This window comes from Kushneria indalinina DSM 14324 (assembly GCF_003385845.1).
GTDB classification, from domain to species: domain Bacteria; phylum Pseudomonadota; class Gammaproteobacteria; order Pseudomonadales; family Halomonadaceae; genus Kushneria; species Kushneria indalinina.
Genome location: NZ_QRDJ01000007.1, coordinates 608,105 through 665,775, shown reverse-complemented (window position 1 = coordinate 665,775; position 57,671 = coordinate 608,105). Strand labels below are relative to the sequence as shown.

Annotated in this window: 53 protein-coding genes (2 of these 53 running past the window's edge); 36 read left to right on the top strand and 17 right to left on the bottom strand. The window is 62.1% G+C overall.

The features are described 5' to 3' along the window. Positions 1–509: the final stretch of a phosphoglucomutase (alpha-D-glucose-1,6-bisphosphate-dependent) gene (gene pgm, locus C8D72_RS09735; protein WP_115854206.1), read on the top strand. The gene continues 1,156 nt to the left of window position 1, outside the view; 509 of the gene's 1,665 nt are visible here — the last part of the coding sequence; the start codon falls outside the window, past its left edge; it ends in the stop codon at positions 507–509. 80 nt (positions 510–589) lie between these two features. Here pgm and C8D72_RS09730 read toward each other — a convergent pair whose 3' ends face one another. Then, on the bottom strand, positions 590–1,222 hold the full coding sequence (locus tag C8D72_RS09730; RefSeq protein WP_115854205.1) for a flavin reductase family protein: 633 nt from the start codon (positions 1,220–1,222) through the stop codon (positions 590–592). A 160-nt stretch (positions 1,223–1,382) separates the two neighbouring features. On the opposite strand from C8D72_RS09730, the gene mnmE reads away from it, so the two are divergent. Continuing rightward, entirely contained in the window at positions 1,383–2,744 is a 1,362-nt protein-coding gene (gene mnmE / locus C8D72_RS09725) for a tRNA uridine-5-carboxymethylaminomethyl(34) synthesis GTPase MnmE (RefSeq protein ID WP_115854488.1), read from the top strand. 111 nt (positions 2,745–2,855) lie between these two features. Continuing rightward, positions 2,856–3,752 carry a PhzF family phenazine biosynthesis protein gene (locus C8D72_RS09720; RefSeq protein ID WP_115854204.1) on the top strand — a complete coding sequence of 299 codons (897 nt, stop codon included), beginning with the start codon at positions 2,856–2,858 and terminating at the stop codon, positions 3,750–3,752. An 11-nt stretch (positions 3,753–3,763) separates the two neighbouring features. On the opposite strand, the gene C8D72_RS09715 is transcribed toward C8D72_RS09720, so the two are convergent. Next, positions 3,764–4,933 (bottom strand): MFS transporter, encoded by a 1,170-nt coding sequence (locus tag C8D72_RS09715; RefSeq protein ID WP_115854203.1) that lies wholly within the window; start codon positions 4,931–4,933, stop codon positions 3,764–3,766. Positions 4,934–5,099: 166 nt separating this feature from the next. Here C8D72_RS09715 and lplAB point away from each other — a divergent pair, with 166 nt between their 5' ends. Further along, positions 5,100–6,182: a lipoate-protein ligase LplAB gene (lplAB, locus tag C8D72_RS09710; RefSeq protein ID WP_115854202.1), complete on the top strand. Its 1,083-nt coding sequence runs from the start codon at positions 5,100–5,102 to the stop codon at positions 6,180–6,182. Positions 6,183–6,211: 29 nt separating this feature from the next. On the opposite strand, the gene C8D72_RS09705 is transcribed toward lplAB, so the two are convergent. Continuing rightward, entirely contained in the window at positions 6,212–7,102 is an 891-nt protein-coding gene (locus tag C8D72_RS09705) for a cation diffusion facilitator family transporter (RefSeq protein WP_115854201.1), read from the bottom strand. 170 nt (positions 7,103–7,272) lie between these two features. Between C8D72_RS09705 and C8D72_RS09700 the strand changes: the two genes are divergently transcribed. The 5 genes from C8D72_RS09700 (at position 7,273) to C8D72_RS09680 (ending at position 14,689) form a co-directional block, all read left to right on the top strand. After that, a complete protein-coding gene (locus C8D72_RS09700) occupies positions 7,273–9,027 on the top strand; it encodes an ABC transporter ATP-binding protein (RefSeq protein WP_115854200.1) in 1,755 nt (584 codons plus the stop codon). Then, the gene (locus C8D72_RS09695) at positions 9,024–10,769 is read left to right on the top strand and encodes an ABC transporter transmembrane domain-containing protein (RefSeq protein ID WP_115854199.1); all 1,746 of its coding nucleotides are present in this window, start codon (positions 9,024–9,026) and stop codon (positions 10,767–10,769) included. Before C8D72_RS09700 ends, C8D72_RS09695 begins: the two co-directional genes overlap by 4 nt. A 259-nt stretch (positions 10,770–11,028) precedes the next feature. Next, positions 11,029–12,345 carry a paraquat-inducible protein A gene (locus tag C8D72_RS09690; protein ID WP_245955214.1) on the top strand — a complete coding sequence of 439 codons (1,317 nt, stop codon included), beginning with the start codon at positions 11,029–11,031 and terminating at the stop codon, positions 12,343–12,345. Beyond that, positions 12,342–13,988: an intermembrane transport protein PqiB gene (pqiB, locus tag C8D72_RS09685; protein ID WP_115854198.1), complete on the top strand. Its 1,647-nt coding sequence runs from the start codon at positions 12,342–12,344 to the stop codon at positions 13,986–13,988. The genes C8D72_RS09690 and pqiB overlap by 4 nt, the downstream gene beginning before the upstream one ends. Next, positions 13,985–14,689 carry a PqiC family protein gene (locus C8D72_RS09680; RefSeq protein WP_115854197.1) on the top strand — a complete coding sequence of 235 codons (705 nt, stop codon included), beginning with the start codon at positions 13,985–13,987 and terminating at the stop codon, positions 14,687–14,689. Before pqiB ends, C8D72_RS09680 begins: the two co-directional genes overlap by 4 nt. A 104-nt stretch (positions 14,690–14,793) precedes the next feature. On the opposite strand, the gene C8D72_RS09675 is transcribed toward C8D72_RS09680, so the two are convergent. The 4 genes from C8D72_RS09675 to rdgB form a co-directional block, all read right to left on the bottom strand. After that, positions 14,794–15,642 carry a 23S rRNA (adenine(2030)-N(6))-methyltransferase RlmJ gene (locus tag C8D72_RS09675; protein ID WP_115854196.1) on the bottom strand — a complete coding sequence of 283 codons (849 nt, stop codon included), beginning with the start codon at positions 15,640–15,642 and terminating at the stop codon, positions 14,794–14,796. A 74-nt stretch (positions 15,643–15,716) separates the two neighbouring features. Continuing rightward, on the bottom strand, positions 15,717–16,340 hold the full coding sequence (locus C8D72_RS09670; protein WP_115854486.1) for a YiaD family glycine zipper/OmpA-like lipoprotein: 624 nt from the start codon (positions 16,338–16,340) through the stop codon (positions 15,717–15,719). A 128-nt stretch (positions 16,341–16,468) separates the two neighbouring features. Continuing rightward, the gene (gene hemW, locus C8D72_RS09665) at positions 16,469–17,644 is read right to left on the bottom strand and encodes a radical SAM family heme chaperone HemW (RefSeq protein ID WP_170140561.1); all 1,176 of its coding nucleotides are present in this window, start codon (positions 17,642–17,644) and stop codon (positions 16,469–16,471) included. Then, complete coding sequence (gene rdgB, locus C8D72_RS09660) at positions 17,644–18,243, bottom strand: RdgB/HAM1 family non-canonical purine NTP pyrophosphatase (RefSeq protein ID WP_115854195.1); 600 nt, start codon at positions 18,241–18,243, stop codon at positions 17,644–17,646. Before rdgB ends, hemW begins: the two co-directional genes overlap by 1 nt. 255 nt (positions 18,244–18,498) lie before the next feature. Between rdgB and C8D72_RS09655 the strand changes: the two genes are divergently transcribed. After that, positions 18,499–19,197 carry a LuxR C-terminal-related transcriptional regulator gene (locus tag C8D72_RS09655; RefSeq protein ID WP_245955212.1) on the top strand — a complete coding sequence of 233 codons (699 nt, stop codon included), beginning with the start codon at positions 18,499–18,501 and terminating at the stop codon, positions 19,195–19,197. A gap of 99 nt (positions 19,198–19,296) precedes the next feature. On the opposite strand, the gene C8D72_RS09650 is transcribed toward C8D72_RS09655, so the two are convergent. After that, positions 19,297–20,859 carry a SulP family inorganic anion transporter gene (locus C8D72_RS09650; RefSeq protein WP_115854193.1) on the bottom strand — a complete coding sequence of 521 codons (1,563 nt, stop codon included), beginning with the start codon at positions 20,857–20,859 and terminating at the stop codon, positions 19,297–19,299. Further along, entirely contained in the window at positions 20,856–21,533 is a 678-nt protein-coding gene (locus C8D72_RS09645) for a carbonic anhydrase (protein ID WP_170140560.1), read from the bottom strand. The genes C8D72_RS09650 and C8D72_RS09645 overlap by 4 nt, the downstream gene beginning before the upstream one ends. Before the next feature lie 417 nt (positions 21,534–21,950). Here C8D72_RS09645 and C8D72_RS09640 point away from each other — a divergent pair, with 417 nt between their 5' ends. Continuing rightward, the gene (locus tag C8D72_RS09640) at positions 21,951–22,634 is read left to right on the top strand and encodes a response regulator transcription factor (protein WP_115854191.1); all 684 of its coding nucleotides are present in this window, start codon (positions 21,951–21,953) and stop codon (positions 22,632–22,634) included. A 19-nt stretch (positions 22,635–22,653) separates the two neighbouring features. On the opposite strand, the gene C8D72_RS09635 is transcribed toward C8D72_RS09640, so the two are convergent. The 6 genes from C8D72_RS09635 to C8D72_RS09610 all read right to left on the bottom strand — a co-directional run bounded on the left by C8D72_RS09635 (position 22,654) and on the right by C8D72_RS09610 (position 29,442). Continuing rightward, entirely contained in the window at positions 22,654–24,231 is a 1,578-nt protein-coding gene (locus C8D72_RS09635) for a bifunctional aminoglycoside phosphotransferase/ATP-binding protein (protein WP_425453274.1), read from the bottom strand. Between the two features lie 78 nt (positions 24,232–24,309). Beyond that, positions 24,310–25,599, bottom strand: coding sequence for a glutamate-1-semialdehyde 2,1-aminomutase (gene hemL, locus C8D72_RS09630; protein ID WP_115854189.1), 1,290 nt, complete (start codon positions 25,597–25,599; stop codon positions 24,310–24,312). A gap of 124 nt (positions 25,600–25,723) precedes the next feature. Continuing rightward, positions 25,724–26,347 (bottom strand): thiamine phosphate synthase, encoded by a 624-nt coding sequence (gene thiE, locus C8D72_RS09625; RefSeq protein ID WP_115854188.1) that lies wholly within the window; start codon positions 26,345–26,347, stop codon positions 25,724–25,726. Beyond that, positions 26,344–27,168, bottom strand: coding sequence for a bifunctional hydroxymethylpyrimidine kinase/phosphomethylpyrimidine kinase (gene thiD, locus C8D72_RS09620; protein ID WP_170140559.1), 825 nt, complete (start codon positions 27,166–27,168; stop codon positions 26,344–26,346). The genes thiE and thiD overlap by 4 nt, the downstream gene beginning before the upstream one ends. Continuing rightward, positions 27,168–27,602: a protoporphyrinogen oxidase HemJ gene (gene hemJ, locus C8D72_RS09615; protein ID WP_115854186.1), complete on the bottom strand. Its 435-nt coding sequence runs from the start codon at positions 27,600–27,602 to the stop codon at positions 27,168–27,170. The genes thiD and hemJ overlap by 1 nt, the downstream gene beginning before the upstream one ends. A gap of 52 nt (positions 27,603–27,654) precedes the next feature. Then, positions 27,655–29,442 carry a chloride channel protein gene (locus C8D72_RS09610; protein WP_115854185.1) on the bottom strand — a complete coding sequence of 596 codons (1,788 nt, stop codon included), beginning with the start codon at positions 29,440–29,442 and terminating at the stop codon, positions 27,655–27,657. Between the two features lie 210 nt (positions 29,443–29,652). On the opposite strand from C8D72_RS09610, the gene erpA reads away from it, so the two are divergent. From erpA to C8D72_RS09515, 19 genes are all read left to right on the top strand, one after another. Continuing rightward, a complete protein-coding gene (gene erpA / locus C8D72_RS09605) occupies positions 29,653–30,006 on the top strand; it encodes an iron-sulfur cluster insertion protein ErpA (protein ID WP_115854184.1) in 354 nt (117 codons plus the stop codon). Positions 30,007–30,628: 622 nt separating this feature from the next. Then, entirely contained in the window at positions 30,629–32,521 is a 1,893-nt protein-coding gene (gene mnmG / locus C8D72_RS09600) for a tRNA uridine-5-carboxymethylaminomethyl(34) synthesis enzyme MnmG (protein WP_115854183.1), read from the top strand. Next, a complete protein-coding gene (gene rsmG, locus C8D72_RS09595; protein WP_115854182.1) occupies positions 32,518–33,135 on the top strand; it encodes a 16S rRNA (guanine(527)-N(7))-methyltransferase RsmG in 618 nt (205 codons plus the stop codon). The genes mnmG and rsmG overlap by 4 nt, the downstream gene beginning before the upstream one ends. Positions 33,136–33,170: 35 nt before the next feature. Next, positions 33,171–33,941 carry a ParA family protein gene (locus tag C8D72_RS09590; protein ID WP_115854181.1) on the top strand — a complete coding sequence of 257 codons (771 nt, stop codon included), beginning with the start codon at positions 33,171–33,173 and terminating at the stop codon, positions 33,939–33,941. A gap of 105 nt (positions 33,942–34,046) precedes the next feature. Beyond that, positions 34,047–34,970 carry a ParB/RepB/Spo0J family partition protein gene (locus tag C8D72_RS09585; protein ID WP_115854484.1) on the top strand — a complete coding sequence of 308 codons (924 nt, stop codon included), beginning with the start codon at positions 34,047–34,049 and terminating at the stop codon, positions 34,968–34,970. 197 nt (positions 34,971–35,167) lie between these two features. Beyond that, on the top strand, positions 35,168–35,575 hold the full coding sequence (locus C8D72_RS09580; protein ID WP_170140558.1) for an ATP synthase subunit I: 408 nt from the start codon (positions 35,168–35,170) through the stop codon (positions 35,573–35,575). A gap of 20 nt (positions 35,576–35,595) precedes the next feature. Continuing rightward, positions 35,596–36,420 carry a F0F1 ATP synthase subunit A gene (atpB, locus tag C8D72_RS09575; RefSeq protein ID WP_115854179.1) on the top strand — a complete coding sequence of 275 codons (825 nt, stop codon included), beginning with the start codon at positions 35,596–35,598 and terminating at the stop codon, positions 36,418–36,420. A gap of 70 nt (positions 36,421–36,490) precedes the next feature. Then, positions 36,491–36,718, top strand: a complete 228-nt coding sequence (atpE, locus tag C8D72_RS09570) for a F0F1 ATP synthase subunit C (protein ID WP_086621131.1) — start codon at positions 36,491–36,493, stop codon at positions 36,716–36,718. Positions 36,719–36,796: 78 nt separating this feature from the next. Further along, positions 36,797–37,267 (top strand): F0F1 ATP synthase subunit B, encoded by a 471-nt coding sequence (locus C8D72_RS09565; RefSeq protein ID WP_115854178.1) that lies wholly within the window; start codon positions 36,797–36,799, stop codon positions 37,265–37,267. An 11-nt stretch (positions 37,268–37,278) separates the two neighbouring features. Beyond that, positions 37,279–37,815 (top strand): F0F1 ATP synthase subunit delta, encoded by a 537-nt coding sequence (locus tag C8D72_RS09560; protein ID WP_115854177.1) that lies wholly within the window; start codon positions 37,279–37,281, stop codon positions 37,813–37,815. A 16-nt stretch (positions 37,816–37,831) separates the two neighbouring features. Further along, the gene (gene atpA, locus C8D72_RS09555) at positions 37,832–39,376 is read left to right on the top strand and encodes a F0F1 ATP synthase subunit alpha (RefSeq protein WP_115854176.1); all 1,545 of its coding nucleotides are present in this window, start codon (positions 37,832–37,834) and stop codon (positions 39,374–39,376) included. A gap of 58 nt (positions 39,377–39,434) precedes the next feature. Next, a complete protein-coding gene (gene atpG / locus C8D72_RS09550) occupies positions 39,435–40,328 on the top strand; it encodes a F0F1 ATP synthase subunit gamma (RefSeq protein WP_115854175.1) in 894 nt (297 codons plus the stop codon). A gap of 44 nt (positions 40,329–40,372) precedes the next feature. Beyond that, entirely contained in the window at positions 40,373–41,746 is a 1,374-nt protein-coding gene (gene atpD / locus C8D72_RS09545; protein ID WP_115854174.1) for a F0F1 ATP synthase subunit beta, read from the top strand. Positions 41,747–41,758: 12 nt separating this feature from the next. After that, entirely contained in the window at positions 41,759–42,184 is a 426-nt protein-coding gene (locus tag C8D72_RS09540; protein WP_115854173.1) for a F0F1 ATP synthase subunit epsilon, read from the top strand. 254 nt (positions 42,185–42,438) lie between these two features. Continuing rightward, complete coding sequence (glmU, locus tag C8D72_RS09535; RefSeq protein WP_115854172.1) at positions 42,439–43,800, top strand: bifunctional UDP-N-acetylglucosamine diphosphorylase/glucosamine-1-phosphate N-acetyltransferase GlmU; 1,362 nt, start codon at positions 42,439–42,441, stop codon at positions 43,798–43,800. A 231-nt stretch (positions 43,801–44,031) separates the two neighbouring features. After that, entirely contained in the window at positions 44,032–44,802 is a 771-nt protein-coding gene (locus C8D72_RS09530; protein ID WP_115854483.1) for a DeoR/GlpR family DNA-binding transcription regulator, read from the top strand. A gap of 75 nt (positions 44,803–44,877) precedes the next feature. Continuing rightward, positions 44,878–46,713, top strand: a complete 1,836-nt coding sequence (glmS, locus tag C8D72_RS09525; protein ID WP_115854171.1) for a glutamine--fructose-6-phosphate transaminase (isomerizing) — start codon at positions 44,878–44,880, stop codon at positions 46,711–46,713. Positions 46,714–47,019: 306 nt separating this feature from the next. Further along, positions 47,020–47,382, top strand: coding sequence for a hypothetical protein (locus tag C8D72_RS09520; protein ID WP_115854170.1), 363 nt, complete (start codon positions 47,020–47,022; stop codon positions 47,380–47,382). 11 nt (positions 47,383–47,393) lie between these two features. Continuing rightward, complete coding sequence (locus tag C8D72_RS09515; protein ID WP_115854169.1) at positions 47,394–49,427, top strand: pyrroloquinoline quinone-dependent dehydrogenase; 2,034 nt, start codon at positions 47,394–47,396, stop codon at positions 49,425–49,427. A gap of 142 nt (positions 49,428–49,569) precedes the next feature. Here C8D72_RS09515 and C8D72_RS09510 read toward each other — a convergent pair whose 3' ends face one another. After that, the gene (locus C8D72_RS09510) at positions 49,570–51,657 is read right to left on the bottom strand and encodes an AsmA family protein (RefSeq protein ID WP_115854168.1); all 2,088 of its coding nucleotides are present in this window, start codon (positions 51,655–51,657) and stop codon (positions 49,570–49,572) included. Positions 51,658–51,746: 89 nt separating this feature from the next. Here C8D72_RS09510 and pdxY point away from each other — a divergent pair, with 89 nt between their 5' ends. From pdxY to C8D72_RS09485, 5 genes are all read left to right on the top strand, one after another. Beyond that, positions 51,747–52,625 (top strand): pyridoxal kinase PdxY, encoded by an 879-nt coding sequence (gene pdxY, locus C8D72_RS09505; RefSeq protein ID WP_115854167.1) that lies wholly within the window; start codon positions 51,747–51,749, stop codon positions 52,623–52,625. Positions 52,626–52,627: 2 nt separating this feature from the next. Next, complete coding sequence (locus C8D72_RS09500; protein ID WP_115854166.1) at positions 52,628–53,488, top strand: DUF72 domain-containing protein; 861 nt, start codon at positions 52,628–52,630, stop codon at positions 53,486–53,488. 190 nt (positions 53,489–53,678) lie between these two features. Further along, positions 53,679–55,031, top strand: a complete 1,353-nt coding sequence (locus tag C8D72_RS09495) for a sodium-dependent transporter (protein WP_115854165.1) — start codon at positions 53,679–53,681, stop codon at positions 55,029–55,031. Between the two features lie 305 nt (positions 55,032–55,336). Beyond that, positions 55,337–56,227, top strand: a complete 891-nt coding sequence (locus tag C8D72_RS09490) for a motility protein A (protein WP_115854164.1) — start codon at positions 55,337–55,339, stop codon at positions 56,225–56,227. Then, positions 56,227–57,153, top strand: coding sequence for an OmpA/MotB family protein (locus C8D72_RS09485; protein ID WP_115854163.1), 927 nt, complete (start codon positions 56,227–56,229; stop codon positions 57,151–57,153). Before C8D72_RS09490 ends, C8D72_RS09485 begins: the two co-directional genes overlap by 1 nt. A 79-nt stretch (positions 57,154–57,232) precedes the next feature. Here C8D72_RS09485 and C8D72_RS09480 read toward each other — a convergent pair whose 3' ends face one another. Further along, entirely contained in the window at positions 57,233–57,451 is a 219-nt protein-coding gene (locus tag C8D72_RS09480) for a PA3496 family putative envelope integrity protein (RefSeq protein ID WP_115854482.1), read from the bottom strand. 176 nt (positions 57,452–57,627) lie between these two features. Between C8D72_RS09480 and C8D72_RS09475 the strand changes: the two genes are divergently transcribed. Beyond that, a protein-coding gene (locus C8D72_RS09475; RefSeq protein ID WP_115854162.1) for an SIS domain-containing protein crosses the window boundary here: on the top strand, positions 57,628–57,671 show its 5' portion. 868 nt of this gene lie beyond the right edge of the window; 44 of the gene's 912 nt are visible here — the first part of the coding sequence; its start codon is at positions 57,628–57,630; its stop codon lies off the right edge, out of view.

The window sequence follows — 57,671 nt, the reverse complement described above, 5'->3', positions numbered from 1 at the left end:
TGGACGGCCTGATGGACGGCAGCCTCGGCTTTGGCGGTGAAGAATCCGCCGGCGCCTCGTTTTTGACCTTTGATGGCAAGCCCTGGTCGACCGACAAGGACGGCATCATTCTCGGCCTGCTGGCCGCGGAAATGACCGCCGTAACCGGCAAGGACCCGGGCGAGCTGTATCAGGCGCTGACCGAGCGCTTTGGCGCCCCGGTCTATGCCCGCGTCGATGCCCCCGCCGACCGCGACCAGAAGGCCCGCCTTGGCAAGCTCTCCCCAGAGCAGGTCACGGCCTCCGAGCTGGCCGGTCACGCCATCACCCGCAAGCTCACCGAAGCGCCCGGCAACAGTGCGGCCATTGGCGGGCTCAAGGTGGAAACCGAGGCTGGCTGGTTCGCCGCCCGCCCCTCCGGCACCGAGGATGTCTACAAGATCTACGCCGAAAGCTTTGAAGGCGAAGACCACCTGAAGCGCATCCAGGAAGAAGCCAAGGCGCTGGTAGACGGCGTGCTCAAGGGCTGATCGCCCCTGTCGACAGGATAAAAGGGCGAGAAGATAAAAAGGGCCGGCGATTGCCGGCCTTTTTGCGTTTTGCCGATGCTTTATTGACCCGAGTCGTCCGGGCGTTCCATCTCGAAGCGCACGTCATCATTGATGGTGTAGTAGGTCGCCGGCCCGCCGGCACGCATGATCGGCTCGGCAGCGGCGGTCTGATAGATGCCCTCACTCAGCATGTGCTTGTCGATATGCACGCCGACCACCTCGCCCAGTACCAGCCAGTTGTCGAGCTTTTCGCCGTCGGCGGATTCGAGCTGAATCAGCTGGGTCAGGCGACACTCGAACGACACCGGCGCCTCCAGCACTCGCGGCACCTTCACCACGCTGGACGCCGCCGGCGTCAGCCCGGCCAGGGCAAACTCGTCGACCTCATTGCCCACGCTGGCGCTCGAGGTGTTCATTTTCTCGGCCAGCGCACGGGTGACCAGATGCCAGCAGAACTCCCCGGTCGCCTCGATGTTGGCCACGCTGTCCTTCCAGCCGGCGCTGGCAAAGCCGATGATCGGCGGCGCGGCGCAAAAGGCGTTGAAGAAGCTGTAGGGCGCCAGATTGAGCCGTCCCTCATCGTTTTGTGACGAGACCCAGCCGATCGGGCGCGGCGCGATGATCGACTTGAAGGGATCATGCGGCAGGCCATGGCCCTTGCGCGGCTCGTAAAAGTGAAACTGATCGCTCATGGAAGCTCCCGTATACAACGATATTGATAGTCTGCGAACCACTATAGCAACGACAGGGCCGGTTGACCGGCGCTTGCAGCGTTTGGTCCCAGCGCTGACAATCGGTGCCATCTCATTCCACGGCCGCTTTTACCGGCTGCTTACCCTCATCGGAACACTCATGCTCGACCAGGACACCATCAGTGCGCTGGCCACCCCGCCCGGTCGTGGCGGCGTCGGCATCATTCGCCTGTCCGGCGCCAGAACCGCCGACATCGCCCGCGCCATGCTCGGCTTTGATCCCGAACCCCGTCGCGCCCACTACGGCCCCTTTCTGGGCGCCGATGGTCAGGTGCTTGATGAAGGCATCGCCCTGTGGTTTCCGGGGCCCAACTCCTTTACCGGCGAGGACGTGCTGGAACTGCAGGGCCACGGCGGCCCGGTCATCATGGACTGGCTGCTGGAGCGCACCGTGGCACTCGGCGCCCGTCTGGCACGACCCGGTGAGTTCTCAGAGCGCGCCTTTTTAAACGACAAGCTCGATCTGGCCCAGGCCGAGGCGATTGCCGATCTGATCGAGGCCAGCTCCCGCGCGGCGGCCGAAAACGCTCTGCACTCGCTGCAGGGCGAGTTTTCGACCCGGGTGCAGGCGCTGGTCCAGCAGCTCATCGAGCTGCGCATCTTTGTCGAGGCCGCCATCGACTTTCCCGAGGAGGAGATCGACTTTCTCGGTGACGGTCGGGTGGCCGAAATGCTATCAAACGTTCGCACAAGCCTGGCGGATGTGCGCGCCAGCGCCGCCCAGGGCGCGCTGATGCGCGAGGGCATGAGCGTAGTGATCGCCGGGCGGCCCAATGCCGGCAAGTCGAGCCTTTTGAACGCGCTGACCGAGCAGGAGACCGCGATCGTCACCGATATCGCCGGCACCACCCGGGATGTGCTGCGCGAGCACATCCATCTGGACGGCATGCCGCTGCACATCATCGACACCGCCGGTCTTCGCGACACGCCGGATGCGGTCGAAAAAATCGGCGTGCAGCGTGCCTGGGCGGAAATCGAGAAAGCCGACCGGGTACTGCTGATGGTCGACAGTCGCGACAGCGGCGAGCTCGACCCGATGGCGATCTGGCCCGAGTTCGTCGAGCGCCTGCCCGACCCGTCAAAGCTCACCCTGGTGCGCAACAAGATCGATGAGAGCGGCGAAACCGGCGAGCCGAGCCTTGCCACCACCCCGCCGGTGATCCGCCTCTCCGCCACCACCGGCACCGGCGTGGATCATCTCAAGGCGCATCTGAAGGCGGTGATGGGCTATCAGTCGACCAGCGAGGGGCGCTTTTCCGCCCGTCGCCGCCACCTGGACGCGCTGGACCGCGCCGGCCAGGCGCTCACCCACGGCGCGGATCAACTCTCCGGCGCCGGGGCCGGTGAACTGCTGGCTGAAGACCTGCGCACCGCCCAGGAGTCACTGGGCGAGATCACCGGCGAGTTCACTGCCGATGAGCTGCTCGGCGAGATATTTGGCAGCTTCTGTATTGGCAAGTAGGTTCCGCCGCCACAACAGCGCGGTCGGCACGAGACGCCGACCGCCTTTTCACCAGCATGACAACACCATGCCCCCTGCGGTGTTGGCCTACGTTCATACAAGAGAGCCGTTATGCCGCTTGAGAGTGTGATTGATCCGCGAGAACCCTTTCTCGACTACCTGTTGCTCGATGTCTTCACCGATACCCCCTTTCAGGGCAACCCGCTGGCCGTGTTCCCTGAAGCCGGCGCCCTGGGCACCAGCGCCATGCAGCGTATTGCCCGCGAGCTCAATCTGTCGGAGACGGTCTTTATCGCCGCAACGCCCATGCCGGGCATTTTTGATCTGCGCATCTTTACCCCGCATCAGGAGCTGGCGTTTGCCGGACATCCCACCATTGGTGCGGCCTGGCTTCTGCGCGAGATCGGCTGGCATGACGATCAGCTGCCCCTGAAGCTGCAGGTGCCCGCCGGCGAGGTACCGATCCGATTTGATGGCGCCCACGCCTGGCTCAGTACGCCCAATCCCCTGAGCATCGAGCCCAGCCCACTGTCGCGCGCGAGCGCCGCACACCTGCTGGGGCTCTCCGTGGAAGCCGTGATTGCTGACCCGGTGGTCGGTTTCGCCTGCGGCTCGCCCTTTCACCTGATCGCTCTCACCTCCATCGAGGCACTGACCGATGTGCGGGTCCGTCCGTCGCAGCTGTCGGAAGCGCTGGGAGGCGAGCATGGCGTCAATGTCTACATGTACGTAGAGGAAGGTGACCACAGCGTTCGGGCACGCAAGCTGTGCATCACTGATCAGGTAACAGAGGACCCGGCCACCGGCAGCGCCGCCGCGCCGCTGGCCGGCCATCTGGCGCTGCAGTCATCAGAGACCGGCACGCTGGAATACACCATTGTTCAGGGCATCGAGATGGGCCGCCCCAGCCGTATCGGGGTGCTGGTCGACAAGAGCGGCGAGGCGGTGACGGCCATCCACGTGGGCGGCATGGCCGTGGTCATCGGCGAAGGACGGCTTCGACTCTAGAACGCGACCGCTCAGGCCGGGCGCGTTCGTTTTTCCTGACGCCGGGCCAGCACCCAGATGACAAGCCCGCCCAGCGCCAGCAGACACCCCACCACGCCGGTCGAGCGAAAGCCGAAGCCCAGCGCCAGCGCCAGGCCGGCAAGCCAGGGGCCGAGGGCATTGGCCATGTTGAAGGCCACGTGATTGAGGGCGGCGGCCATGTTCTGCGCCTCACCGGCCACGTCCATCAGTCGGGTCTGCAGGACGGTGCCCAGCGCGCCGCCAATGCCGATGCAGAACACATCAATGGCGACCAGCCACGGATTGCCCGCCACCAGCGGGAAGGCACCGAGTGCCACCGCACTCCAGATCAGGAGTCCGGCGGCCGTGGGCATCAGGGCACGGTCGGCAAAGCGCGGTACGACGACGTTGCCGATCGTCATGCCAAGACCGAAGACGGCCAGCACCAGCGGAATGGTGGCCGACGACATCTGCGTCACATGGTCCAGCGTTGAGGTCAGATAGGTATAGACCGAGAACATGCCGCCAAATCCGACGGCGCCAATGGCCAGCGTCAGCAGCACGGCCCCGTTTTTCAGCGCCCGCAGCTCCCCCTTGGCGCTGCGCTCGCTGGCCACGCCCGTTCTGGGCGCAAACAGGGCGATCATGACCACCGTCAGAATGGCCAGTGCCGTGACCAGCCAGTACCCCCAGCGCCAGCCCACCGCATTGCCCAGCCAGGTGGCCATCGGCACGCCGATAATGGTGGCCACCGTCAGCCCCAGCATGACCATGCCAATGGCGCGCGTGCGCTTGCCGCTGGCGACGACCGAGGCCGCCATCAATGCCGCCAGCCCGAAATAGGCGCCGTGCGGCAGACCGCTGAGAAACCGGAACAGCACCAGCGAGCCGTAATCCGGCGCCAGCGCACTCAGGGCGTTGCCGAGCGCAAACAGGGTCATGAGGGTCAGCAGCAGCCATTTGCGATCGATACGCGCCGCCAGTACGGTAATCACCGGCGCGCCGATGACCACGCCCAGCGCATAGGCGCTGATGATATGACTGGCCGTGGAGGGGTCGATCTGCATGTCATGCTGAATAAAGGGCAGCAGACTCATGGTGGCAAACTCGGTCGTACCGATGGCAAAGCCACCGGTCGCCAGCGCCAGAAGAACAAGCAGGGGATGGGAGTGACGAACCATGACGCCTCGCGCATTAAGAAAAAAACGATCTCCATCGCATCCGCCCGAAAGGGCGCATGCCATCGAACATCGGTGTATGGGACAGGGCATCAGGAACACCGGTAGCGGCACACCATGGGCTACCGGCTATACTTCCAGACATCAAATCGGACCCGGATTTTAGACTATGGTCGTAGATTCATGCCACGGTGAATACGAATCGTGCCACGGCGAATACAAGGTCCCCGGCGGCAAGCTGCTGGTGGCCGACATCACCACCGACAATGACCGGCTCGCCTCGGTGCGCCTGTCGGGTGATTTCTTTCTCGAACCCGACGACGCGCTGGAGGCCATCAACCAGGCGCTGGTGGGCGCAAGCGTGGCCGCCAGCGCCGAAGAGCTGACCGAGCGCGTTCGACGGGCACTGCCGGAAGGCACCGTCATGGTGGGTCTTTCCGCCCCGGCAGTGGCGACCGTCATCCGCCGGGCGCTTTCAAGAGCCTCCGACTGGGGCGAGCACGCCTTCAGCCTGATCCATCGCGCCCCTGAGGCCCCGGCGCTGCACATGGCCCTTGATGAGGTACTCACCCGGGAAGTCGCTGCCGGCCGACGCGGCCCCACCCTGCGGGTCTGGGAGTGGGATCGGCCGGCCGTGATCATCGGCAGCTTTCAGTCGCTGGCCAACGAAGTCGATACGACAGCCGCCGGTGAGCTCGGGGTGGAGGTCATGCGGCGCATCAGCGGCGGCGGGGCGATGTTCGTCGAGCCGGGCAACACCATCACCTGGTCGCTGATCGTGCCGGAAAGCCTGGTACAGGGGCTGTCATTCGTGGAGAGCTACGCCTTTCTCGATGACTGGGTGATTCAGGCGCTGGGCGATATGGGCATCAGGGCGTGGTACGTGCCGATCAATGACATTACCTCGGAAGGTGGCAAGATTGCCGGCGCCGCCCAGAAGCGTCTGGACGGCGCCGTTTTGCACCACGTCACCATGGCCTACGACATCGACGCCGAGCGCCTGACCCGGGTGCTGCGCATCGGGCGCGAAAAGCTCTCCGACAAGGGCACGGCCAGCGCCGGCAAGCGGGTCGATCCGCTGCGAAGCCAGACCGGCCTGTCGCGCGAGGCCATCATCGAGCGCATGGCGGCCTCCTTTGGCGCGCGCTTTACGCTCACCGCCGATGATGTCCGCCCTGACGAGTTGAGTGCGGCCCAGGCGCTGGCCGAGTCGAAGTTTCAGGATGAGGCGTGGCTGCATCGCGTGCCGTAAGCGGGCGAGTCGATCACCCCAATACCGGCTCAATCAAAGACGATGTCGGCGATCGGTTCGACCTTGTGCTCGGGCTCAACGTGAATGGTGATGCGCACATCCCCCAGCGCCTGGCGCAGCCCGGTTTCGATGCGATCGCAGATCTCGTGGGCGTGAAACACGGTGGTGTCTCCCGGCACCACGAGGTGAAAGTCGATAAACGTGGCGCGACCGGCATGGCGGGTGCGCACATCGTGGGCCTCGACGGCGCCCTCGCCGGTCGAGGCGATCACGCGGTGAATCAGTGCCATCGTCTCGGGCGAGACCGCCTCATCCATCAGCCCGCTCAGGGATTCCCGGATCACCTTGGCGCCGGACCACAGGATGTTGACGGCCACGATAATCGCCACCAGCGGGTCCAGCAGCCACCAGCCGGTGCTCATCGCCAGCACCACGCCCACGATAACGCCGGCCGAGGTGACCACATCGGTAAAGAGATGGCGACCGTCGGCGACCAGCGCCGGTGAGCGTTCGCGCGTGCCGACCCGGATCAGCACGCGCGACCAGACGGCGTTGATCACGGTGGCAATCAAACTGATGACGATGCCCATCAACGGCAGCTCGAGCGGCTGCGGGTTCATGAGTCCGGTGATGGCCTCGCGCAGAATCAGTAGGGCGGCGATGATGATCATCACGCCTTCCAGCACAGCGCTGAAAAACTCGGCCTTGTGATGCCCGTAGGGGTGGTTGTCATCGGCCGGCATGGCCGCGACGCGAATGGCAATCAGCGCTGCTACCGCCGTGACCACGTTGACCAGACTCTCCAGCGCATCGGAGAGCAGCGCCACGGAACCGGTCAGCGCATACGCCAGCGTCTTGAGGCCGAGTACGGCGAAGCCCACCAGCAGACTGGCCCAGGCAATTTTCATCGTGGTCGACACGATCCTATCCTCACGGTGTTGAGCGCCATAGCGTAATCGTCGCTGGATAAGCGGACAACGTGAATTCCACCGCGCAGGGAGCGGATAAACCGGCTGAAGACGTGTCCCTTTGTTACACTGCCCTCGACGTCCCGCATCCTTTTCACCTTATCTGATCCGACCCAACGCTCATGGCGCTACGCCGACTGCTGCTCGATTTTCTGGCGACCCATCGCCGCGCCTATCTGCTTGCCATTATGGCGCTGCTGGCGGTAGGCCTTCTCAACATGGCGCTGCCCTGGTGGGCCGGGCGCATCATCGATGCCCTCAACGAGGGGCGTATCGACATGCCCGGGCTGTGGCGCAGTGCCGCGGTACTGGTGGCCGTGGCGCTGGCCATGTATGTGCTGCGCTATCTGTGGCGCATGCTGCTCTTTGGCGCCTCCTACCGGCTGGGCGTGGCCCTGCGTGATCGCTTCTATGAAAAGCTCACCCGGCTGGACCCGGGCTTTTTCCAGCAGCGGCGCAGCGGCGATCTGCTGGCGCGCTCGACCCAGGACATCGACGCCGTGGAGGTGGCTGCCGGGGAAGGCGTGCTCTCAAGCGTTGACGGGGCGCTGACGCTGGTGCTGGTTCTGGCCATGATGATGATCGTCATCGACGCGCCGTTGGCGCTGATCGCGCTGATTCCCTTCCCCTTCATGGCCTGGGGCTTTTATCGCATCGCCAGTCGGGTACAGGGCTATTTCGGTCAGTCACTGGCGCGCTTTTCCGATCTCAACGACCGCACCCAGGAGGCGCTCGCCGGGCTGCGACTGCTGCGCCAGCACTCGCTGATCGAGGCCGAGATCGCTGATTTTGACCAAAGGGCCGACGCCCACGCCCGGGCCAACTACCAGGTACAGCGCATGGAGGCGCGCTACGACCCGGTGGTGTTTCTGGCGCTGGGCAGCGCGACGCTGGCCACCATCGTGGCCGGCAGCTGGCGCTATCTCGACGGCGCCATCACGCTGGGCGAGCTGACCAGCTTCACGCTGTACCTGGTGCAGCTGATCTGGCCGATGTTCGCCCTCGGCTGGTGTCTTAATATCCTTCAGCGCGGCGAGGCCGCCGCACGGCGCCTGACCGAATTCTTCCACGAGCGTGAAACCATCAGCGATGAAGGCGTGCTGACCAGGGCGCCTTCGCCGGCCATTCACGTGGCGATCGAGTCCTTCACCTACCCGCTGTCACACACCCCGGCGCTGGCCGATCTTCAACTGGCGATCGCCCCCGGCCGGACGGTGGGCATCGTGGGCGCGACCGGCAGCGGCAAGTCCACCCTGATCCGGCTGCTGCTACGCCAGTATCCACTGGCGCACGGCACGCTGACGCTGGGAGAGCAGCCCCTGAGCGACTACCGGCTGGACGCGCTGCGCTCGATGTATGCCTACGTGCCCCAGGACCCGTATCTCTTTGCCGCCACGCTGGGCGAGAACGTGGCACTGGGTGTGCCTGATGCCAGTGACGAGGCGATCCGTCAGGCCCTGACCGCGGCGGCCTTCGGCCCGGATCTGGACCGTCTTCCCGAGGGGCTTGAGACCCGCATCGGCGAGCGCGGCGTGACGCTCTCCGGCGGCCAGCGCCAGCGGGTCGCGCTGGCGCGTGCCCTGCTCTCCCCTGCCCCCATTCTGCTGCTCGATGACACGCTCTCGGCGGTGGACCAGACCACCGAACAGGCCCTTTTAAAAACACTGGACGCCGAGCGCGAGCGCACCTGCCTGATCATCAGCCACCGGCTGTCGGCGGTGCGCCACGCCGATCATATCGTGGTGCTGGAGCAGGGCCGCGCGGTCGAGCAGGGTCAACACGAGGCGCTGCTGGCCCGGGGCGGGCACTACGCCCGCCTGTGGCAGGAGCAGCAGATCCGCGGTGAGCAGATTCACGGTGAGGAGTTCCCGTCATGATCAATCGCCGCCTGCTGGCGCTGATGCTGCGCCCGCTCCTGTATGATCGCCGCCGCGTGCTGCTGGCGCTTGCGCTGTTGCTGATCGCCACCGGCATGGACGTGCTCGGCCCCTGGCTGACCAAGCACTATATCGACAGCTATCTGGTGCCGCGCGATCTGCGCGTTGAGCCACTGACCGTGCTGCTGGTGCTGTATGTCGGCAGTCAGCTGCTTGCCGCGCTCGGGCGCTACCTGCAGACGCTCTATTTTGCCCGCATCGCGCTGGACGCCGTGCACGCCCTGCGTCAACGGGTCTTTCGCCACGTCATGCGTCTGCCCCAGCACGTCCATGACGCCACGCCGACCGGTGAAATGGTGGCGCGGGTAACCAACGACACCGACGATCTGCGCGAGCTCTACGTCGAGTTTCTCGCCACGGTGCTGCAGAACCTGATGCTGTTGATCGGCATTCTCCTCGCCATGGCGCTGATGGATCTCAAGCTGATGCTGATTGCCGCCACCCTGATTCCGGTCGCCGCCGTGATCATCTGGGGCTATCAGCGCGCCAGCGGCCCGGCTGCCATGGAGGTGCGCCGCCTGCGCGCCGGGCAGAATGCGCGCATCAATGAGGCGATCGGCGGCATGAGCGTGCTGCAGGCGTTCAATCAGACCGCGCGCTTTCGCACGCGCTATCACGATCTCAACGTGGCGCAGTATCAGGCCCGGCTGCACACCATCCGCATCTCGGCGCTTTTGTTGCGCTCGGCGCTGGATCTGGTCGGCGTGATCATTCTGGCCGCCCTTCTGATCGGCTACGGCGCCGATGCGCTGGTGGGTGGCGCCGAAATCGGCGTGCTCTATGCCTTCGTGACCTGGCTTGGGCGCGTGTCCGAGCCGCTGATCGAGATCACCCAGCGCTTTAACATCTTTCAGCAGGCGGGCGTGGCCGGCACGCGGCTGCTCTCCCTGCTGAACCGTCCGCAGGCGGATGCCGGCGATGATACCCGGGCGATTCAATCCGCCGACTACCGGCTTCAGGCCGTGGCGTTTCGCCATCATGGCGCCGAGGCCGATACGCTTGTTGATGTCACGCTCGACATTCCCGAGGGCCGCTTCATCGGTCTGGTCGGCCCCACCGGCAGCGGCAAGTCCACGCTGCTGGATCTGCTCGGCGGCCTGCAGCCGGTCACCAAAGGCCAGCTGCTGCTCGATGGGCGGCGCATCGAGACCCTGGCGCCGTCGGTCATCAACACGGTGATGGCCAGCGTCCCGCAGGAGCCCTTCATTCGCTCGACCACGCTACGGGACAACCTGTTGATGGGCATCGAGGCCGATGAGTCCGCCATCGCCCGCGCCATTGATGAGGCCCAGCTGCGCGAGCTGATCGACCGGCTGCCCGACGGGCTCGAGACACCGCTGGGCGAGCGGGGTCTGACGCTGTCCACCGGCGAACGCCAGCTTTTGGCACTCGCCCGGGCGCTGCTGCGACAGCCGCGGATTCTGCTGCTCGATGAGGCCACCGCCAGCGTCGACAGCCTGACCGAGTCACGTCTCAATCGGGCGCTGGCCGCGCTCAAGGGGCGGGTGACGATGATCGTGGTCGCCCACCGGCTCTCGACCATTGCCGGGGCCGATGAAGTGGTCGTGATGCAGGCCGGGCGGGTCGTCGAGCGCGGGGCGCCCGGGCAGCTGCTCGAAGATCCCGGCGGGGCGTATTACCGTCTCTGGCACCAGCCGGTGGCCATCGATAGCCGAGGCTGAACCGCCATAACACATGATGGCTTGCCGTGGCCGGCGCTCGATGCTATTTACGTACCCTGGTGAATGTTTATTACGACTCGGCAGGCGTGGCCCCTGACATGTCAGAGATGTCCTGATACTGCCAGAGCGCGGGGATCGGCTATGTTTTCCGAGCCCGAATACTTCATGGCCGCCCTGTCATGGCCGATATTTGCCACACTATTGTCTCAGACTGACTCATCCCGAGCCGAATTCGGAGAACACCATCACCACGCCATCCGTGCCTTCACGGCCCCTGCGGGTCTGCCATGAATGCGATCTGGTCAGCACCGTGCCGCCACTGGCGTGCTCGGAAAGCGCGCGCTGCCCGCGCTGTCAGCATGAGCTGATGGTGCGAAAGCGCGCGCCTGCCCAGCAGGCGCTGGCGCTGGCCATTGCCGCGGTGGTGGCGCTGATCACGTCGCTGGCCTTTCCGTTTATCTCCTTTTCCGCCCGCGGCATCGAGCGCGCCATCAGCCTGACCGATGCGATGGCGATCCTGTCGACCGGCAACTACACCGTGCTGGCCATTGTGCTGTGGATGGTGCTGCTGCTGCTGCCCATCCTCTATCTGGGCATGGTGATCGTCATCCACGCCGCCTTTTTGCTGGGCCGTCGGCCGCCGCGGGGCATGCTGATGCTGCGCACCCTGCGCCATATCGAGCACTGGATGATGGCCGATGTGTTCCTGATCGGCGTGCTGGTCAGCCTGGTCAAGATCCTGTCGCTGGCCAGCATCGGTTTTGGCGTCTCCTTCTGGGCCTTCTGTCTGTTTGTGGTGCTGATGCTTTTGCTCTCGCGCAGCGTGGATCGCGACTGGCTCTGGAATCTCATGGCGCCGGAGCCCGCACCGCCGGCCCATGCACGCGCCGGTCGCACCGCGCAGCAGCAGAAGCTGGTGGGCTGTCCGGTCTGCAGCACGGTCAACGACTATTACCATCACAAGCCGTGTTACTGCCGCCGCTGCGGCGAAAAACTGCACATGCGCCACCGTCACAGCGTGCAGAAAACCCTGGCACTGCTGATGGTGTCCGTCATTCTCTATATTCCGGCCATGATCCTGCCAATCATGACCGTCTCGAGTCTCAACGATACGACCACCCAGACCGTCATGGGCGGCGTGCTGTTGCTGCTTGATCATGGCGACTACCCCATTGCCGCCATCATCTTTCTGGCCAGCGTGGTCATCCCGGTCGCAAAGCTTCTGGCGCTGTTCTGGCTGTGCATCAAGGTGGCCCGGCCCCAGCCCTGGCGGCCCGAGGTGCGCATGACGCTTTACCGGGTCACCGAGTTCATCGGCCGCTGGTCGATGATCGATGTGTTCGTGGTCGCCCTGCTGGCGGCGCTGGTCCAGCTGGGGGTGTTGATGCACGTCTCCGCCGAGCCCGGCATTATCGCCTTCGGCGGCGTGGTGATCCTGACCATGATTGCTGCCATGAGCTTTGATCCGCGCCTGATCTGGGACGCCGCCGATCATCCGGACATTGAAAACAACGATATTTCTACATTATCCCCTCAGCCGGTGGTTGCAGGGAAAGCACAGGACACGGGGCAATGAGCGAGACCGAGACCACCGCGCAACGAAAAAAGCATCGACACATCTCGCCGGTCTGGCTGATCCCGCTGATCGCGCTGTTGATCGGGGGCTGGATGCTTTACCACACCCTCTCCTCGCGCGGGCCGGAGATCACGCTGATCATGAACAATGCCGAAGGCATCGATGCCGGCAATACCATGATCAAGGCGCGCAATGTGGACGTGGGCGAGGTCACTTCGGTATCGCTGTCGGAAGACACTTCCCACGCCGTGATCAAGGCACGCATGAACCCCGATACCGACCGGCTGCTCAATGAGGACACCCGCTTCTGGGTGGTCAAGCCGCGCATCGGCCGCGAGGGCATCAGCGGTCTCAACACCGTGCTGTCGGGTGCCTACATCCAGCTGCAGCCGGGGCATTCGGAAAACGAGCAGGACAGCTTTGAAATGCTCGAGCAGCCGCCGGTCGCATCACCGGATGCGCGCGGGCTGCGTCTGCATCTGACCAGTGCGGCGGCCGGCTCGCTCAACGTCGGCGACCCGGTGCTGTTCCAGGGCTTTACCGTCGGGCGGGTCGAGGATCTCGAATTCGATACCGAAGATCGGGTGGTGCACTACCAGCTCTTCATTCAGGAGCCCTATGAGGATCTGGTCACCAGCAATACCCGTTTCTGGCTGGCTTCGGGGATCAATTTCGATCTGACCTCGGAAGGCTTCTCGCTGGGGCTGGGCTCGCTGGAGTCGCTGGTCAGCGGTGGCGTGACCTTTGGGGTCCCGGAGGATATTCCGCCGGGTGAGCCGATCGGCAACAACAGCGATCTGGTGTTCTCCCTTTACGGCGATGAAGAAAACGCCCTGCAGGGCAGCTTCAGCCACTATCTGCGCTATGTGGTGATGATCGATGACACCGTGCGCGGTCTCTCCCGCGGTGCGCCGGTCGAGTACCGCGGCGTGCGTATCGGCACCGTGGATACCGTGCCCTATCGCATTGATCTGCTGCAGGAAAATCAGGTCGAGGGCTTCCGCATTCCGGTGCTGATTCGTATCGAACCGCAGCGGATGCAGGCGAAGGTGGACGAGGAATCGCTCAAGGACTGGCAGGCCCGCATCAATACCATGTTTGGCAACGGACTGCGCGCCTCGCTCAAGACCGGCAATATCTTTACCGGTGCGCTCTTTGTCGATACCAACTTTGTCGACGAACCGTCCGAGCGGACCATCAAGGAGTATAACGGCGTGGCCGTGTTCCCCAGCGAGCCCGGCAGCTTTGCCCAGATCGAACAGAAGGTGACCGGTCTGCTCGACAAGCTCAACAATCTGCCGGTGGAGTCGTCACTGGATCGTCTGGATGCCACGCTTGCCAGCTCCGAGTCGCTGATCAACGAGCTCAACGAGACCGCCAGCAGCATCAATGAAGTGCTCAACGACGAGAGCACCCGTGGCCTGCCCAGCGACGTCCAGCGAACGCTGCGCAGCATCGAGCAGACCCTGTCGAGCTACTCGAGCGAGGCACCGGCCTACGGCGAGCTGACCTCGACCCTGAGAAGTCTTGAACAGCTGATGCGCTCGCTGCAGCCGGCGGCGCGCACCATCAGCGAGAAACCCAATTCGCTGATCTTTAATCGCGGCGAGATTCAGGATCCGCAACCGAGGGCCCGTCAATGATGAAGCAACTTCTCCACGCCTCGTATCGCAGTGCTGCGCTTGTGATGGTGGCGCTTTTGGCCGGCTGCGCCGGACAGGCCACCGAGTTTCACCGCTATACGCTGCCGCTGGCCGATCAGCGGCCCGCCGAACCGGGCGTCTCGCTGCCGGACAGCGCCCCGACCGTGGCAGTGTCGTCGGTACGCCTGGCGGACTATCTCGACGGCCAGGGCGTGGTCTATCAGACCAGCGATATCGAGGTGAACGAGGCGCAGACCAACCTGTGGGCCGACAACCTGAGCGCTCAGCTGACCCGCAGCCTGCAGCGCACGCTGGGGGATCAGCTCAGTGATCATCGCGTGCTGGGCGAGACGCTGGCCGGGGATCGCGCCGACACCGGCGTGCGGGTCACGCTGTCACGATTCCAGGGCCGCTATGACGGTTTGGCGGTGCTGGCCGGGCAGTATCAGCTGCGCGATGCCGGTGGCAACCTGCTGACTCAGCAGCACTTTGATCTCCAGCGGCCGCTGGAAGACGATGGCTATCCGGCGCTGGTGCGCACCCTGTCACAGGGCTGGGAAAGCGTGGGTGAGCAGATTGCCGCCGAGATCACGCGCCAGGAGCGCAGCAACGCAGGCGCCGATGCCTCGGCGAACCGCTCGCCGGCGCCATCAACGCAGTCGGCGCCGGCCGGGTCGCCCCGTGGCACTGACGGATCCTGAAACAGCCAGGCTTTGAAACAGACAGAACCAAAAACAGACAGCCCCGAAAACACGAAAGGCCCGCCATGATGGCGGGCCTTTTGTGTGCCTGATTCACGACCTGATCAGGGCTTTTCGGGCATCCACCAGTCGCTGACGTGGGCGGCCTCATTACCATACAGCGTCGCCAGCGCACTGAAGGCGTCATCCAGCTGCGTCTCCAGCTGCCAGGGCGGGTTGAGCAGCAAAAGCCCCGAGCCGTAGAGCCCCCGCTCACCAGCGGGGTCATGGCGGGTCAGCTCGCTGCGCCACACCTTGGCAATCCCGTGGGATCTGATGGCGTCGAGCAGGCGCTGATGGCGCCCATCGGCCAGCAGCGGATACCAGATCAGCACGATGGCGTGGCGCATCTGACGCACGACCTGGGCAAGCGTCGAGGCGACCGCCTCGTAGTCTTCCTTCACCTCATAGGAGGGGTCGATCAACACGCACAGCCGCGGCGTGCGCACCGGCACTTGATGCACCAGGGCGTCCAGACCGTCGCGCTTGAGCCGTCGCACGTGAGGCGTCTCGAGCACGGCGTCTTCCAGATGGCGATGCTCGCCGGGATGCAGCTCATACAGGGTCAGACGATCATTGGCGCGCATGGCGCGGGCGAACCACCAGGGCGAGCCCGGATAGCGCGACAGTGTGTCTGAATGCTCCTGAAGAGTGCTCAGGGCGTCACACCAGCACCCCAGCAGCCCCTCCTGCTGCGCCCTCGCCTGCCACAGCGGCAGGACACCGTCGCGGTACTCGCCAAGGCGGGCGGTCTCGGGCGCCTGTAGCGGATAGTGGCCCCGTCCGGCATGCGTATCGATCAGGCTCAGGGCCGAGCTCTTTTCCATGAGGCGCTCGATCAGCGCGAACTGGGCCAGATGCTTGTGCACGTCGGCAAAGTTGCCGGCATGCCATGCATGTTGATAGGAAAGCACGTTCCCTCCTTGAAAAAACGTCGCCGCAGTCACAGGACTGCGGCGACGATCCGACAATCGATCGATTCAGCGAATCATTGGTTGCCGTTGGGGACCAGCGTGACCGTGACGCGACGGTTCTGCGCCCGGCCTTCGGGCGTGTCGTTGCTGGCCACGTAGTTGCTGGCGCCGTAGCCCTGCATGATCAAACGGTTGAAGTTGACCCCACCGCGGGCCAGGTAGTTGCCCACCGACTGGGCGCGCAGCTCGGACAGGCGCTGGTTGTAGGCCGCCGCACCGGTCGAGTCGGTGTAGCCGGCGATATTGACCAGCGTGTCGGGATACTCGCCGAGCACCTTGATGACGCCATCCAGCGGGGTGTAAATCTGCGAGGAGAGCTCGCTGGAATCGCTGCCGAAGGTGATGGCGCTGGGCATGTTGAGCTGAATCTGATCGCCCATGCGGTTAACGCTCACGCCCGTGCCCTGCATTTCCTGACGCAGCTTGGCCTCCTGGGCGTCCATGTAGTAGCCGATACCGCCACCGGCCGCCACGCCCACGGCGGCGCCGATCAGGGTCTTGTCCAGACGATGGTTGCCACTCTTGGTGGCACCGGCCACGCCACCGACCAGCGCGCCGATGCCCGCGCCCTTGGCCAGGCTCGAGGTCTGCTGTTCGTTGGTATAGGGATTTGTCGTGGTACAGCCCGTGGCGGCCATGACGATTGCCAGCGGTGCTGCCAGCCAGATGCTTTTCTTCACGTCCTGCTCTCCTGTGAATACCGTTCGGGGCATATCCCCGACCTTCCTGAACCTGCAGGGCCGTTGCTGCCCTGCCGTGTGACCCGTCATGAGCGGGCCAGAACCGAATCATCGCACAGCGCCAGCAAATCGTTGAGAAACAAGAGCCCCAGCGGGGTGGCCTGAATGCGGGCATGCGTCTCAAGCATTAGTTCGCGTGCAATGGGCGCTCTAGTGTGAGCGTCCAGACGCGCCTCGTCGAGCCCGGTGTGACGCCGCCAGAGTTCTCCGGGCACGCCATCGCTCAGGCGCAAAGCGTTCATCAGAAACTCGAGCCCCTTTTCATCGCGCGACAGCACACGACTGCCGGCCATAAAGCCCCGCGGGTCATGATGGCGCGCCAGATAGGTCTCGGGCTGACGCGTTTTCCAGCGCCGCTCGATCTCCAGCCCCTGGTCGCCCGGCCGGGATATCTTGCCATGCGCGCCGGCGCCAATGCCCAGATAATCGCCAAAGCGCCAGTAGTTCAGGTTATGGCGCGCCTCATGGCCGGGGCGTGACCACGCCGAAATCTCGTAGCGCTGAAAACCGGCCGCCTCAAGGCGTGCCTGGCCGGCATCCTGAATATCGGCCAGCACGTCCTCCTCGGGAAGCTCGGGCGGGCGCGAATAAAAGGCCGTATTGGGCTCGAGCGTGAGCTGATACCAGGACAGATGCGAAGGCTCAAGCGCCAGCGCCTGGTCAATATCCGCCAGTGCACTGGCCATGGTCTGGCCCGGCAGGCCGTGCATCAGGTCGATGTTGACCTCGTCAAAGCCGACCTCGCGCGCGGTGGTAATGGCGTGCACGGCCTCGCCCGCATCATGAATGCGCCCCAGCCGCGCCAGCGCCTCGTTGTCAAAGCTCTGTACGCCCACCGAGAGACGGTTGATGCCGGCGCGGCGAAAATCGGCAAAGCGCTCGCGCTCGAAGGTGCCCGGGTTGGCTTCCAGCGTGATTTCGATATCCGGTGCGAGTGTCAGGCGCTCGCGAATGCCGGCCAGCAGCCTTTGATAGCCGGCGCCGCTGACCAGGCTGGGGGTGCCGCCGCCGATGAAAATCGAGGTCAGCACCCGGCCCTGGACATTGGCCATCTCGGCGTCAAGATCCGCCAGCAGGGCATCGATATAGGCCGTTTCAGGCAGAGCGTCCGTGAGCGTGTGGGAATTGAAATCACAGTAGGGACATTTGCGCACGCACCATGGGACATGGATATAGAGCGCCAGGGGCGGCAGGGACAGCATCAGCGCTCCAGCTGCTCGAGCAGGGCGGTGAGTGCACGACCGCGATGGCTGATCCGGTTCTTGAGATCGGGAGAGAGTTCGGCCACGCTCAGGCCCTGGTCGGGCACCCAGAACAGCGGGTCGTAACCAAATCCGCCCTCGCCGCGCGGCAGGGAGAGGATTTCTCCCGGCCAGCTGCCCTGAACAATAATGGGCACCGGATCCTCGGGATGGCGCATATAAACAAGCACGCAATGGTATTGCGCGCCACGCTGACCCTCGGGCACCTCGGCAAGCGCCTCGAGCAGTCTGTCGTTGTTGGCCTGATCGTCACCCTGAGCGCCGCTGTAGCGCGCCGAGTAAATGCCGGGCGCACCGCCCAGCGCGGTGACGGCCAGTCCCGAGTCATCGGCCAGCGCCGGCAGCCCGCTGCCCAGGCAGGCAGCACGCGCCTTGAGCAGGGCATTTTCAACAAAGGTCAAGCCGGTCTCCTCGGCGGCCGATATACCGTGATCGGCTTGAGAAGTGATCTCCCATGCCAGCGGTTCCAGCAGCTCGCGGAACTCCCGCAGCTTGCCGGCATTGTTGCTGGCGACAACGAGAGAGCGTGTAGCAGACATAAGGCATGATCCCCTAGTGTGATTGACGACCCCATTTTAAAGCGCCATGTCATCACACTGGAACATATTGTTGCGGATTGGCCGACCGAAGCATACCTGGCGTGATACAAATAGTGTGATGTTAACCAACGAATTGACCGTCAAAACAGCGCCTGCCTGAGCGATGCTCCAGACGCCGTTTCGGAGTAAGCTTGAGCAAAGCCTCGTCGTTGGCTGTCACAACATGAGCTGATGAACGGGCATCAAGGGGGCACCGTGGATAGTGACGTGGAAAGTGAAAAGAAGGTAACCGTACTGCTGGTTACCGAGATCAACCCGCAAAGCGAGCTGTTCATGCAGTACGTGCGGGACAGGATCGGCTGTGAGGTAGAAACGCTGGCGCCGCGGGATGCGGTGCCGGCAGAAGATGATATACAGCGTGTTGTGCTGCTGGATGCCGATCACGTCGATGAAAAGGACATGTATCACTGGGAAGAGAGCGCCGCCAGTGAAAGCAACAGTCTGACGCTTGCGGCCTTTAACCTTGCCGACGAAAACCAGGCCGTCAATCTGGCGACCACCTTTCGTCTGCAGGGCGTGTTTTACCGCCGCGATTCGCTGGCCCTGATCTGCAAGGGCATTGCCAAGCTGATCAACGAGGAGCTGTGGATGTCGCGCAATCTGATGACGCGACTGATCCGTTTCTATCGTCGCCAGCAGATCAATGCCTTCCGCCCGGCCAACGGTCTGACGCATCGCGAACTCGAGATCCTGCGGCTGCTGGGTACCGGGGCGTCCAATACCGAAATCGCAGGCCAGCTGTTTGTCAGCGAACATACGGTCAAGTCGCACCTGTACAACATCTTTCGCAAGCTCAAGGTACGCAATCGCATCCAGGCCATGAACTGGGTACGCCAGAATCTGGGCGGTGCCCCCCTGCCACCGGCGTCGCGCAGTACATCGTCTGACGCCTGACGACGCGCTTCCTGCCGGTATCACGGCACGAAAAGGGCGCCCCCGGAGACAGATGCCGGGGGCGCCCTTTTTAATGCCTGCCCGGGGCGGGCTGCGTGCCTAGGCGGGCCGGGCTGCAGGCGCCATGTCACTGTCTGTCGGCGATCCTGACGCGCGCAGGGCAGGATAGCTTGCCGTCATGCCGTTGACCTGCTTGAGCTCCACGACGATATCGCGCTCGTGCGACGAATAGACGAAGTTATCGATATCCTCCTGAATATCGGGGTCAATGAAGCCCGCCTCGCGCGCATCGATGATCAGATGGCTGCCATCGGTGATGTCATCCAGGTAGTAGCGCACCTTGTCGCGGTTGAGAAAGGAGATATCGGTGTGAAAGCGCAGCAGGGCGTACTGGTCATGACGCGTAAATGACACCGCCGAGTGATAGTTGGCACGCACCAGAAAATAGAGCCCGCACAGAAAACCGATGATGACGCCTTCGAGCAGATTGGTGACCATGATCGCAACGACCGTCACGGCGAAGGGCACAAAGCGCTGCCAGCCCTGATGATAGTGGGCAAGGATGGTGGCCGGCCGGGCAAGCTTGTAGCCGGTATGTACCAGCACAGCCGCCAGACACGCCAGCGGAATGAACTCCAGCGCCCCGGCCACAAACGCCACACTGCACAGCAGCAAAACGCCATGCACAAAGCTTGCAAGGCGTGTCCGCCCGCCCGCCTGCACGTTGGCCGAACTGCGCACGATCACGGCCGTGATCGGCAGCCCTCCGACCATGCCACTGACAATATTGCCGATTCCCTGCGCCTTGAGCTCGCGGTGCGGCGGTGAGTGACGCTTGAGCGGATCGATCTTGTCCACGGCCTCGAGACTCAACAGGGTTTCAAGGCTTGCCACCAGCGCCAGCGTCACGGCTGTCATGTAGACCTGCGGCTTGAGCAGATCAGACAATATCGGCAGCTGCAGCTGATCGATGAAATCCGCCGGCCCACCCAGACCGGGCAGGGAGATACGCTGACCGGCATCAAGCGCGCCGGGCAGCCCCATCGACAACGCCATCCGATCCATGGCGATGGCGACCAGAACTGCCATCAGCGGTGCCGGAAAACGCTTGATCACCGCCGGCATGAACGGCTGCTCCCAGCTGATCAGGATAGCCAGCGATACGGCGGCAATGGCCAGCGCCACCGGTGACAGCCCCGCCAGCAGCGCGCCGACGTTTAAAAGCGACACATCGCTGTCCTGCGCAAGCCCCAGCGCCAGCGGGATCTGGTTAAGAATCAGGATCAGTCCAATGGCGGCCAGCATGCCCTTGATCACCGCCGAAGGCACAAAGGCGCCGATCCTGCCCAGGCGCAGAAAGCCAAACACCAGCTGCAGAATGCCCGCCAGCACCGTGGCCACGAACAGACCGCTCAGCCCGATCTGCTCGACCGCGCTTAACACGATCACGGTCAGCCCGGCGGCTGGGCCGGAAACGCTCAAGGAAGAACCGCTGAACAACGCCACCACAATACCGCCGACAATACCGGCAATCAGGCCGGACAGCGGTGGCGCGCCGGAAGCCAGCGAAATGCCCAGGCACAGGGGAATGGCAACCAGAAAGACCACGACACCGGCAGGCAGGTCCTGGGGCAGTGTCTTCAATGACAGCGCCTTGCTCATGAGACCGCCCCCCTTTCATGACACATGGCATCATCGCAGGTCTGCACGGCGCCTGACTGGGACGCGTGGCAGTGCTCACCTTCCCAGCGCTGAATTTCACGCAGTCTGCCCGTTTCCAGGGCATAGACCATGCCGTGAATCGTGGGACGCTGATGGTGCGACCAGTGCGACTGAATCAGAGGCATTTCACTCAGTGTCCTGATTTGATCGATTACGTTGAATTCCACCAGCCGATCAAGACGTCCATGCTCACTGATTAATTCAGACAGCTCATCAGCATGCCTTCTTCTGACATCACGGATGGCATCCAGATGATGATCGAGATGAGAAAGACCGGTATTTTCATCTGTCATTGCCGCCCCCACACCACCACAACGATGATGGCCGCAGACAATGATATGACGCACCTTTAATACAGCAACGGCGTATTCAAGTACGCTCATAAAACCCGTTTCGTGCGGACAGACCCGGTTGGCAACGTTACGATGAATGAACATTTCTCCCGGTGATGTATTACAAAGCTGCTCGGCAGGAACACGGCTGTCAGAGCAGCCGATCCAGAGCACTTCCGGGGATTGTCCGGCACTCAAGCGATCGAACATGTTCGGATCGCGGTGTGTGATTTCACTGGCCCAGGCCTGATTTTCCAGCAACAATCTCTCGACAAAACGCATCCAGCGCTCCTCTATTTTGTTACAGGGCTGTAAGCGATCCGTTTCAAATACATCCTCTAACGCAATTTCCTGTGCACAATGCGCCATTTGATGTAGATGCACGTTTTGACCGCTCTCATTCAAAAATCGATCGCCCTATAATCAGGGTCATCTTCAGTACCCCGGTTGCGTCGGCTATCGGTACGATCACCCGAACCGATATTGCGTTCTTGTTGATCGACCTGGAACGTTAGTCGTAAGAGCTTAATCAGCTCTGAACCTTAAGTGCTTTTAAGTAGTTGTTTTGTATATTTTTTTACTTAATCTTACTTAGCGTAAAGGGTGCCCTGTCCGGCGCGCCGGACTTCGGCACATCCCCCTGTTTTGATCGCTATCGGGTGTCTGAAGGCCTTCATACTCTTTACCAGGGCCACTTTCATGGATGTGACGAATACTGCACTGATCATGGTGACCAAAAGCAGCCCCCAGAATGAGCTGTTTCTGGACTACCTGCGTCAACAGCTGGACTGCCATGTGCAGCAACTGCCGACCGATGAGCCACCCGAACTGCCCGAGCATCTAAGACACTGCCGCGTCGTGGCGCTGCTTGACGATGACCATCTGGAAGAATCCGTACTGCGCGAGTGGACACAGCAGCTCGGCCAGTACGAGGACGCCATCTTCACGGCCTTCAACATGAGTGATGAGGACCGCGCGGTCGCCCTGATGATGCGAATGCCGCTGCACGGTATCTTTTATCGGGGGGATTCCCTGGAGCTGATCAGCAAGGGAATTCGCAAGCTTTTTGAGGGGGAGATGTGGCTGTCACGCCCGCTGATGGAGCGTCTGCTGTGCGCCTACTGGCATCGCCAGCATGACGAGCAGCTGCCGCTGGCAAGTCTGACCCCGCGCGAGCATGAAATTCTGGGACTGCTCGACAGCGGTGCCAGCAATCTGGATATCGCCGACCGACTGTCCATCAGTGAACACACGGTCAAATCGCACCTGTACCACGTGTTTCGCAAGCTCAAGGTGAGAAACCGGGCACAGGCGCTGAATCTGCTGCGCCAGCAGCCCACGGCGGTCGTGGCCGCGCCCCGTACGCGCCGGGACACGGCCTGAACCAGACGGCCGGGTTGAGTCAGTTCAGACGCAGTCGCTCCCTGATCAGCGACACCAGCGTCAGATTGGCATCCTCGGCCGTGGTATCCAGATGAATCAGATAGCCCAGCTCATCCTCGCCGAAGGCGTCACGCGAGGCGAGCTGGTGATCCAGCACCTCAATGCCCGCCTCCGAAACTTCACCGCGCTTGTCCCGACGTCGCCTGAGCCGGTCGCGCAGCGTGTCGTCATCGGCCTCGAAGCTGATCAGAAGCGCCGCCAGCCCACGCTTTTCGGCCTCGTGTCGCAACCGGTCACGCTGTGAGCGCTTGAGCGAGGTGGCATCAATACAGACCGGATAGCCGGCTTCCATCAACGTGCCACTCAAGCTCGCCAGCCGCTCGTAGGTCCGGCGGGTCATGTCATCGCTGTAGAGGCCTCCCCCCACGTCTGACCCCGAGTCGGCATCAGGGGACAGCTCACCAAGACGCTTGCGCTCGACGTCGGAGCGAAGGCGGACGGCGCCCAGCGAGCGCACCACCTGCTCGGTAAACCGGCTCTTGCCGCTGCCGGAGACGCCTACGCTGATCAAAAGCCAGGGAATGTCGATCTCGCTGTAGCGCTCCGCCAGGGCGATGTAGCTGCGATAGTCCGACAGCGCCGCGTCCCGGTCTGCCGGCTGCAGATCCGGCTGCTGCAGGCGAAACAGCGCCACCTTGGCCCGCACCATGGCCCGGTAGGCCTTGTACCAGGGCAGCAGCCGCACCAGCTCGTGATCCCCGCTGCCTTCCAGATAGCGATTGAGCACGTGGCTGGACAGCGCATGCTCGCCGCGCGCCTCAAGATCCATCAGCAAAAAGGCCAGCTCGCAGCAGACATCGGTATAGCGCAGGTCATCGTTGAACTCGATGCAGTCAAAGATCAACGCCCGTCCCTCGTGCTGTACCACGTTGGCCAGATGAACGTCGCCGTGCGTTTCCCGCACGAAACCTTCCCTGTGGCGCTGGGTCAGTACCGGGGCAAGGCGCTGATAAAGCTCTTCAGCGCGCTGGGCCAGCTCGTCAAGGCGATAAATGTCCTGCCGGTCCTCCAGCAGCGGCCGGATCTGATCGAAGTTCTGTACCACCGGCGCATAGGCGGCCTCCGGCGTGCCGAAGGCGCTGTCCGGCGGCACGCGCTCGGCGCGCTGATGAAAGGCAACCAGCTGATCCACCATGTCATCCATCATGGTGCGGGTCAGCTCGCTGTTGGCCTGCAGCGTCGAGAAAAGCCCGGCATTGTCGAACTGACGCATGCATACGGCATACTCGAAGGGCTCGCCCTCACCGCCCAGTACGGGCGCCTCGGGTGTCCCGCTGATGGGCACCACCTGCTCATAGAGATCACCCGCCAGCCGGCGATTGAGCCGCACCTCGTCTTCACAAAAACGTCGACGTCGTTCCAGCGTCGAAAAATTCAGAAAGCCGAAATCCAGCGGCTTCTTGATCTTGTAGGCGTGATCACCGGTCAGAATGACCCAGGAGATATGGGTCTCATACACCTGCAGATTGGACACGTCATGATTGAAAAACCGGCCGCTTCTCAGCGCGCTGATCAGTGACTGACTCAAGGGACTCACTCCGGATCAGTAAGGAAAATTCGCCCGCCGAAGAAACGACCGGTGGGCGTGACATGGCGCCCTGACGGGCGCCGGAGTTCAGCTCAGGGTGGCAAACACGGCTTCAGCGGCCTCGAGCGTGGCGTTGATGTCCTCATCCTCGTGGACGCTGGACATGAAGCCGGCCTCGAACGGGGACGGCGCCATATAGATACCGCGGTCCAGCATGGCCGTAAAGAAAGTCCTGAAGCGCTCGACGTTACAGCCGGTGGCCGCCGCGAAGTCGTTGACCTCGGTCTGATCGGTAAAAAATATGCCGAACATGCCGCCGGCGCGATGGGTCAGAAGCGGCACGCCGGCCGCCGCCGCGCGCTGCTCAAGGCCATCGCACAGGGTATTGACGCGTTCGCTCAGACGCTCGTGGAACCCGGGCTGGCGTACCTTTTTCAACAGCGCGATCCCGGCAGCCATGGCCAGCGGATTACCCGAGAGCGTGCCGGCCTGATAGACCGGTCCCAGCGGCGAGAGATACTCCATGATGTGGCGCTTGCCGCCAAAGGCCCCGACCGGCATGCCGCCACCGACGATCTTGCCCAGGCAGGTCAGATCCGGCGTGACGTTGTAGAAGGCCTGGGCCCCACCCAGTGCTACGCGAAAGCCGGTCATGACCTCGTCAAAGATCAGCACGGTGCCGGCCTCATCGCATACCTCGCGCAGACACTCCAGAAAGCCCGGCGTCGGCGGAATGCAGTTCATGTTGCCGGCCACCGGCTCCACGATCACACAGGCCACCTGATCGCCGATCTCGCGAAAGCACTCGCGAACGCCGTCGATATCGTTGTAGGAGAGCGTGACGGTATGCTCGGCCAGCGAGGCCGGGACGCCCGGCGAGCTGGGTTCACCATGGGTGAGCGCCCCCGAGCCTGCCTTGACCAGCAGCGAATCGACATGGCCGTGGTAGTTGCCCTCGAACTTGACGATCTTGTCACGCCCGGTATAGCCGCGCGCCAGGCGTACCGCCGACATGGTCGCCTCGGTGCCCGAGTTGACCATGCGTACCATGTCGATCGACGGCATGATCTCGCAGATCAGCTCCGCCATGTCGGTCTCGACGGCGGTGGGCGTGCCAAAGGAGAGGCCGTCTTCCAGTCGATCGCGCACGGCGCTGAGCACGTCCGGATCGGCATGGCCGGTGATCATCGGTCCCCAGGAGCCGACATAGTCGATATAGCGTCGGCCCTCGACATCAAAGAGATAGGGCCCGCGGGCGCGTGACACGAACATGGGCGCACGTCCCATGCCCTTGAAGGCACGCACCGGAGAGTTGACGCCACCGGGGATGCGGTGCCCGGCGCGGGTGAAAAGCGTCTCGGAAGTGATGAGATCCATCTTCGCGCTCCTGTGGAAAAAGAGATCACAGGCCGGACCCGAAGCGGGCGACCTGCAGATTTCGTGTTATCCACACCCGGTTGGCAGCACTTACCGAGACCGGCTGTGGACAACCTGAAAGACATTATCGATCGAAACTCTGGTTGAGCCGGCGCACCGCAGCGCCTGGATCATCATGGCCGAAAATGCCGTGCACCAGCGCAATCAGATCGGCACCGGCCTCGACCGTGGCGTCGATGTTGTCGGCATCGATACCGCCGATGGCCACGCGCGGCAGCTCAAAAGAGGCGGCACGGGCCAGAATCGATAGATCCGCTGGCGGCGCATCGGGCTTGGTCCGTGACGGATAAAAGCGGCCAAAGGCCAGATAGCTGGCACCTTCACGCGCAGCCTGCTCGGCGAACTCGAGGCTATCCTGGCAGGTCGCGCCGATAATGGCGTCAGGACCCAGCGCCTTGCGGGCCCGAGCAATCGAGCCATCGCTGCGACCCAGATGCACGCCAGCCCCCAGCCGCCAGGCCAGTGCCGCGTCATCGTTGATGATCAAGGGCGTGTCGTAGTGATCACACAGCGCCTTGAGCGCGCGTGCCTGACGCTCGCGCAGTCCTTCATCACCGGACTTGTCGCGGTACTGCAAAAGCGCAATACCGGCACTGAGCGCGGCCTCGCACCGGTCGATGAGCGTGGCGTCATCCGGCATCAGCTGCGCATCGGTCAGGGCATAAAGCCCCTGCTTCCACTGGGTCATGTCGCGCTCCCCTGATTGGGTAAATGAAATCGCCCGGTCAGGCGGTCGGGAATGTACTGGCCGCGTCCGGGCATCAGCGCCGTTTCAAGACTTTGCCAGGTGAACTGCTGCGCCTGCTCACAGGCACTTTCAAGCCGCTCGCCGCGGGCCAGCAGCGCCGCCGTGGCGCTGGCCAGCGTGCATCCCGAACCGTGATAGCTGCCCGGCAGGCGCGGCCATGACCACTCCCGCATGCCATCAGGTGTGTACAGTCGATGAACCACGCAGGCCTGCTGACGCTCGCTGGCCGTATCAGCGCCCGTGGCCAGCACGGCACCCGCGCCGGTGGCCAGCATCCGCTGCGCCTGAGCAGCAGCGTCCCGGTCCTCGCCAGCCAGCCCCGACAGCCGGGCAAGTTCCTGCAGGTTGGGCGTGACCAAACTTGCCAGCGGCAACAGCCGCCTGGCGAAGGCGGCCATCAGGGTCTGACCGGAGAGTTCGCGCCCGCCCCCGGCCTTGAGCACCGGGTCAATAATGATGGGCAGATGTGGATGCGCCGTGCACAGTTCAATGACCGCCTCCAGCGCAGAGAGATCGGCAATCAGCCCGACCTTGATGGCACGGATATCACAGTCGTCAAGCAGCGCCCGGGCGGTGGCCAGTATCTCCTCGCCCGGGCGCGGCATGACGTTCTGGACATCCACGGTGGTCTGGCACGTCAGCGCCGTGGGCACCGTCAACGCCCAGCCGCCCATGGCGCGAACGGCCTCGGCATCGGCGATCAGCCCGGCACCGCCGGTCGGGTCATGACCGGCCAGTACCAGTACGCAGGGCAGGGACATCAGAACGGCTTGACCACGGAAAGAATGACGATGGCGATCAGCAACAGCGCCGGGACGATGCCAAAGATGCGGTAATAGGTGCCTCCGCGGCGGTTGGTACCGGCGGCAAACCGCTTCATGTGCGCCATGCAGATATGGTGGAAACCAATCAGAAGAACGACCAGTACGGCCTTGACGTAAAACCAGCCCGCGGTGAGGTAGACCTGGAAATCAAGCGCCACCAGCCATATCCCGAACACCAGCGTCAGGATCATGCCCGGTGTCATGATGGCGCTGTAGAGCTTGCGTTCCATGATCTGAAAGCGGGTCGAGCCCTGGCCGTCATCCTGACGCAGCGCATGGCTGTGATAGATAAAAAGCCGCGGCAGATAAAAGAGCGCGGCAAACCAGCACGTAAATGAAATGATATGAAGGGCCAGAACCCAGGCGTACATAGGGACATCCTCAGTAACAGTGGTCAGGTCGTTTTGATGGTGTCAGTGCCCATCAGTGATAATAGTTTTCAATGGCTTCACGCGTGATGATACCTGAAACCCGATGCATCATCGGCGCGGTAATGTGTCTGACGTAGAGAGCATCCACCCTCTGGTCATCAAGACAGGCAAAGGCTTCGGAAAGCGTAGCCTGCAGATCGATGGGAGCCAGTTCCAGTCGCTTGCCGGGAATCTCCAGCAGATTGATGCTGCCATCGCCCTCCTGATCCACACCGGTCTGATCCTCCTCTTCCATGGCACGTGCCATGTCTGCCGCCAGCAGGGCCAGCGGCGCCTTGCCGGGTTCACGATCGGCCTTTTGCTGATCGCCCTGACGGTGAATCAAAAGCCATGTCGGCCGGGCATCCAGGATCACCCGGGCCCGCTCGCGGGTAATGACGGCGGCGGTCACGGTGACGCTGCGATCCATGACGGCACCGACCCCGACCCTTGAGAGGGCCTGCATCAGAGGCTGTTGCAGAGGATGCTGGGTGCTGCCCTGACGGGGCATGACAAAAAAGCCCTGGGTGCGCCAGACAAGGCGCGCGGTCAGCGCCGCACTCAAAACGGTCAGCATGCCGTATAAAATGATATCAGGGCTGTGCGTCAGCTCCAGCAGCGCCATGATGGCTGCCAGCGGCGCCTGCAGCACCGCCCCCATCATGGCGGCCATGCCCATCATCACATACAGGTTGGGTTCACCCGCCATCGAGGGCAAAAGCGCCGACGCCCCGAGCCCGAAAAGCGCACCGGCCGCGGCACCAATCACCAGCGTTGGCCCCACGATCCCCACCGGGATACCGCAGGCCACGGTCACGGCGGTCAGTATCAGCTTGCCCAGCGCCAGCGCCAGCAGTACGTCAAGGCTTGCCTGACCGGCCAGAATCGTTTCGACGCTGTCATAGCCGATGCCCTGCACCTGCGGATAAAAAAGGGCGACCGCCGCGGTCAGCACGCCGGCGATCAGAATGCGAAGGACCCAGGGCACCCGGACAAGACGCTCGCCCATGCACGCCAGACGAATAAAGCCCCCGGCCATGACGCCAACCGCCAGTGCCATGAGCAGCAGCCACGGAATATCAAGCAGACGCGGCTCAATAACGCTGGGGAGCATGAAGGCCGGCGCCGAGCCGAAATGCAGCTGCGTGATCACCGCTCCGGTGGCCGAGGCCAGCATCACTGGCATGAAGCCGGTCAGGGTGTACTCCATCATCACCACTTCCATGGCGAAGATGACCCCGGCGATGGGCGTATTGAAAGACGCCGAGATGCCGGCAGCCACGCCGCAGCCGACCAGCACGCGCAGGCTGTTGTGTGGCAGTTTGAGCAGCTGACCGATCCAGCCTGAGGCCCCGGCCCCCAGATGAACGGCCGGCCCTTCGCGCCCGGCGGAAAGCCCGCCCAGCAGCGAGACCACGCCGACCCACCACTGATTGAACCAGTTGTCACGGGCCATGACGCCCTGATGGTAGGAGAAGCGCTCGATGACATGGGTAATGCCGAGTCGACGCGCGCTCTTCTTCTGCCACCCGAGCCCCAGCCCGATCAACACGACGGCGATGACCGGCAGGCCCATGCGAACCATGACGGGCAGATCCTCAAAGGCCTCGGTACGCCCTTCGGGCATCAGCCCCAGCGCTCCCAGTTCAATCAGCTCCCGAAAGACAATCATGATGACGCCTGTCAGCGCACCTGAAATGACCGCCAGCAGACACAGCTGCGGCAGTGCATCGACGCTCGCCAGTTCGCGTCGAAAGTTTTCCAGACTCAGGCGGGACGTATTCAGAAGACGACGCGGCAAGCTTTTCTCCCCAACGGCGGAATAACGGGGTCATGGGACACCACGCCTATCAGCCTATCACTGTTTTTATCTGTCACTCTTGATGATCACCGCCCAGCGCATGCCGGTTGACCGCCGGCTGGGGGGGTGTCGATAATGGGATCCATGACAGCCATCGTGCTGATCCATTCCTGACACGTATCATACGTGTCATCTCTAAAGGAGGCCGCGATGAGCGGAGCAGAATCCTTTGTTCCGACCCCGCTTGTCTTTACCGATGCCGCTGCAGGCAGAGTCAGGGCGCTGATAGAAGAAGAAAGCAACCCGGCCCTGAAACTGCGCGTCTACGTAACGGGAGGCGGTTGTTCGGGCTTTCAGTACGGTTTCGATTTTGCAGAAACCGTCGGCGAAGACGACACCGTTGTCGAAAATGGCGATGTTGCCATGGTGATCGACCCGCTGAGCTATCAATATCTGGTTGGTTCCACGGTCGATTTCGAAACCGGTCTGGCAGGGGCCCGCTTTTTGATCAAAAACCCCAATGCCACCACGACCTGTGGCTGTGGTGCATCCTTTACAGTCTGATGCCCCCTGGCGATCTTCGGGCGTCTGTCAGCTTCTGAAAGACGCCTTTTTTATGCCCATTTGCGCACTCTCGCCAATTTTTTTGCCTCACTCCCCCTGTGGATAATAATCCGCGCCCTTTTGCTTCCTCTGCGCTACAGCCCGCCACACGCGGGAGCCTTTCCCTTTTTCCACGCCCTGGTGCCTTTCTTGATGACTGCGGGGAGAACTGGCCCTGAGCCCGGTTGACGAGACGGGGATAAATCGAGCTGTGGGTAAGTCACCCGGTTATGCACACCTCGTACAGGGCCTGCCCCAGGGAAGCACGCAGCTTTCCCGAGCTTCCAGTCACATCCCAGAAATCTGTTTTCCAAGAGGAAACATCGCTTTTCCACAGAAAGTGGCTTCACCAATAATCATAACCACAACAGAACTTCTTATTTAAAAGACCATTTTATTAATGAATGACTTTCTCTCCGGAGAAAATCCATGTGTGGAAAACCCTGACGCTTACTCACAGCCACGTTATAATGCGCGCCATTCAATACGGCTTATCCCCAGCCCCCTTCACGGGCATGTGGGTATCGACACGCGCTGATCAGTCGGGTGTCACGTTCATCTTCAACCCCTCGAGGTTTTTCACGTGGATTATCCGGACCGCTTTGACGTTATTGTCATCGGCGGTGGTCATGCGGGTACCGAAGCCGCACTGGCCGCCGCTCGCATGGGCTGCCAGACCCTGCTGCTCAGTCACAACATCGAAACGCTGGGACAGATGTCCTGTAATCCGGCCATCGGCGGGATCGGCAAGAGTCATCTGGTCAAGGAAATTGATGCGCTTGGCGGTGCCATGGCGCTGGCTACCGACCAGGGCGGCATCCAGTTTCGAACGCTCAATTCCCGCAAGGGACCGGCCGTGCGTGCCACCCGTGCCCAGGCCGATCGCGTGCGCTACAAGGCAGCCATCCGCCATATCCTTGAAAACCAGCCCAACCTGTCGATCTTTGCCCAGGCCGCTGACGATCTGATCGTGGAAGGCGACACGGTGCGCGGTGTGCTGACCCAGGGCGGTATCCGTTTCATGGCCGAGACCGTGGTGCTGTGTACCGGTACCTTCCTGGGCGGCGTGATTCACATCGGCATGGAACATCACAGCGGCGGTCGTTCAGGGGATCCTGCCTCCAATGCACTGGCTGCGCGCCTGCGTGAGCAGCCCCTGCGAGTAGCACGGCTGAAAACCGGCACGCCGCCGCGTCTGGATGCCAAAACGGTCGATTTCTCGAAACTGGCCGAACAGCCCGGTGACACCCCCCGTCCGGTGATGTCCTACATGGGGCGCCGTGACATGCATCCCGATCAGGTGAGCTGCTTCATCGCACACACCAACGAACGCACTCACGACATCATCCGCGCCAATCTGGATCGCTCACCGATGTACTCTGGTGTCATCGACAGCACCGGGCCGCGCTACTGTCCGTCGATCGAGGACAAGATTCATCGCTTTGCAGACAAGCAGAGCCACCAGGTCTTTATCGAACCGGAGGGGCTCGATACTCATGAGCTCTATCCCAACGGCATTTCGACATCACTGCCCTTTGATGTGCAGCTCTCTCTGGTGCGCTCGATGGAAGGGCTGGAGCGCGCTCACATCGTGCGCCCGGGCTATGCCATCGAGTACGACTTCTTCGATCCGCAGGATCTGAAGCATTCGCTGGAAACGAAGGTGATCCATAACCTGTGGTTTGCCGGCCAGATCAACGGCACCACTGGCTATGAGGAAGCGGCGGCCCAAGGACTGCTGGCCGGCCTCAATGCCGCCCGGCGCGTGAAGGGGCTCGAGGCCTGGTGGCCGCGGCGCGATGAGGCCTACATCGGTGTGATGGTGGATGACCTGATCCGCATGGGCACCCAGGAGCCTTACCGGATGTTTACCTCGCGAGCGGAGTATCGTCTGCTGCTGCGCGAGGACAACGCCGATCTGCGTCTGACCGAGACTGGTCGTCAGCTGGGTCTGGTGGATGACACGCGCTATAACGCCTTCCAGCAAAAGCGCGAGGCCATCGAGACCGAGCGCGAGCGCATCGATCACACCTGGATTCAGCCGAGCAGCGACGCGGCCAAAAGCCTCTACGACCGGGTGGGTAAACTCTCGCGGGAACATCGCCTGAGCGATCTGCTGCGTCGCCCCGAGCTGACCTATGACGACATCGCGCCGCTGGCCGACGGAGCCGCGCAGGATCCGCTGGTGCGCGAGCAGGTCCAGATTCAGGCCAAGTATCAGGGCTACATCGACCGCCAGAGCGAAGAGATCGACAAGCTCAAGCGCCACGAGGCCACCCGGTTGCCGGACACGCTCGAGTACGATCGTATCGACGGCCTCTCCAGCGAGATCCGCCAGAAGCTCAAGGCAGCGCGACCCGAAACGCTGGCCGAGGCCGGGCGCATCCCGGGGGTGACGCCAGCGGCCATCTCAATGCTGCTGATCCATCTCAAAAAGCGCGGCAGCGCGCACAAGGCCAGGGCTAACGCCTCATGACCGGCGGTATCGAGCGTCGTCTTGATGACGGCCTGACGGCCCTGAACCTGAGCGTTGAAGGCGGCGTTCGTGACCGGCTGCTGGCCTTTGTGACGCTGTTGCACAAGTGGAATCGGGCCTATAACCTCACCGCCGTGCGCGATATCGACACGATGGTGACGCGCCATCTGCTGGACAGTCTGGCGATCCTGCCCTGGATCGAAGGCCCGAGGCTGCTGGATGTCGGCAGCGGTGCCGGTCTGCCGGGCATCGTGGTCGCCATCATGCGCCCCGACATTGCCCTGACCTCCATCGACAGCAACGGCAAGAAGATTCGATTCCAGCGTCAGGTGGCCTTTGAGCTGGGCCTTGACAACGTCACCCCCGTACACGACCGGGTCGAGGCGCTGGCCGGGGTTAGCTTCGAGCAGATCACCAGCCGTGCCTTTGCCGCCCCGTCGGAGTTTGTCGATCTGACGCGCGCGCTTCTGGCCGAAGGCGGACACTGGCTGGCCATGGCGGGGCGCGTGGATGACATTACGTTGCCCGACGATGTCAGGCTGGTCCAGACATGGCCGCTGGACATTCCCGGTGAACAGGCCCAGCGTCATCTGTTGAAAATGGACATCGCCTGACAGGGCTCAGCGATCAATACACAAGGAACTCTCTCTTGACCCGGATCATTGCGCTGACCAACCAGAAGGGTGGCGTCGGCAAGACCACGACCGCCGTCAACCTGGCGGCCGCCCTGGCCTCGCTGAAAAAACGGGTGCTGCTGGTGGACATGGACCCGCAGGGCCACGCCACCATGGGCAGCGGTATCGACAAGCATGCGCTGGCCAACGGCGGCTCGCTGGATGTGCTGCTTGACGAGATTTCGGCATCCGATGCAATCGTGGACTGTCCCAACGCCGGCTATCAGCTGCTGCCCGCCAACGGAGATCTCACCGCCGCCGAGGTCGATCTTCTCGAACGCGAGGGCCGCGAGCGCTGTCTGGACCGCGCCATAGAGACCGTGGCCGACCGTTTCGATGTGGTTCTGATCGACTGCCCCCCCTCGCTGAACATGCTGACCGTCAACGCCCTGACTTCGGCCCACGGCGTTTTGATCCCCCTGCAGTGCGAGTTTTATGCCCTTGAGGGGCTGTCGGCACTGCTGGATACCGTCGAGCAGATTCGCGACAGCGTCAATCCGGCGCTGGCCCTGGACGGCATCGTGCGAACCATGTTTGATAACCGCAACAGCCTGACCCGGGATGTCAGCAAGCAGCTGTCGGACTATTTCGGTGACGACCTGCTGAAAACGGCCATTCCCCGCAATGTCCGTCTGGCCGAAGCGCCCAGCCATGGTCTGCCGGTCAACCGCTACGCACGCATGTCCCGTGGCGCTCACGCCTACCGGGTACTGGCCAAGGAACTGATTGGCAAGCTGTCGCTGTAGTCCGGAAAGCTCTGGAACACTGACGATGGATCGACCCTTGAGCGCCGACGCTTGCTGCGTCGGCGCGTGTTGTTACTTTCGCATGGCCTGAACGAGGAACTGTTCATGACGCGTAAACGCGCACTCGGAAGAGGACTGGACGCACTGATTGGCGCCGGTGCCCGGCAGCGTTCACAGACCCAGGACCCCGAGGGTGGTTCTGCCGGGGCGGCAGTAACTGCATCTCCCCTGATCGACAGCCGCGAACGCCTTGAGCGCCTGCCGCTGGCAGAACTTACGCGCGGACGCTATCAGCCGCGTCGCGAAATGCAGCCCGAGCGACTTGAAGAGCTGGCCGCCTCGATTCGAACCCGCGGCGTTATGCAGCCCATCGTGGTGCGCCCTCTGCCCGAGGGCAGTGACGCCCGCTATGAGATCATCGCCGGCGAACGCCGCTGGCGCGCCGCGCAAATGGCCGAGCTGGACGTCATTCCGGCGGTGGTGCGCGAGCTTGACGATGAAACCGCGCTGGCTCTGGCGCTGATCGAAAACATCCAGCGTGAAGACCTCAATCCCATCGAGGAAACCATCGCCCTCAAGCGGCTGATGGATGAATTTTCCCTGACCCAGCAGCAAACGGCCGATGCCGTGGGGCGCTCGCGCGGTCAGATCGCCAACATGCTCCGGCTTTTGGCGCTTGAAGACGATGTCCAGACGCTGCTGGAGCGCGGCGACATGGATGTCGGACACGCCAGAGCCCTGCTGGGTCTCAAGGGCAACAAGCAGCGACAGGCGGCGCGCGAGGTGGTCGAACGCGGTCTGACCGTGCGCCAGACCGAGGCGCTGGTCAAAAAATATGCACAGGCCGCGCCGGACAGCAAAAAGCCATCCGACAAACCCTCGGGCGATGTGGGCAGTCTGGAAAATCAGCTGGCGGAACTGCTGGGAGCCCGCGTACAGATCAGTCATGGCAAGACCGGCAAGGGCAGTCTGACGATTCGTTACACAAGCCTCGATGAGCTTGATGGTATTCTTTCGCACATTCGCTGAGGCCATGTGCGCTTAAATACGGCTTAATCCAGTGTTGTAAACTGCGACGCTTTGACACAGGATCGAGCCGCTTTTGGTGCAGATGAGCTTAAAACCTGCGATTTTCGATGCCTGTGACATTGAAGCGACCGGGGGGCTTCCTTATAATCCGCCTGCCTGGCGCAATGAGTCGAATATTTCGGGAATGCATAAAATCAATGCAACAAGGCAAGCCCGCGACTCCGGCAGCATCAAGGCGCCCGAGAATTTATAGATTGCTGATGGTTCAGCTGGGCGTCACCGTGGTGACAGCTGCACTACTGGTAATCGCAGCGAACAATATTCTCGCGCTGTCGGCCCTCAAGGGTGGTATTGCGGGACTGGTGCCCAACGTATATTTTGCCTGGCGTGCGTTTTTATACCGTGGGGCTCGTTTTCAACGTCAGATGGTTCGCAGTTTCTATCGAGCCCAGATTGGCAAGCATTTTCTGGCGATCCTGTTGTTCGCAGGCATTTTTGTCATATCGCCACCGCAGTCTCCGGAGTGGTTTTTCATGACATTTGCGCTGGTCCAGTGTGTGTACTGGCTGACGCCCTGGCTGCTCGGCAGACCCGGTTCCCATTAAAATCGATTCAAGGCAACGCTATGGCAGGCAACGCACCGACCTCGACCGAGTATATTACTCACCATCTTCAGAACCTGACCTTCGGTCTGCATCCCGATAATGGCTGGTCCTTCGCCCATGGCGCCGAAGAAGCTCGCGAGATGGGTTTCTGGGCCATCAATGTGGATACCATGGGTTGGTCGATTGCGACCGGTCTGCTGTTTCTGTGGCTGTTTCGCTATCTGGCAAAAACAGTGACCAGCGGTGTGCCGACCGGACTGCAGAATGCACTCGAGATGGTGTTCGAGTTTTCCAACGGCATCATCCGCACCAGCTTCAGTGGCCACAGCAAAATGGTCGGCCCGCTGGCATTGACGCTGTTTTGCTGGATCTTTTTCATGAACAGCCTCAAGTGGCTGCCCATCGATCTGGTGCCGCAGATCGCGCATAAGCTGGGCATCGAGTACATGCGCATTGTTCCCACAAGCGATCCCAACGCAACGCTTGGCATGGGCTTTGCCATCTTCCTGCTGGTCATCTATTACAGCATTCGCAACAAGGGGTTCAGTGGTTTTGCGAAGGAGCTTTCCTTCCGTCCCTTCAATCACTGGGCGCTGATTCCCTTCAATCTGATACTTGAACTGGTTGTACTGATCGTCAAGCCCATCAGCCTGGGACTGCGTCTTTTCGGCAACATGTTTGCCGGCGAAGTCATCTTCATCATGATTTCCCTGCTGCCCTTCTGGGCCATCTGGGTACTTGATGTCCCGTGGGCGATCTTTCACATTCTGGTCATCACGCTGCAGGCCTTCATCTTTGCCGTGCTGAGTGTGGTGTATCTTAGCGCCTGCTTTGAAGAGCACTGAATCCAATAACAAGATACGCTTCAAAACCCTTTTACCCCTTGTCTGAAAAAACTGAAACAGGAGCCATTCCATGGAACTCGTCTACATTGCTGCCGCCATTATGATCAGCGGTGCTGCCCTCGCTACCGGTATCGGCTTTGGTCTGCTCGGTGGCAAACTGCTCGACTCTACCGCACGTCAGCCGGAACTGGGTGACCAGCTGCAGACCAAAACCTTCATCATGGCCGGTCTGCTTGACGCCGTTCCCATGATCGGTGTGGGTATCGCGATGTACCTGATCTTCGTTGTTGCTGGTTAAGTCAACGCTGTACGCCGGGCCCCTTGTGCTCGGTGTCGCCGTTTTCGGCCACTACGAACCCGCAGGAGGTAGATCCGCGTGAATATCAATATGACGCTTATCGGACAGATGATCGCCTTTGCGATCTTTGTCTGGTTCTGCATGAAATATGTGTGGCCTCCGATCACGCAGGCACTCACCGAGCGTCAGCAGCGCATTCAGGACGGTCTTGAAGAGGCCGACCGGGCTCGCGCCGAGCTGCACAAGGCCAATGAACAGGCTGAGGAAACGCTGCGTGAAAGCCGTGAGGAAGCCGCTCGCATTCTCGATAATACGCGTGCCCGTGCCAATCAGATGATCGAGGAAGCACGCAATGATGCCCGCGCCGAAGGTGAGCGCATGATTGCCAATGCTCGCAGCGAGATTGACAGCGAGATTCAGCAGGCCAAGAGCGAACTGCGTGCTCAGGTGGCAACACTGGCCATTCAGGGTGCCGAACGCATTCTCGAGTCCTCCATCGACGAAAAGAAGCATCGTGAGATGGTTGATCGACTCGCTGAAGAGCTCTGAGGAAACGCCACATGTCAGACCACATCACGCAGGCACGTCCCTATGCAAGGGCCGCTTTCGAGCTGGCCAGAGAAGACAGCGCGCTGGACGCCTGGTCAGCGATGCTGGCCGAGGCGGCACGTCTGACCGGTGACGAGCGCATTGAACGACTGCTCGTGGATCCGCAGCGTACACCGGGTGACAAGGGACAGGTCTTCATTGATCTGCTTGAAGAACTGCTCCCTGAACGTGGCGCCAATTTCCTGATGGTGCTGGCCCGACAGCAGCGTTTGCCGGCTCTGGCATCGCTGAGTGATCTTTTCGAGGCTGAGCGCGCCGAGTTTGAAAGGCGTGTCAGCGTCGAGATCGTCTCGGCCCGGCCGCTGGACGAGGCACAAAAAGACAAGCTCGCACAGGCGCTCAAGCGGCGTCTGAATCGCGAAATCACGATCACCACTTCCGTGGACGAGACGCTGCTGGGCGGCGTCGTCATTCGTGCCGGCGATACCGTTATCGATGGATCGGCGCGTGGACGACTGGCACGGCTTTCCAGCATCCTGAACCACTGAAGTCGAGGGACATGGCATGCAGCAACTGAATCCTTCCGAAATCAGCGACATCATCAAGGGCCGGATCGAGAATCTCGACCTTGATGCACAGGCGCGCAATGAAGGCACCATCGTCGGCGTGGCCGACGGCATCGTGCGCATCCACGGACTGGCTGATGCCATGTTCGGGGAAATGATTGAATTCCCCAACGATGTCTTCGGCATGGTGCTCAACCTGGAGCGCGACAGCGTCGGCGTCGTGGTACTGGGCGACTATCAACAGCTTCAGGAAGGTATGACGGGCAAGTGCACCGGTCGCATCCTGGAAGTACCGGTCGGCCGCGAACTGGTCGGTCGTGTTGTTGATGCGCTCGGTAACGCCATCGATGGCAAGGGCGATATCAACACCACCGAGACGGACGCCGTTGAAAAGGTGGCTCCGGGCGTTATCTCCCGTCAGGGCGTTGACCAGCCGGTCCAGACCGGCCTGAAATCGATCGATGCCATGGTACCGATCGGTCGCGGTCAGCGTGAGCTGATCATCGGTGACCGCCAGATCGGCAAGTCGGCCATCGCCATCGATGCGATCATCAACCAGAAGGGCAAGGGCATCACCTGTGTCTATGTGGCGATCGGTCAGAAGCAGTCGACCATTGCCAACGTGGTCAGAAAGCTCGAAGAGCACGGCGCGATGGAACACACCATCATCGTCGCCGCCGGCGCCGCCGACCCGGCTGCCATGCAGTTTCTGGCGCCCTACTCCGGCTGCACCATGGGTGAATTTTTCCGCGACCGCGGTGAAGATGCCCTGATCGTCTATGACGATCTGTCCAAGCAGGCCGTGGCCTACCGCCAGATCTCCCTGCTGCTGCGTCGTCCGCCGGGTCGTGAAGCCTATCCGGGTGACGTCTTCTATCTCCACTCTCGTCTGCTCGAGCGCGCCTCGCGCGTCAACGCCGAGTATGTGGAAAGGCTTACCAACGGTGAAGTCACCGGCAAGACCGGTTCGCTGACGGCGCTGCCGATCATCGAGACCCAGGGCGGCGACGTGTCGGCGTTCGTTCCGACCAACGTGATCTCGATCACCGACGGTCAGATCTTTCTGGAAACCAGTCTGTTCAACGCCGGCGTTCGCCCGGCCATCAACGCAGGCCTGTCGGTGTCGCGCGTTGGCGGCAGTGCCCAGACCAAGATCATCAAGAAGCTGGGTGGCGGTGTGCGTCTGGCGCTGGCGCAGTATCGCGAGCTGGCAGCGTTTTCGCAGTTTGCCTCCGATCTGGACGAAGCCACGCGCAAGCAGCTCGAGCACGGTCAGCGTGTCACCGAACTGATGAAGCAAAAGCAGTACTCGCCGATGTCGATCGCCGACATGGCCGTCTCGCTTTATGCTGCCAACGAGGGGTATCTCTCCGACGTACCGGTCGACAAGGTGCTGGATTTCGAACGTGATCTGCTTGATTACATGCGCACCGAACAGGGTGAGCTGATGGAGAAGATCAACAGCACCGGCGGCTACGACAAGGACATTCAGCAAGGTCTGAAAGACGGCGTTGAATCGTTTAAATCGACGCAGAGCTATTGATGATCCGGACCCTTCGGGGTCCGGGCGCCCTGCGCTGATTGCTTAGGAGAATATCGCTATGGCAGCCGGAAAAGAGATCAAGTCCCAGATCGGGAGCATCAAGAACACCCAGAAGATCACCAGCGCCATGGAGATGGTGGCCGCATCGAAGATGCGCCGCGCTCAGGACCGCATGGCGGCCAGTCAGCCCTACGCCGGCCAGATTCGTCGGGTGGTCAGCCATATCAGTCAGGCCAATCCGGAGTATCGTCACGATTATCAGATCGATCGTGAGGTCAAGCGCATCGGCTATATCGTGGTGACCTCGGATCGCGGGCTGTGTGGTGGTCTTAACAGCAACCTGTTTCGACGTGTTCTGCAGGAAGTACGGCAGTGGCGCGATCAGGGTGTCAGCGTCGCCTTTTGCGCGCTGGGGACCAAAGGCAGTGTTTTCTTTCGTAAGTACGGCGGTGACCTGCTGGCCGCGAACCGCAACCTGGGCGATGCGCCCGAGGCGAGCGAGCTGATCGGCAGCGTCAATGTCATGCTGGAAGCCTTTGACAACGGCGAGATCGATCGACTGGATCTGGTGTACAACGAGTTCGTCAACACCATGAGCCAGAAGCCGATCGTGCGCCAGTTGTTGCCGCTACCCGAAGAGGACGTCGATCAGGACACGTCATCTTCACAGGAAGCGGCGAGCGCTTCGAAAGGCGGCTGGGGTTACGTATACGAGCCGGACGCTCAAAGCCTGCTCGACAAGCTGCTGGTGCGCTATGTCGAGTCGCAGGTCTACCAGGCGGTGGTGGAAAACATTGCCAGCGAGCAGGCCGCTCGCATGATCGCGATGAAAAACGCCACTGATAACGCCGGTGACATCATTGATGACCTGCAGCTTCAGTACAACAAGGCGCGTCAGGCAGCCATCACCCAGGAAATTTCCGAAATTGTGGGTGGTGCCGCTGCGGTCTAGGTCGGCCCGTCGGACAGTTATTTACAGGTTCAAGAGGAATCAGGATGAGCGGACGTATCGTACAAATCATCGGTGCGGTGATTGACGTCGAGTTTGACCGCAGCGAGGTCCCCCACGTTTATGAAGCCATGAATGTGGAAGAGACCGGCACCGTACTCGAAGTTCAGCAGCAGCTGGGTGACGGCATCGTGCGTGCCATCGCCATGGGCTCTACCGAAGGGCTCAAGCGTGGCATGACCGTGTCCGGCACGGGCGCGCCCATTTCGGTACCGGTGGGTGAAAAGACCCTCGGGCGTATCATGAACGTGCTGGGCGAGCCGATCGACGAAGCCGGTCCCATCGGTGAAGACAAGCGCAGCCCGATTCACCGTGCCGCGCCCAGCTTTGCCGATCAGTCGGCCTCCAGTGAACTGCTGGAAACCGGCATCAAGGTCATCGACCTGATCTGCCCGTTCGCCAAGGGCGGCAAGGTCGGTCTGTTCGGCGGCGCCGGTGTCGGCAAGACCGTCAACATGATGGAGCTGATCCGTAACATCGCCACCGAGCACTCCGGCTATTCGGTCTTTACCGGTGTCGGTGAGCGTACGCGTGAAGGTAACGACTTCTACTATGAAATGAAGGAGTCCAACGTTCTCGACAAGGTGTCGCTGGTCTACGGTCAGATGAACGAGCCGCCGGGCAACCGTCTGCGCGTGGCCCTGACCGGTCTGACGATTGCCGAGCAGTTCCGTGACGAAGGCCGTGACGTGTTGCTGTTTGTCGACAACATCTACCGCTATACGCTGGCAGGTACCGAAGTATCGGCACTGCTGGGTCGTATGCCGTCCGCCGTGGGCTATCAGCCGACGCTGGCCGAAGAGATGGGCATGCTGCAGGAGCGCATCACCTCGACCAAGACCGGCTCGATCACGTCCGTGCAGGCCGTTTACGTGCCCGCGGACGATTTGACCGACCCGTCGCCGGCCACCACCTTCGCCCACCTGGATGCCACGGTCGTACTGGCGCGTTCCATCGCCGAGCTGGGGATCTATCCGGCCATCGACCCGCTGGACTCCACCTCGCGTCAGCTGGACCCGCTGGTGGTGGGTGACGAGCACTACAATGTGGCGCGTGGCGTGCAGAACGTGCTGCAGCGTTACAAGGAACTCAAGGACATCATTGCCATTCTGGGCATGGATGAGCTTTCCGACGAAGACAAGCAGACCGTGGCCCGGGCGCGCAAGATCCAGCGTTTCCTGTCACAGCCCTTCTTTGTGGCGGAAATCTTCACCGGCGCACCCGGCAAGTATGTGTCGCTCAAGGAAACCATCCGCGCTTTCCAGGGCATTCTCAACGGCGACTACGACCATATGCCTGAACAGGCGTTTTACATGGTCGGTACGATCGACGAAGCGATCGAGAAAGCCGACAGCATGTAAGGAGGGGCGCTCATGGCGACCATGCAATGCAATATCGTCAGCGCGGAGCGCAACATCTTCGCCGGCGAAGTGGAACGCGTTGTAGCGATCAGTGTGCTGGGCGAGCTGGGTATTCTGCGCGGGCATGAGCCGACGCTGACGGAGCTGAAGCCGGGTCCGGTCCGGATCATCCATGACGGCGGCGAAGAAGAAGTCTTCTTCGTCTCCGGTGGGTTTCTGGAAGTGCAGCCGAACATGGTCATCGTACTGGCCGACAGTGCCGATCGTGCCCGTGATCTGGATGCCGCCGAAGCCGAAAAGGCGCGTGATGAAGCGCGTCAGGCCCTGCAGGGCAAAAGTGGCGAGATGGATTACCAGCAGGCGCTGGCCGAGATCGAAGCGGCGACCGCCCGACTGCGTACCCTCTCCCAGCTGCGCAACCGTCGCGGCAACCAGTAGTCTCGAGAGCAGCGTTTTGAAAGACACGGTCTCAAGCGGGATTGTCGCATCATGACCACAAGTCATGGATGCGTTTTGTTGGCGGCCCTCGGGCCGCCTTTTTTGTAACTGCCATGCGCATCTGGACCAATGCGATCGCCTCATGCCCTGATACACTGTCTGCCAAGGCAGTGATCAGCCATGACAGAAAATGTCATCTGTCGGGTGCATGATCGGTGATCGTTTTCATTCAGCGCGGGGGAGAGTCTTCTTTCATGTCCATTGATGTCGTGATTCTGGCTGCCGGTCAGGGCAGTCGCATGCGTTCGCAAAAGCCCAAGGTACTGCACGAACTGGCCGGCAAACCCATGGTGCGTCATGTCATCGAGTCAGCCATGGAGGCGTTCTCGTCCCCGCGGCTTCATGTGGTCGTGGGCCACGGCGCCGAGCAGGTGCAGGCAGCACTCTCCGATTTGCCCATCAGTTTTGCCCATCAGCTTGAACAGCGCGGCACCGGTCACGCCGTGGCGCAGACGCTTGAAGCGCTGGGCGACGGTCCGGTGGTGGTGCTTTACGGTGACGTGCCGATGATTCAGGCCCGTACCCTGAGCAGCCTGGTCGACCGGGTCGATGAGCAGCACATGGCGCTTTTGACCGTCACCATGGCCAACCCGCACGGCTACGGGCGCATCGTGCGCAACGATCAGGGGCAGGCCGTGGCCATCGTCGAGCAAAAGGATGCCACATCCGAACAGCTCGGAATCAATGAGTGCAATACCGGTATTCTGGCCGCCACCGGTGATCAGCTGCGGCGCTGGCTGCCGGCGCTGTCCAGTGACAACGCCCAGGGCGAGTACTATTTGACCGACATCATTGCCATGGCGGCCGGTGAAGGGGTCGAGGTGGCCACGGCCGAGCCGGCGCTGGTCAGTGAAGTCCAGGGCGTCAACGACCGGGTGCAGCTCTCGGCGCTGGAGCGCGTTCATCAGTCCCGCGAAGCCGAGAGGCTCATGCGTGAAGGGGCGAGCCTTGCTGACCCGAAGCGGCTGGACGTGCGCGGTGAGCTGAGCGTGGGTCAGGACGTTTTCATCGATGTCGGCTGCATTTTTGAAGGTCGGGTCCATCTGGGCGACGGCGTTCACGTCGGCCCCTACAGCATCATTCGTGATGCCAGCATCGGTGACGCGACGCGCATCGAGGCCCACAGCATGATCGAGGGCAGTGAGACCGCTGGCGACAATGCCATCGGCCCCTTTGCCCGCCTGCGCCCGGGAACGCGGTTGGAAAGAAAGGCGCGTATCGGCAATTTTGTTGAAACCAAAAAGGCCCATGTCGGCGAGGGCAGCAAGATCAACCATCTGAGCTATATCGGTGATGCGACCCTGGGTCAGGGCGTCAACATCGGTGCCGGCACCATTACCTGCAACTACGATGGCGTCAACAAGCACCGCACCGAGATCGGCCATGGCGTGTTCATCGGCTCCAACTCGGCGCTGGTCGCCCCGGTCACGATCGGCGATAACGCCACGGTGGCTGCCGGTTCCACCGTGACCGAGACGGTCGACGACCAGGCACTGGCCATCGCCCGCGCCCGCCAGATCAACAAGCAGGGCTGGACACCGCCGCATCGCAAGTGAGCCGTATTCCACCAGGGTAAAGATCTTCGACGGGCGCCGCACGGATGTGTGGCGCCCGTTTTTGATGACGACCTGTGCTCTTGTAAAGGTATTCGACTTAAGGCGTATGCTTTTGTGCCAAAAGCGCTGTCTTTGCTTGACCTCATCGCCGTTGTGGTTTTTCATTCGAAACTCAAATTCTTTCGAATCGAAAGATAAAGATTTCAATTGACGGATGATCCTTCCTTTATCATGAGCCGACGTCAGACGCCTCAACGCCGGGAGGCCATTCTTGATCTGCTGGCAGCGCGCGGTGAGGTTGGCGTCGAGACGCTGGCCCAGCAGTTCGAGACTTCAAGCGTGACCATCCGCAAGGATCTGGCCATGCTTGAAAATGCCGGTCATCTGATTCGCCGCCACGGGGGCGCCACGCTCGTGCCGCGTGAAGGCGATCAGGGGCGACACCGTATCTCCCCCGTCAAGCAGGCGCTGGCGCGGGCGGCCAGTGAGCGTATCGCTGACCATGCGCGACTGATTATCGACAGTGGCAGTACCACCAGCGCGCTGATCCCGGCGCTGGCCCATCGCACCGGGCTGGTCGTCATGACCAACTCGCTGGGCGTGGCCGGGGCGCTTCAGGCGCTGGATACCCCCCCTGCCCTTTTGATGACCGGCGGCACCTGGGACCCGCATTCGGCCTCCTTTCAGGGCCGGGTAGCCGAGACCGTCCTGCGTGCCTACGACTTCGATCAGCTCTTTATCGGCGCCGATGGCATCGATCTGGCGCGGGGCACGACCACCTTCAACGAGCTGACGGGGCTGTCGCAGGTGATGGCCGAGGTGGCTCGCGAGGTGGTGGTGATGGCGGAGTCCGACAAGATCGGCCGGCGCATTCCCAATCTGGAGCTGGGCTGGGCGCAGATTGATGTATTGATTACCGACGACGGGCTGGATGCGTCAGGCCGTCAACACATTCGTGACCAGGGCGTCGAGCTGATCTGTGTCAGCACGCAGGCGCCGTGACACCATCGGGTGGCGGACGGGGTCCGGCATCCGGGGTGATATCGCAATTTTTTGGCATTTCAGGAGAGACAATCTATGTGTGGCATTGTGGGCGCGGTCGCTGACCGTCAGGTGCAGAACATTCTGCTTGAGGGACTCAAGCGTCTTGAGTATCGCGGCTATGACAGCGCCGGCATGGCCGTGCTGTCTCCGGATGCGCGACTGTCGCGCCAGCGTGCGGTCGGCAAGGTTGCCGCTCTTGAAGAAAAACTGCAGGCGGCCGGTCTGCGCGGTCATGTCGGCATCGCCCATACCCGCTGGGCCACGCACGGTCGGCCCACCGAAAACAATGCCCACCCGCACCAGTCCGGCGACAGCCTGGCGGTCGTACACAACGGCATCATCGAAAACTACGAAACGCTCAAGGCCGAGCTTGAAGGCCAGGGCTACGTCTTTTTGTCCGAAACGGACACCGAGGTCATCGCGCATTTGATGTCGCGTGAAGTCTCGCGTCATGACGATCTGCTCTCCGCCTTTCAGCACGTGGTGGAAATGCTCAACGGCGCCTATGCGCTGGCTGTAACCCACGCCGACTACCCCGATCAGATCGTGGGCGCGCGCAAGGGCAGCCCGCTGGTCGTGGGTGTCGGGATCGACGAGGCGTTTCTGGCCTCCGACCCGCTGGCGCTTTTGCAGGTCACCGACCGCTTCATCTACCTGCAGGAAGGGGACGTGGCGCGTTTGACCGTGGGCGGCAACATTGAAATCTTCAACGCTGGTCAGAGCGTCGAGCGCCCCAGCTCGATCTTCGAGCACGGTGACGGCGCCGTCTCGCGCGGCGACTATCGCCACTTCATGCTCAAGGAGATCCACGAGCAGTCCCAGGTCATCGCCAATACCCTGGAAGGCCGTCTGGGCGATCGACACGTGTTCACCCGCATTCTGGGCGCCGAAGCCGACGACCTGCTCGATCGCGTCAAAAACATTCAGATCATCGCCTGTGGCACCAGCTATCACGCCGGCATGGTGGCGCGTTACTGGCTGGAGAAGCTGGCGGGCGTGCCGACCCAGGTGGAAGTGGCCTCGGAGTATCGCTACCGCGAAGTGGTCGTGCCGGACGGCACGCTGTTCGTGACGCTGTCCCAGTCCGGCGAAACGGCCGATACCCTGGCAGCGCTGCGCCACGCCTCCAAAAAGGGCGGCTATCTGGCAAGCCTTGCGATCTGCAACGTGCCGGGCAGCTCGCTGGTGCGCGAATCCGACCTGACCCTGATGACCCAGGCCGGCCCCGAGATCGGTGTGGCCTCGACCAAGGCCTTTACCACTCAGCTGGTGGCGCTGCTGCTGCTCACCCTGGCCCTGCGCCAGGCGCGTCAGGGCGATGACGAGGTGCAGGCCCGTCTGGTCAATGCCCTGCGCGAACTGCCGCGTTTGATCACCCGCGGTCTGGCACTCGACAGCGCGATCGAGACCATGTCCTCGGCCTTTGCCGAGAAGCATCACGCCCTGTTTCTGGGCCGTGGCACCATGTTCCCGATCGCTCTGGAAGGCGCGCTCAAGCTCAAGGAAATTTCCTACATCCACGCCGAGGCCTACCCGGCCGGCGAGCTCAAGCATGGTCCGCTGGCGCTGGTCGACAGCGACATGCCGGTCATCGCGGTGGCGCCCAACGACGAACTGCTGGAAAAGCTCAAGTCCAACCTGCAGGAAGTCCGCGCCCGTGGCGGTGAACTGTTCGTCTTTGCCGATGAGCACGTGGCCATCAATGAAAGCGAGGGGGTTCATGTGCTGCGCATGCCGGCCGTCGATGACGTGATCGCGCCGATTCTTTATACCCTGCCGCTGCAGCTGCTCTCCTATCACGTGGCCGTGCTCAAGGGCACCGATGTGGATCAGCCGCGCAACCTGGCCAAGAGCGTGACGGTGGAATAACCCTTTCTCTCTCAGGGCAGTCTGCACCCTGACATGCCGGGCAGCGATGACGACATCGCTGCCCGGTTTTTTTGAGCCTGCCCGGTCGGATCAGGTAGAATGCTGTCTTTCAATCTCGATTAAGCTGTATGAATTTTCGGGATGAAAGCTATCCTTTCATGGTGATCAACGAAGCACTCCAGAGGCTTCGATCGATCAGCGCCCGACCCTCCTCGCGGCATGCCCTGATACGCCAGTACCGGTATCGTCAGATGGCCTCCATGGGAGTGGTCCATAACACCCCCGCTCAAGGGAAGGGAATCCGTCATGTCCTCCGTGCGATCCTCGAATCCAGTGGCCATGGTCATGCTCGTCGCCTCGGCGATTGGCATTGCCATTGCGCTCCATGCCTATCTCACACCGCTCACCGGCGTCACCGGCACGCTCGGCGCACTGATTGTCATTGTGACCTGTGCCGTTCTGGTCGTGCTGGCGCTTGGGCTTGTCCTGTGCCGCGGACGTGTTCTTCACAATCTGCTTCGGATCGTGACTGTTGCCGTCATTGTCGGTACTGCCTTTGCCGCGCTGTTGCTCCATCTCTGGTGGCTTGCCATCGCCATGGCCGTCGCCCTGGTGGGATGGATGATCGATATTTTTCGCGCCGCCCCCGCCCACCGCACGCATTCATGAGGAGTCTCGACATGATGAGTCTTCGCACAGGCGCCCGGCGCCTGAGTACGCTGACCGCCCTGTCGCTGACGGTCTTTCCCGGCCTGACACTGGCCGAGCAGCAGTCCGAACAGCCTGACCAGGCCGAACAGACAGCGGCGCCGGCATCGACGTCGGACAACGGCGATCGCGCCAACGTGCCGCTGGTGCCGGACACCCCGACCTGGGACAGCTTCCACGGCCAGCTCAACGCCCAGAAGTACAGTCCGCTGGATCAGATCAACGTCGATAACGTCGGTCAGCTCGAAAAGGTCTGGGAAGTTCACACCGGCGATATCTCCGACGGCTCCGGTGACACGCCAGCCACGGTCTGGTCGGCCACCCCGGTCGTTGCCAACGACACGCTTTATATTGGCACCCCCTTTTACAAGCTGATCGCCTATAACCCGGCGACCGGCGAGGAGAAGTGGCGCTTTGACACCCAGTCCTCCAGGGAAGCGCTGACCCAGCCCGTGCTCAAGAATCGTGGCGTGGCCTACTGGGAAGCCGACGACCCCATCGAGGGCGAGTCGTGCCAGAAGATCGTCTACATGGGCACCATGGACGCTCAGCTGTTTGCCATTGATGCCGACACCGGCAAGCCCTGTCAGGGTTTTGCCGACAACGGTGTGCTCAATGTCGATCAGTGGAACAACGTCAATTCCAAGTTCCCGCTGTCGCTGTTACAGCCACCGACCATCGTGGGTGATCATGTCATTTTCGGCTGGGCCGGCAAGGACTGGGCCTATCAGGAAGCGCCCCCGGGCACCGTGTTCTCGATCAACGCCCGCACCGGCGAGCGTGAATGGGAATTTGAAGCCCTCTCCGATGAGATGCGCCGCAAAAGCGGCACTGCCAACGTCTGGACACACATGTCGGCGGATGAGCAAAACGGTCTGATCTATCTGCCGGTCTCTTCGCCCTCCCCCAACTTCTGGGGCGGCAATCGCACTGAAAAGGCGCCGCTGGCGACCTCGACGACCGCGCTTGATGTCGACACCGGTGAGGTGGTCTGGTCGCGTCAGTGGGTGCATCACGATATCTGGGATTACGACATCAACGCCGCGCCGACACTGATGGACATCACGGTCGACGGCGAAGAGATTCCCGCGCTGGTCCAGGCCACCAAGATGGGCTTTCTGTTCGTGGTCAACCGCCTGACCGGCGAAGACGTCTGGCCGATCGAGGAGCGCCCGGTGCCCCAGGGGGATGGCAGCGTCGAAGGCGAGGTCTATGCGCCGACCCAGCCCTTCCCGACCAAACCGGCCCCGTTGCTGGATCAGTCGAAAAAGCCGGAAGTCTGGGCACTGGCGGATGCCGTGGGCTTTGGTCAGTGCTCGCGGTTGTGGGACGAGCTCACCTATGAGGGCATGTATACCCCGCCCACCACCCGTGGTGAAGGGGCGCTGGCCTACCCCGACAGCGCCGGTGGCGTTCAGTGGGGCGGCGTGGCCTTTGATCCCGAAAGTCAGACCGCAATCGTCAACACCTCGCACATCGTGCAGACCGTCAAGCTCTATAACCGCGAGGACTACGACAAGGCCGACAGCGGTTCCGGCAACGAAAGCGGTTTTGCCCCGCAGGAGGGCGCGCCGTATGGCATGCGTCTGGAAGTCGCGGACAACTGGCTGGGCATGCCCTGCTGGGAGCCGCCGTTTGGCGAGATCGTGGCGATCGACATGCACACCGGCGACATCAAGTGGCGCAAGCCGGTTGGCGCCTCGCAGCAGTTCGGTTTCTTCATGCCGGAACGCTGGGGCTCGCCCACCATCGGTGGCCCGGCCGTGACCGCCGGTGGCGTGATCTTCATCGGTGCCTCGATGGACGCCAAGGTGCGCGCCTACTCTCTTGAGACCGGTGAAAAGCTCTGGGAGGATCAGACCCAGGCGCCGGTCGTGGCCAATCCGTCGGTCTATGAATACGACGGCCGGCAGTACGTGGCCTTCGTGGCCGGCGGCAACACCATCCTCAAGGATCAGGTCGGCGACCAGATCGCCGTCTACGCGCTGCCGGAAGACAACGAGTAAGCGCAGCCCTCGAGGTTTTTGATCACGGGGCGCCCCTGAAAGGGCGCCCCGTTTTTCATGCCATGATCCCGAAAGGACGACCCTGCATAAAAAACGCCGGCGCTTGCGCCGGCGTTGTCGTTACTCCCTGATGTGAAGAAGATCAATCAGTTTTCATGCGCTCGATCAGCGCCCCGCACTGACTCTCCTCACCCGCGCTTGTGGACACCAACGCGCCAAGGGCGGCCGCCGGGGCCGCCAGCGTGCCCAGCGCCACGGCCGCCGCGCCGCGCGCAATCAGGGGGGCGGCTTCCACGCCGGGTGACGGGTCCTTGAAGGTACCGCCGACCGAAAGCGGCGTGCGCAGGGTGAAGATACGAAAGCCCTTGCTCTCCGGTTTGATGGTGAGATCCATCTGCTCATTGGCCAGATTCACTGCGCCTTCGACATTGATGATGGCGTTGTCGGTATCGATGGTGAAAATACGCGGCTGGACCAGTCCGTCATTGATCTGCAGATCGGCAGCGGCGCAGTGAATGGCCACCTCCTCATCGCCGAACAGCTCACCGATCAGATAGTTGCCCACGTTGAGTCCGGCCAGCTCCATCAGGTTGCGGCTGATGCGTCCCTGTTCGATCAAAAGCTGCAGTTCGCCGTCGCTCGATCCCAGCAGGGCCGCCACCGAGTTGCCGGCGCCCATCAGGGTGGCGTCGCCGTTGATCTCGCCCAGCCCCTGGGTCAGATCGCTGTTGTTGGGCAGGATTTCGCTCAAGTGAAGCCCTCGGGCATGCGTGTCGATGCGCGCACGTAGCGGTGTTTCCTGCCCGCTCAGGCGCAGCGTGGTATTGAGCTGCCCCCCGGCGACGCCGAAGCTCAGCGGGTCCATCAATATCTCGCCGTTGTTCATGACCAGATGGGTGTTGAGATTGCTCAGGGGCAAAGACTCGCCGTGCACGATATTTTGCGCGCGAAAGCGCACGTCGGCGTCCATGGTGTTCCAGCGCTCGGTGTTGAATTCGGAGACCGGCAGCACCCTGTCCTCGGGCTGGTCCGGATTGACCGAGTCACCGGTCTCTTCATTGTCGGCACCGACCAGCGGGGCCAGGTCGGCAAAGCGAAGCTGCTTCGAGGCCAGCTCGCCGGTCAGCGTCGGGCGTGGTTCGGCGTTGACGTAGCGCAGGCTGCCATGGATATCGCTGTCGCCGATCGTGCCGTCAAAATCGCGATACTCAAAGGTGCCGCCGTCGGGTCTGTTCAGATCGGCCGAGAGATGGCCGCGCGTGGCATAGGGTGGCGTCTGGGGCAGTACGACGCCGGTCAGGGCGTAGAGATCGCCCAGATTGTCGCCGGCAATGCCCACATCAAGCTCCATGCCGGCCAGCGCCATCGGATCGTTGAGCGTGCCGATCACATCCAGGCGGGAATTGCCGGAGGACAGATGTACCTCCAGCGGGAAGCGACCGCCCTCACGCAGCGACGCCGGGCCGCCCAGTCGGCCTTCGCCGTTCAGTGCGCTGCCGCGATAGGTGCCTTCGACCTGCCAGGCGAAACGAAAATCGCGTTCACTGCCGGGCGCGCCCTGCCCGCTCGCAGTGGCCTCCTCGCCGCTGTCTGCTGGCTGGTCGCTGCCGGCGACCTCTTCCCAGCGTACCGGCTCGCCCAGGGTTTCCAGCGTGGCGGTGGCGTCCACGTCCAGCACCTGATCAACGAGCGTGACCTGCACCCGGTCGACATCGAGCTGGTCAATGGCAAACTGCCAGCCGCTGTCGCTATCCTGATCGGTATCACTGTCGTTTTCGGCGCTGTCATCGCCGGCAAGCTGCCAGTTGTTTTGAGTCTCCTCAAGGCGGCGCAGGGTGGCACTGGCGTTACGCACGACCAGATCGTGCAGCGAAATACGCTTTTGAAGCAGGGCCATCGGCTGCAGGCCCACCGCGATAGACCCGATACGGGCCGTGCGGGCCTCTTCGGTACCGGCGTCCACGCCACGTGCCTGATTCAGTTCGGGCGGATCACCCAGCACGATGTCCTCGGCGCTGACACGGGGCATCAGGCGCCAGCTCTCCCACTGCCAGGAAAGTCCCAGATCGCCCTGAATGGCAAAGGGGCGCCCCAGCGACTCGGAAACACGGTCATTGATCGTGGGTCTGAGCCAGTTCCAGCTCATCAGGGTCATGACAAGACCCAGCAGTATCAACAGGGCCACAAGGCCCCCCAGTGTCCGGCTGACGATGCGCATTGCACGCGACATGAGCGGTCTACCTCAACAGAATGTTATCTTTTAAAGCATAGTCAGGCCCGCGCTTCGTGGGTATCCCATGCGTCGATCGAGTGTCCTTCATGACCCATATCATTTCCATTCAGAGCCACGTGGCCTATGGCTATGTTGGCAACCGTGCCGCCGTATTGCCGCTGCAGCGTCTGGGCTGCGAGGTCACCGCCATCAACACGGTGCAGTTTTCCAATCATACGGGCTATGGCGCCTTTACCGGCGAGGTCTTCACGCCGGACCATTTAAAGGATGTACTGGATGGCGTTGAGGCGCTCACCGGGCTTTCGAACGTGCAGGCCGTGCTCTCCGGCTACATGGGCGATGAAGGCATCGGCCGCGCCGTGCTGGAAAGCGTCACCCGCGTGCGTGCCGCCAACCCGGGCGCACTGTACTGCTGTGATCCGGTGATGGGCGATATCGGCCGCGGCTTTTTTGTCCGTGAAGGCATTCCGGCGTGGATGCGCGACTGCGCCGTATCGGCGGCCGACATCGTGACGCCCAATCAGTTTGAGCTGGCCTTTTTGAGCGATCACGCCATCGAGTCGCTGGATGACGTGTTGAGCGCTGCGGCGCGCCTGCGCGCGCAGGGCCCGAGCGTGGTGCTGGTGACCTCGCTGGATATCGATGACAGCACGGCGGAGACCATCGAGATGCTGGTGGATACCGAGGCGGGCAGCTGGCGGATCGCCACGCCCCGCTTCGATTTTCCGGTCGCGCCCAACGGTGCCGGTGATTTTACCGCCGCCGTGTTTCTGGCCTGCTGCCTGCGCGATCAGGACGGTATCACCAATGAGGGGCCGGCGCGGGCGCTGGAGAGTACGGCCGAGGCCGTCCATGCGCTCTTTACCCATACCTGGCAGGCAGGCACCCGCGAGCTTGCCATGATCCAGGCCCAGGACGAGATCGTGGCGCCCCGGCAGCGCTTTGATGCCGAACGGGTGCGCTGAGCATGGCGGGATCCCTGCATCTGGGGCTTGCCATGTGGGCCAACGCTGACTGGCGTGGCACCCTGTATGGCACCTACGCCCAGCCAAGCGACTCGCTGCCGGACTATGCCAGCGTCTTTTCCTGCGTGGAGGGCAATACCACCTTCTATAGTGGCGCACCGCGCGAAGACGTAATAGACACCTGGTCGCGTCAGGCTCCCGAGCACTTTCGCTTCTGCTTCAAGCTGCCGGCCGCGCTGACACACGACAAGCGTCTGGTGGGTATCGAGGCGGAAATGGACCAGTTTCTCGAGCGTCTGGCGCCGCTGCACGATCGGCTGGGGCCGACCATGATCCAGCTGCCGCGCGACCTTGGTGCTGACGAGCTGCCCGCGCTGGAGGCCGTGCTCAAACGCTGGCCGAAGGCGCTACCCTGTGCCGTGGAAGTGCGTCACAGTGAATTTTTCCACAAGGGGATGACCGAGCAGTCGCTCAACCGGTTGTTGATAACTCACAAGGCCAATCGGGTCATGCTGGATACCCGCGCGCTCTTTGCCACGCCTGCCGGCGACGATGCTCGACTTGCGCAGGCCCAGCGCGAGAAACCGCGCCGACCGCTGCATGTGCTGAGCACGGCGGCGCAGCCGGTGGTACGCTTCATCGGTCATTTTGATGATGAGATCAATCACGCGCGCTTTACGCCCTGGATCGAACAGCTGGCCCTGTGGATGGAACAGGGGAAAAGTCCGGTACTGTTTGTGCATACGCCGGATAATCGGGCGGCCCCGCTGCTGGCACGCGCCTTTCATGCCCGCCTTGCCGAGCGCATCGCACTGCCGGCGCTGGCCGCCTTTGCCGGTGAGCGGCAGGAATCACTCTTTTAATGTTACAGGGCGTGATGTTGGTGCCTTCGTCTGTACAATGGACGCCATCGATCGCTTCAGATGGGCGTTGTTCAGAAAAAATGACATCGGAAAAACATCAATAATGAAGCACGGGCGTCGGCGACACCGCGATTTGCCGTTGGCGAATCAAGCGTGTTTGCCGACTTAAAGGGATACACAGGGTAGCCTCATGACCAACAAGCCCCATTCACATGCGCAGTGGTCTTCGCGCATTGCGTTCATGCTCGCCGCGGTCGGCTCTTCCGTCGGGTTGGGCAATATCTGGAAATTCCCCTACATGACCGGTGAGAGCGGCGGCGGCGCCTTCGTTCTAGTCTATCTGGTCTGCATTTTGCTGATCGGTCTCCCCATTTTGATGAGCGAATGGCTGCTGGGACGACTGGGGCAGAAAAACCCCATCTCGACCATGAGCCGCATCGCCGGGCGCCTCAAGCGCTCTCAGGCCTGGGTACTGATCGGCGTGGGCGGCATTCTGGCCGCCTGGCTGATTTTGTCGTTCTACAGCGTTATCGGCGGCTGGGCGCTGGCCTACGTTCGCTATGGGGCGTCGGCCACCTTTACCGGGCTCGACGGGGACAGCGTCGGCACGCTGTTTTCCGATCTGCTTGCCAGTCCGGGCACGCTGCTGGCCTGGCACAGCCTGTTCATGGTGCTGACCATTGCCATCGTGGCCGGCGGTGTGGCCGGCGGGCTCGAGCGGGCGTCCAAGATTCTGATGCCGGCGCTGGTGGTCCTGCTGGCGGTGCTGGTGGGCTATGCCGCCACGACCGGCAGCTTTGGTGAAGGGTTTGATTACCTTTTCCGTCCCGATTTCACACGTCTGACCGGCGATGTGATCCTGGCGGCGATGGGACATGCCTTTTTCACCCTGAGTCTGGGCATGGGCATCATGATGGCTTACGGCTCCTATCTCAGCGATGACGTCAATATCGGTCGCACGGCCATGACGGTGGTCATTCTCGATACCATCATCGCGCTGGCCGCCGGCATGGCGATTTTCCCGATCGTCTTTGCCGACGGGCTCGACCCGGCGGCCGGCCCCGGGCTCATTTTCCAGACCCTGCCGCTGGCCTTTGGCAACATGTCCGGCGGTGTGTTGTTCGGCACGCTGTTTTTCGTGCTGCTGGTGTTCGCGGCCTGGACCTCGGCGATTTCGCTGCTGGAGCCGATCGTTGAGTGGCTCGAGGAGAAAACCCCGCTGAGCCGTCTACAGTCGGCGCTGGTGGCCGGCGCCGCCACCTGGATTCTGGGCATTGCCACGGTGCTGTCGTTCAACGACTGGTCGGCGTTTACGCCCTTTGGCATGACCATGTTCGATCTGCTCGACTACGTCACCAGCAAGATCATGCTGCCGCTGACAGGCCTGGCCACCATCGTGTTCGTGGGCTGGTTCATGGGCCGTGATGAAGTGCGCGCCCAGCTCAACATGGGGTCAACGGCCTTTGCCTGGTGGCGTTTTTCGGCGCGTTTCATTGCGCCGATTGGCGTGGCCATCGTATTCGTCTGGGGACTAATGCATTAATTCAGGCGATGGACGACCACGGGCGGGCACCTTCGGGGGCCCGCTTTTTTTCGCCTGTCGCCCGGGCAGTGAATTGATCACCGGGATATCTACTGTCAATGGGAAATGTGGATAACTCTGTGGGAAAGGTGCACAACTCCTGTTCAAGCGAATGAATGCGCGTCAAAAATGGCGCTATTCATGGCGTTTGAGATCAGAGCACTCTGTCAGAATTGACCGGTCAATATCGGCAGCAGTGGCGCTGGCTGAAGTGGGTCCGTCGGTCTCAGACGTCACAAGCGCTGCATGCACATGGATGTTTTGTCATGACCAGCAGTCAATCCGGCAGCACCGACAGTCCCCTCAATGCGTCTTCCACCGGCCGGCCGGCCGGCGTGCCCGGCAACCCTTCGACGCTGATCGGCATCGTGGTCAGCATCTTGTTGCTGACGGTCGTGGTGCTCTTTACCGCGCAGTCGCCGCTGAGTTTTTTCAATCTTCCCGGTCTTTTGATCGTGCTGACCGGTACGCTGGCCGCCACCATGATCAGCTATCCCATGCGCGAGATCCGTCGCGTGATGGCGCTGGTGGGGAGCGTCTTTCGCCGCGAGCCCGATTTCATTCGTGAGGACATCGACGAGCTGGTGGCGCTGGCGCGCGAATGGATGCACGGCGATGCCCGCGCCGTGGAGCGGGCGCTGGAAACCACCCGCAATCCGTTTCTGCGCACCGGCATCAGCCTGGTGATCGACAACGTCCGCGAAGAGGAGATTCTGGATCTGCTGCGCTGGCGCATCACGCGTCTTCGCGCCCGGGAGCTGGCCGAGGCGCAGATCTTTCGCACCATGGCTACCTACGCGCCGGCCTTTGGCATGCTGGGGACGCTGGTGGGGCTGATCAACATGCTGGAGGTCATCCAGAACGGCGATCTGGCCGTGATCGGCCCGCGCATGGGCGTGGCGCTGTTGTCGACCTTTTACGGCATCCTGCTGGGGAATCTGCTGTTCAAACCGATTGCGGTCAAGCTGGAGCGGCGCACCGAGGAGCGTCTGATCGCGATGAACATGGTGCTGGAAGGCGTGTCGATGATCTCGCGCCGCCGTCTGCCCTCCTTTATCGAGGCCACGCTCAACTCCTTTATCAGCGAGGCCCACGACGAGCTGGGCGAACGGCCGCTGCCGCGTAACACCGAAAGCCCCGGGAGCGGCGCGTCGTGATGGAACACCGATCGTCAGGCGCCTCCGGTCAGGCCCGTCAGGCGGCCCGTGAGCTGGTACTGACCGCCGATCGCAGTGAAGAAAGCGATGGCTGGATGCTCAGCTATCTCGATCTTTTGACCCTGCTGCTGGTGCTGTTTGTGCTGCTTCTGGCCATGCGTGGCGTGGTCCCGCAGGACGATCTGCCGGCGCCGGCATCGCCAATGGCCTCGGAGGCCGTCGCCGTGATGGTGTCACCGCTGGCACTGGCGGCCGTGGATCGGATCTCACCGGTGCAGGCTATCCCGGTCAGCACTACCGGCGTCCTGTCATCGCTGATGGGGTCTCCGACACCTCAAACGCCCTGGCAGATGCTGCCGGCCACGCCGGTCATTGAAGACAAAACGCCGGCGCGCGTGGATGTGCAGGCCGCCCTGGCGGTGATGACGCCGCTGACGCAAGTGCCCGCCCCGGCAGAAGAAACATCGCAGGCCCCCGCGGATGAGGTCATGGCCATGGATCACCGGCTGGCCGGCATCGACGGGGTACAGGTCACCCGCGAGCGCGAGCGCACCATCCTGCGCATCGAGGACCGGCTGCTCTTCCCCAGCGCCGATGTGGATATCGGTACCCAGGGGAACGGCCTGCTCGATCGCCTGCTGCCGGCACTCAGGGATTTCGACGGCGAGATTTCGGTCGAGGGGCACACGGACAGTCGCACCATCTCGACGGCGCAGTTCCCGTCGAACTGGGAACTTTCTGCCGGTCGGGCCACAGCCGTACTGCGCTATCTCAGCCGCGGTGGCGTCTCCAGCACTCAGCTACGGGCGATCGGTTACGGGCCCACCCGGCCGCTGGCGGGGAACGACACCGAGACGGGGCGTGCTCAGAACCGTCGGGTGGAGCTGGTGTTGAGCCCGGCCGGGCCGCGCTCGACCACGCCGTAGCCTTTCCTGACCACCTTTCGCGACAGCGGCCGGCATTGCCGGCCGCTGTCGTGTCAGCGCCTGTCACGCCTGATCGCTGCTAGCCGAAGTGGTGCAGGCGTTCATCGTCCTCACTGAATTGGGTGGCAAGCTTTCTGGATTCGAAATGATCCTCGATGCCGCGGCGGACCTTTAGTGCGCGCTCGGCGGCGCGCTGGCGGCGTTTCTCGGTCTCTCTGGCATCCAGATGCATGGCGATATCGAGAATTTCATTGCGAACGTCATTGAGTCGGGATTGATCAGCAGTGTGCTTTTGCATGAACGATGCACCCTTCGACATTGAAATGGATCCGGGACATGACACTGTGTCGACGTGACCATCAGCGTGATAGTCAGCGTCGATCAGTGCTCGCACTCAGCGTATGATAGTGCTGTTGACAATTTAATGACGTAACGCAACAAAGGGCGTGCGTCAACCAGCACAGAGGATGCACCTTGAGCGTCACGCTTTTTGATGACCTTCGCGCCCGGCTGCCGGC

Bases quoted from the DNA above. Each gene is read 5' to 3' on its own strand.
- C8D72_RS09730 (WP_115854205.1), bottom strand. From the start codon at position 1,222: ATGAGCGATCAGTTTCACTTTTACGAGCCGCGCAAGGGCCATGGCCTG.
- mnmE (WP_115854488.1), top strand. From the start codon at position 1,383: ATGCTCGACCAGGACACCATCAGTGCGCTGGCCACCCCGCCCGGTCGT.
- C8D72_RS09720 (WP_115854204.1), top strand. From the start codon at position 2,856: ATGCCGCTTGAGAGTGTGATTGATCCGCGAGAACCCTTTCTCGACTAC.
- C8D72_RS09715 (WP_115854203.1), bottom strand. From the start codon at position 4,933: ATGGTTCGTCACTCCCATCCCCTGCTTGTTCTTCTGGCGCTGGCGACC.
- lplAB (WP_115854202.1), top strand. From the start codon at position 5,100: ATGGTCGTAGATTCATGCCACGGTGAATACGAATCGTGCCACGGCGAA.
- C8D72_RS09700 (WP_115854200.1), top strand. From the start codon at position 7,273: ATGGCGCTACGCCGACTGCTGCTCGATTTTCTGGCGACCCATCGCCGC.
- C8D72_RS09695 (WP_115854199.1), top strand. From the start codon at position 9,024: ATGATCAATCGCCGCCTGCTGGCGCTGATGCTGCGCCCGCTCCTGTAT.
- pqiB (WP_115854198.1), top strand. From the start codon at position 12,342: ATGAGCGAGACCGAGACCACCGCGCAACGAAAAAAGCATCGACACATC.
- C8D72_RS09680 (WP_115854197.1), top strand. From the start codon at position 13,985: ATGATGAAGCAACTTCTCCACGCCTCGTATCGCAGTGCTGCGCTTGTG.
- C8D72_RS09670 (WP_115854486.1), bottom strand. From the start codon at position 16,340: ATGGCCGCCACGGGCTGTACCACGACAAATCCCTATACCAACGAACAG.
- hemW (WP_170140561.1), bottom strand. From the start codon at position 17,644: ATGCTGTCCCTGCCGCCCCTGGCGCTCTATATCCATGTCCCATGGTGC.
- rdgB (WP_115854195.1), bottom strand. From the start codon at position 18,243: ATGTCTGCTACACGCTCTCTCGTTGTCGCCAGCAACAATGCCGGCAAG.
- C8D72_RS09650 (WP_115854193.1), bottom strand. From the start codon at position 20,859: ATGAGCAAGGCGCTGTCATTGAAGACACTGCCCCAGGACCTGCCTGCC.
- C8D72_RS09645 (WP_170140560.1), bottom strand. From the start codon at position 21,533: ATGCGTTTTGTCGAGAGATTGTTGCTGGAAAATCAGGCCTGGGCCAGT.
- C8D72_RS09640 (WP_115854191.1), top strand. From the start codon at position 21,951: ATGGATGTGACGAATACTGCACTGATCATGGTGACCAAAAGCAGCCCC.
- hemL (WP_115854189.1), bottom strand. From the start codon at position 25,599: ATGGATCTCATCACTTCCGAGACGCTTTTCACCCGCGCCGGGCACCGC.
- thiE (WP_115854188.1), bottom strand. From the start codon at position 26,347: ATGACCCAGTGGAAGCAGGGGCTTTATGCCCTGACCGATGCGCAGCTG.
- thiD (WP_170140559.1), bottom strand. From the start codon at position 27,168: ATGTCCCTGCCCTGCGTACTGGTACTGGCCGGTCATGACCCGACCGGC.
- hemJ (WP_115854186.1), bottom strand. From the start codon at position 27,602: ATGTACGCCTGGGTTCTGGCCCTTCATATCATTTCATTTACGTGCTGG.
- erpA (WP_115854184.1), top strand. From the start codon at position 29,653: ATGAGCGGAGCAGAATCCTTTGTTCCGACCCCGCTTGTCTTTACCGAT.
- rsmG (WP_115854182.1), top strand. From the start codon at position 32,518: ATGACCGGCGGTATCGAGCGTCGTCTTGATGACGGCCTGACGGCCCTG.
- C8D72_RS09585 (WP_115854484.1), top strand. From the start codon at position 34,047: ATGACGCGTAAACGCGCACTCGGAAGAGGACTGGACGCACTGATTGGC.
- C8D72_RS09580 (WP_170140558.1), top strand. From the start codon at position 35,168: ATGCAACAAGGCAAGCCCGCGACTCCGGCAGCATCAAGGCGCCCGAGA.
- atpB (WP_115854179.1), top strand. From the start codon at position 35,596: ATGGCAGGCAACGCACCGACCTCGACCGAGTATATTACTCACCATCTT.
- atpE (WP_086621131.1), top strand. From the start codon at position 36,491: ATGGAACTCGTCTACATTGCTGCCGCCATTATGATCAGCGGTGCTGCC.
- C8D72_RS09560 (WP_115854177.1), top strand. From the start codon at position 37,279: ATGTCAGACCACATCACGCAGGCACGTCCCTATGCAAGGGCCGCTTTC.
- atpA (WP_115854176.1), top strand. From the start codon at position 37,832: ATGCAGCAACTGAATCCTTCCGAAATCAGCGACATCATCAAGGGCCGG.
- atpG (WP_115854175.1), top strand. From the start codon at position 39,435: ATGGCAGCCGGAAAAGAGATCAAGTCCCAGATCGGGAGCATCAAGAAC.
- atpD (WP_115854174.1), top strand. From the start codon at position 40,373: ATGAGCGGACGTATCGTACAAATCATCGGTGCGGTGATTGACGTCGAG.
- C8D72_RS09540 (WP_115854173.1), top strand. From the start codon at position 41,759: ATGGCGACCATGCAATGCAATATCGTCAGCGCGGAGCGCAACATCTTC.
- glmU (WP_115854172.1), top strand. From the start codon at position 42,439: ATGTCCATTGATGTCGTGATTCTGGCTGCCGGTCAGGGCAGTCGCATG.
- C8D72_RS09530 (WP_115854483.1), top strand. From the start codon at position 44,032: ATGAGCCGACGTCAGACGCCTCAACGCCGGGAGGCCATTCTTGATCTG.
- glmS (WP_115854171.1), top strand. From the start codon at position 44,878: ATGTGTGGCATTGTGGGCGCGGTCGCTGACCGTCAGGTGCAGAACATT.
- C8D72_RS09520 (WP_115854170.1), top strand. From the start codon at position 47,020: ATGTCCTCCGTGCGATCCTCGAATCCAGTGGCCATGGTCATGCTCGTC.
- C8D72_RS09515 (WP_115854169.1), top strand. From the start codon at position 47,394: ATGATGAGTCTTCGCACAGGCGCCCGGCGCCTGAGTACGCTGACCGCC.
- C8D72_RS09510 (WP_115854168.1), bottom strand. From the start codon at position 51,657: ATGTCGCGTGCAATGCGCATCGTCAGCCGGACACTGGGGGGCCTTGTG.
- pdxY (WP_115854167.1), top strand. From the start codon at position 51,747: ATGACCCATATCATTTCCATTCAGAGCCACGTGGCCTATGGCTATGTT.
- C8D72_RS09500 (WP_115854166.1), top strand. From the start codon at position 52,628: ATGGCGGGATCCCTGCATCTGGGGCTTGCCATGTGGGCCAACGCTGAC.
- C8D72_RS09495 (WP_115854165.1), top strand. From the start codon at position 53,679: ATGACCAACAAGCCCCATTCACATGCGCAGTGGTCTTCGCGCATTGCG.
- C8D72_RS09490 (WP_115854164.1), top strand. From the start codon at position 55,337: ATGACCAGCAGTCAATCCGGCAGCACCGACAGTCCCCTCAATGCGTCT.
- C8D72_RS09485 (WP_115854163.1), top strand. From the start codon at position 56,227: ATGGAACACCGATCGTCAGGCGCCTCCGGTCAGGCCCGTCAGGCGGCC.
- C8D72_RS09480 (WP_115854482.1), bottom strand. From the start codon at position 57,451: ATGCAAAAGCACACTGCTGATCAATCCCGACTCAATGACGTTCGCAAT.